Origin of the sequence: Dyella sp. 2RAB6, from assembly GCF_052115385.1 — a bacterium.
GTDB lineage: Bacteria > Pseudomonadota > Gammaproteobacteria > Xanthomonadales > Rhodanobacteraceae > Dyella_D.
The window spans coordinates 55,456-109,664 of sequence record NZ_JBFRGP010000012.1 but is presented as its reverse complement, the minus strand read 5'-3'; the positions used below and the strand labels follow the sequence as shown (position 1 = coordinate 109,664).

The 54,209-nt window shown below is 68.5% G+C and carries 58 protein-coding genes (2 of these 58 only partly in view); 39 read left to right on the top strand and 19 right to left on the bottom strand.

Annotated elements, in window-relative coordinates; genetic code table 11:
• The 4 genes in view from AB4083_RS16670 to AB4083_RS16655 are tightly spaced (at most 11 nt apart) and all read left to right on the top strand, a layout consistent with a single transcriptional unit that may run on beyond the window.
• Positions 1-709 carry the 3' portion of a FliI/YscN family ATPase gene (locus tag AB4083_RS16670; RefSeq protein WP_441609204.1) on the top strand. It extends 644 nt beyond the left edge of the window, so 709 of the gene's 1,353 nt are visible here — the last part of the coding sequence; its start codon lies beyond the left edge, outside the window; it ends in the stop codon at positions 707-709.
• Positions 706-1,194, top strand: coding sequence for a hypothetical protein (locus AB4083_RS16665; protein ID WP_441609203.1), 489 nt, complete (start codon positions 706-708; stop codon positions 1,192-1,194). Before AB4083_RS16670 ends, AB4083_RS16665 begins: the two co-directional genes overlap by 4 nt.
• A gap of 7 nt (positions 1,195-1,201) precedes the next feature.
• The gene (locus AB4083_RS16660; protein WP_441609202.1) at positions 1,202-1,924 is read left to right on the top strand and encodes a type III secretion HpaP family protein; all 723 of its coding nucleotides are present in this window, start codon (positions 1,202-1,204) and stop codon (positions 1,922-1,924) included.
• Positions 1,925-1,935: 11 nt separating this feature from the next.
• Positions 1,936-3,276, top strand: a complete 1,341-nt coding sequence (locus tag AB4083_RS16655; protein WP_441609201.1) for a LysM peptidoglycan-binding domain-containing protein — start codon at positions 1,936-1,938, stop codon at positions 3,274-3,276.
• Between the two features lie 86 nt (positions 3,277-3,362).
• On the opposite strand, the gene AB4083_RS16650 is transcribed toward AB4083_RS16655, so the two are convergent.
• Positions 3,363-4,118: an ankyrin repeat domain-containing protein gene (locus AB4083_RS16650; RefSeq protein WP_441609200.1), complete on the bottom strand. Its 756-nt coding sequence runs from the start codon at positions 4,116-4,118 to the stop codon at positions 3,363-3,365.
• Between the two features lie 82 nt (positions 4,119-4,200).
• A complete protein-coding gene (locus tag AB4083_RS16645; protein WP_441609199.1) occupies positions 4,201-5,229 on the bottom strand; it encodes a hypothetical protein in 1,029 nt (342 codons plus the stop codon).
• A gap of 162 nt (positions 5,230-5,391) precedes the next feature.
• On the opposite strand from AB4083_RS16645, the gene AB4083_RS16640 reads away from it, so the two are divergent.
• The gene (locus AB4083_RS16640; RefSeq protein ID WP_441609198.1) at positions 5,392-7,149 is read left to right on the top strand and encodes a LysM peptidoglycan-binding domain-containing protein; all 1,758 of its coding nucleotides are present in this window, start codon (positions 5,392-5,394) and stop codon (positions 7,147-7,149) included.
• 70 nt (positions 7,150-7,219) lie between these two features.
• On the opposite strand, the gene AB4083_RS16635 is transcribed toward AB4083_RS16640, so the two are convergent.
• Positions 7,220-7,639: a hypothetical protein gene (locus tag AB4083_RS16635; protein ID WP_441609197.1), complete on the bottom strand. Its 420-nt coding sequence runs from the start codon at positions 7,637-7,639 to the stop codon at positions 7,220-7,222.
• A 115-nt stretch (positions 7,640-7,754) separates the two neighbouring features.
• Between AB4083_RS16635 and queD the strand changes: the two genes are divergently transcribed.
• The 14 genes from queD (at position 7,755) to AB4083_RS16565 (ending at position 19,358) form a co-directional block, all read left to right on the top strand.
• Positions 7,755-8,117, top strand: a complete 363-nt coding sequence (queD, locus tag AB4083_RS16630; protein WP_441609196.1) for a 6-carboxytetrahydropterin synthase QueD — start codon at positions 7,755-7,757, stop codon at positions 8,115-8,117.
• A 154-nt stretch (positions 8,118-8,271) separates the two neighbouring features.
• On the top strand, positions 8,272-8,667 hold the full coding sequence (locus tag AB4083_RS16625; protein WP_441609195.1) for a phasin family protein: 396 nt from the start codon (positions 8,272-8,274) through the stop codon (positions 8,665-8,667).
• A 259-nt stretch (positions 8,668-8,926) separates the two neighbouring features.
• A complete protein-coding gene (locus tag AB4083_RS16620) occupies positions 8,927-9,292 on the top strand; it encodes a hypothetical protein (protein WP_441609194.1) in 366 nt (121 codons plus the stop codon).
• A 3-nt stretch (positions 9,293-9,295) separates the two neighbouring features.
• Positions 9,296-10,129 (top strand): F0F1 ATP synthase subunit A, encoded by an 834-nt coding sequence (gene atpB, locus AB4083_RS16615; RefSeq protein WP_441609193.1) that lies wholly within the window; start codon positions 9,296-9,298, stop codon positions 10,127-10,129.
• A gap of 80 nt (positions 10,130-10,209) precedes the next feature.
• Positions 10,210-10,497, top strand: coding sequence for a F0F1 ATP synthase subunit C (atpE, locus tag AB4083_RS16610; protein WP_102301691.1), 288 nt, complete (start codon positions 10,210-10,212; stop codon positions 10,495-10,497).
• Positions 10,498-10,585: 88 nt separating this feature from the next.
• Positions 10,586-11,056 (top strand): F0F1 ATP synthase subunit B, encoded by a 471-nt coding sequence (locus AB4083_RS16605; protein WP_441609192.1) that lies wholly within the window; start codon positions 10,586-10,588, stop codon positions 11,054-11,056.
• A 3-nt stretch (positions 11,057-11,059) separates the two neighbouring features.
• Positions 11,060-11,593 carry a F0F1 ATP synthase subunit delta gene (locus tag AB4083_RS16600; RefSeq protein ID WP_441609191.1) on the top strand — a complete coding sequence of 178 codons (534 nt, stop codon included), beginning with the start codon at positions 11,060-11,062 and terminating at the stop codon, positions 11,591-11,593.
• Between the two features lie 91 nt (positions 11,594-11,684).
• Positions 11,685-13,235, top strand: a complete 1,551-nt coding sequence (gene atpA / locus AB4083_RS16595) for a F0F1 ATP synthase subunit alpha (protein WP_441609190.1) — start codon at positions 11,685-11,687, stop codon at positions 13,233-13,235.
• Between the two features lie 104 nt (positions 13,236-13,339).
• Positions 13,340-14,257: a F0F1 ATP synthase subunit gamma gene (gene atpG, locus AB4083_RS16590; RefSeq protein WP_441609189.1), complete on the top strand. Its 918-nt coding sequence runs from the start codon at positions 13,340-13,342 to the stop codon at positions 14,255-14,257.
• Between the two features lie 155 nt (positions 14,258-14,412).
• Positions 14,413-15,846, top strand: coding sequence for a F0F1 ATP synthase subunit beta (gene atpD / locus AB4083_RS16585; protein ID WP_441609188.1), 1,434 nt, complete (start codon positions 14,413-14,415; stop codon positions 15,844-15,846).
• Between the two features lie 90 nt (positions 15,847-15,936).
• Positions 15,937-16,362: a F0F1 ATP synthase subunit epsilon gene (locus tag AB4083_RS16580; RefSeq protein ID WP_026635371.1), complete on the top strand. Its 426-nt coding sequence runs from the start codon at positions 15,937-15,939 to the stop codon at positions 16,360-16,362.
• Positions 16,363-16,464: 102 nt separating this feature from the next.
• Positions 16,465-17,019 (top strand): hypothetical protein, encoded by a 555-nt coding sequence (locus AB4083_RS16575; protein WP_441609187.1) that lies wholly within the window; start codon positions 16,465-16,467, stop codon positions 17,017-17,019.
• A 45-nt stretch (positions 17,020-17,064) separates the two neighbouring features.
• Positions 17,065-18,432 carry a bifunctional UDP-N-acetylglucosamine diphosphorylase/glucosamine-1-phosphate N-acetyltransferase GlmU gene (gene glmU, locus AB4083_RS16570; protein WP_441609186.1) on the top strand — a complete coding sequence of 456 codons (1,368 nt, stop codon included), beginning with the start codon at positions 17,065-17,067 and terminating at the stop codon, positions 18,430-18,432.
• A 146-nt stretch (positions 18,433-18,578) separates the two neighbouring features.
• A complete protein-coding gene (locus AB4083_RS16565) occupies positions 18,579-19,358 on the top strand; it encodes a DUF4850 domain-containing protein (RefSeq protein WP_441609185.1) in 780 nt (259 codons plus the stop codon).
• Here the strand turns inward: AB4083_RS16565 and AB4083_RS16560 are convergent, their stop codons facing one another.
• Positions 19,359-20,351, bottom strand: a complete 993-nt coding sequence (locus AB4083_RS16560; RefSeq protein WP_441609184.1) for a chorismate transformation enzyme, FkbO/Hyg5 family — start codon at positions 20,349-20,351, stop codon at positions 19,359-19,361.
• A gap of 93 nt (positions 20,352-20,444) precedes the next feature.
• Here AB4083_RS16560 and AB4083_RS16555 point away from each other — a divergent pair, with 93 nt between their 5' ends.
• The 6 genes from AB4083_RS16555 to AB4083_RS16530 all read left to right on the top strand — a co-directional run bounded on the left by AB4083_RS16555 (position 20,445) and on the right by AB4083_RS16530 (position 25,353).
• Positions 20,445-20,717 carry a phosphopantetheine-binding protein gene (locus AB4083_RS16555; RefSeq protein ID WP_441609183.1) on the top strand — a complete coding sequence of 91 codons (273 nt, stop codon included), beginning with the start codon at positions 20,445-20,447 and terminating at the stop codon, positions 20,715-20,717.
• A 73-nt stretch (positions 20,718-20,790) separates the two neighbouring features.
• Entirely contained in the window at positions 20,791-21,090 is a 300-nt protein-coding gene (locus AB4083_RS16550; RefSeq protein WP_441609182.1) for a hydroxymyristoyl-ACP dehydratase, read from the top strand.
• Positions 21,087-22,040, top strand: a complete 954-nt coding sequence (locus AB4083_RS16545; protein WP_441609181.1) for an LpxL/LpxP family acyltransferase — start codon at positions 21,087-21,089, stop codon at positions 22,038-22,040. The genes AB4083_RS16550 and AB4083_RS16545 overlap by 4 nt, the downstream gene beginning before the upstream one ends.
• On the top strand, positions 21,964-22,626 hold the full coding sequence (locus tag AB4083_RS16540) for a LolA-related protein (RefSeq protein WP_441609180.1): 663 nt from the start codon (positions 21,964-21,966) through the stop codon (positions 22,624-22,626). Before AB4083_RS16545 ends, AB4083_RS16540 begins: the two co-directional genes overlap by 77 nt.
• 2 nt (positions 22,627-22,628) lie before the next feature.
• Complete coding sequence (locus tag AB4083_RS16535) at positions 22,629-24,938, top strand: MMPL family transporter (protein ID WP_441609179.1); 2,310 nt, start codon at positions 22,629-22,631, stop codon at positions 24,936-24,938.
• Positions 24,922-25,353 (top strand): phosphotransferase, encoded by a 432-nt coding sequence (locus AB4083_RS16530; RefSeq protein ID WP_441609178.1) that lies wholly within the window; start codon positions 24,922-24,924, stop codon positions 25,351-25,353. The genes AB4083_RS16535 and AB4083_RS16530 overlap by 17 nt, the downstream gene beginning before the upstream one ends.
• 58 nt (positions 25,354-25,411) lie before the next feature.
• Here the strand turns inward: AB4083_RS16530 and AB4083_RS16525 are convergent, their stop codons facing one another.
• Genes AB4083_RS16525 through AB4083_RS16515 form a run of 3 tightly spaced genes read right to left on the bottom strand, consistent with a single transcriptional unit; the run spans position 25,412 to position 28,166 of the window.
• Positions 25,412-26,176 (bottom strand): glycosyltransferase family 2 protein, encoded by a 765-nt coding sequence (locus AB4083_RS16525; RefSeq protein WP_441609177.1) that lies wholly within the window; start codon positions 26,174-26,176, stop codon positions 25,412-25,414.
• Positions 26,173-26,973, bottom strand: coding sequence for a beta-ketoacyl synthase chain length factor (locus AB4083_RS16520; protein ID WP_441609176.1), 801 nt, complete (start codon positions 26,971-26,973; stop codon positions 26,173-26,175). The genes AB4083_RS16525 and AB4083_RS16520 overlap by 4 nt, the downstream gene beginning before the upstream one ends.
• Complete coding sequence (locus AB4083_RS16515; RefSeq protein ID WP_441609175.1) at positions 26,970-28,166, bottom strand: beta-ketoacyl-[acyl-carrier-protein] synthase family protein; 1,197 nt, start codon at positions 28,164-28,166, stop codon at positions 26,970-26,972. The genes AB4083_RS16520 and AB4083_RS16515 overlap by 4 nt, the downstream gene beginning before the upstream one ends.
• Before the next feature lie 133 nt (positions 28,167-28,299).
• On the opposite strand from AB4083_RS16515, the gene AB4083_RS16510 reads away from it, so the two are divergent.
• Together AB4083_RS16510 and hemF are read left to right on the top strand one after the other, a co-directional pair.
• Positions 28,300-29,022 carry an ElyC/SanA/YdcF family protein gene (locus AB4083_RS16510; protein ID WP_441609174.1) on the top strand — a complete coding sequence of 241 codons (723 nt, stop codon included), beginning with the start codon at positions 28,300-28,302 and terminating at the stop codon, positions 29,020-29,022.
• A 78-nt stretch (positions 29,023-29,100) separates the two neighbouring features.
• Positions 29,101-30,003 carry an oxygen-dependent coproporphyrinogen oxidase gene (gene hemF, locus AB4083_RS16505; protein WP_441609173.1) on the top strand — a complete coding sequence of 301 codons (903 nt, stop codon included), beginning with the start codon at positions 29,101-29,103 and terminating at the stop codon, positions 30,001-30,003.
• 41 nt (positions 30,004-30,044) lie between these two features.
• Here the strand turns inward: hemF and AB4083_RS16500 are convergent, their stop codons facing one another.
• Positions 30,045-30,716 (bottom strand): hypothetical protein, encoded by a 672-nt coding sequence (locus AB4083_RS16500; RefSeq protein WP_441609172.1) that lies wholly within the window; start codon positions 30,714-30,716, stop codon positions 30,045-30,047.
• Positions 30,717-30,858: 142 nt separating this feature from the next.
• Between AB4083_RS16500 and gpmA the strand changes: the two genes are divergently transcribed.
• Together gpmA and AB4083_RS16490 are read left to right on the top strand one after the other, a co-directional pair.
• Entirely contained in the window at positions 30,859-31,602 is a 744-nt protein-coding gene (gpmA, locus tag AB4083_RS16495; protein WP_441609171.1) for a 2,3-diphosphoglycerate-dependent phosphoglycerate mutase, read from the top strand.
• A 111-nt stretch (positions 31,603-31,713) separates the two neighbouring features.
• On the top strand, positions 31,714-32,256 hold the full coding sequence (locus AB4083_RS16490; RefSeq protein WP_441609170.1) for a DUF1453 domain-containing protein: 543 nt from the start codon (positions 31,714-31,716) through the stop codon (positions 32,254-32,256).
• On the opposite strand, the gene glnK is transcribed toward AB4083_RS16490, so the two are convergent.
• Positions 32,257-32,595, bottom strand: a complete 339-nt coding sequence (gene glnK / locus AB4083_RS16485; protein WP_441609169.1) for a P-II family nitrogen regulator — start codon at positions 32,593-32,595, stop codon at positions 32,257-32,259.
• Positions 32,596-32,786: 191 nt separating this feature from the next.
• Here glnK and AB4083_RS16480 point away from each other — a divergent pair, with 191 nt between their 5' ends.
• The 3 genes from AB4083_RS16480 (at position 32,787) to AB4083_RS16470 (ending at position 36,728) form a co-directional block, all read left to right on the top strand.
• Positions 32,787-33,044, top strand: coding sequence for an accessory factor UbiK family protein (locus tag AB4083_RS16480; protein ID WP_441609168.1), 258 nt, complete (start codon positions 32,787-32,789; stop codon positions 33,042-33,044).
• A 100-nt stretch (positions 33,045-33,144) separates the two neighbouring features.
• Entirely contained in the window at positions 33,145-34,647 is a 1,503-nt protein-coding gene (locus AB4083_RS16475; RefSeq protein WP_441609167.1) for a YifB family Mg chelatase-like AAA ATPase, read from the top strand.
• Positions 34,648-34,943: 296 nt separating this feature from the next.
• Positions 34,944-36,728 (top strand): cation:proton antiporter, encoded by a 1,785-nt coding sequence (locus AB4083_RS16470; RefSeq protein ID WP_441609166.1) that lies wholly within the window; start codon positions 34,944-34,946, stop codon positions 36,726-36,728.
• A gap of 87 nt (positions 36,729-36,815) precedes the next feature.
• Here AB4083_RS16470 and aceA read toward each other — a convergent pair whose 3' ends face one another.
• Both aceA and aceB read right to left on the bottom strand, forming a co-directional pair.
• Complete coding sequence (gene aceA / locus AB4083_RS16465; RefSeq protein WP_441609165.1) at positions 36,816-38,117, bottom strand: isocitrate lyase; 1,302 nt, start codon at positions 38,115-38,117, stop codon at positions 36,816-36,818.
• Positions 38,118-38,158: 41 nt separating this feature from the next.
• Positions 38,159-39,757: a malate synthase A gene (gene aceB, locus AB4083_RS16460; RefSeq protein ID WP_441609164.1), complete on the bottom strand. Its 1,599-nt coding sequence runs from the start codon at positions 39,755-39,757 to the stop codon at positions 38,159-38,161.
• Between the two features lie 125 nt (positions 39,758-39,882).
• On the opposite strand from aceB, the gene AB4083_RS16455 reads away from it, so the two are divergent.
• Positions 39,883-40,923 (top strand): LysR family transcriptional regulator, encoded by a 1,041-nt coding sequence (locus AB4083_RS16455; RefSeq protein WP_441609163.1) that lies wholly within the window; start codon positions 39,883-39,885, stop codon positions 40,921-40,923.
• An 87-nt stretch (positions 40,924-41,010) separates the two neighbouring features.
• On the opposite strand, the gene AB4083_RS16450 is transcribed toward AB4083_RS16455, so the two are convergent.
• The 8 genes from AB4083_RS16450 to AB4083_RS16415 form a co-directional block, all read right to left on the bottom strand.
• Positions 41,011-41,646 (bottom strand): LysE family translocator, encoded by a 636-nt coding sequence (locus AB4083_RS16450; RefSeq protein WP_441609162.1) that lies wholly within the window; start codon positions 41,644-41,646, stop codon positions 41,011-41,013.
• 5 nt (positions 41,647-41,651) lie between these two features.
• Entirely contained in the window at positions 41,652-42,245 is a 594-nt protein-coding gene (locus AB4083_RS16445) for a 1-acyl-sn-glycerol-3-phosphate acyltransferase (protein ID WP_441609161.1), read from the bottom strand.
• On the bottom strand, positions 42,242-42,664 hold the full coding sequence (gene arfB, locus AB4083_RS16440; RefSeq protein WP_441609160.1) for an alternative ribosome rescue aminoacyl-tRNA hydrolase ArfB: 423 nt from the start codon (positions 42,662-42,664) through the stop codon (positions 42,242-42,244). Before arfB ends, AB4083_RS16445 begins: the two co-directional genes overlap by 4 nt.
• A 43-nt stretch (positions 42,665-42,707) precedes the next feature.
• Positions 42,708-43,418, bottom strand: a complete 711-nt coding sequence (locus AB4083_RS16435; RefSeq protein ID WP_441609159.1) for a pseudouridine synthase — start codon at positions 43,416-43,418, stop codon at positions 42,708-42,710.
• Between the two features lie 22 nt (positions 43,419-43,440).
• A complete protein-coding gene (gene ubiB / locus AB4083_RS16430; RefSeq protein ID WP_441609158.1) occupies positions 43,441-45,087 on the bottom strand; it encodes a ubiquinone biosynthesis regulatory protein kinase UbiB in 1,647 nt (548 codons plus the stop codon).
• A complete protein-coding gene (locus AB4083_RS16425) occupies positions 45,084-45,734 on the bottom strand; it encodes a ubiquinone biosynthesis accessory factor UbiJ (RefSeq protein WP_441609157.1) in 651 nt (216 codons plus the stop codon). The genes ubiB and AB4083_RS16425 overlap by 4 nt, the downstream gene beginning before the upstream one ends.
• 50 nt (positions 45,735-45,784) lie before the next feature.
• Positions 45,785-46,249 carry a tRNA (uridine(34)/cytosine(34)/5-carboxymethylaminomethyluridine(34)-2'-O)-methyltransferase TrmL gene (gene trmL / locus AB4083_RS16420; RefSeq protein ID WP_441609156.1) on the bottom strand — a complete coding sequence of 155 codons (465 nt, stop codon included), beginning with the start codon at positions 46,247-46,249 and terminating at the stop codon, positions 45,785-45,787.
• Between the two features lie 65 nt (positions 46,250-46,314).
• Positions 46,315-46,518, bottom strand: a complete 204-nt coding sequence (locus tag AB4083_RS16415) for a hypothetical protein (RefSeq protein WP_441609155.1) — start codon at positions 46,516-46,518, stop codon at positions 46,315-46,317.
• A gap of 346 nt (positions 46,519-46,864) precedes the next feature.
• Here AB4083_RS16415 and AB4083_RS16410 point away from each other — a divergent pair, with 346 nt between their 5' ends.
• The 6 genes from AB4083_RS16410 to AB4083_RS16385 all read left to right on the top strand — a co-directional run.
• On the top strand, positions 46,865-49,702 hold the full coding sequence (locus AB4083_RS16410) for a M16 family metallopeptidase (RefSeq protein ID WP_441609231.1): 2,838 nt from the start codon (positions 46,865-46,867) through the stop codon (positions 49,700-49,702).
• A 130-nt stretch (positions 49,703-49,832) separates the two neighbouring features.
• Positions 49,833-50,237 (top strand): DUF4156 domain-containing protein, encoded by a 405-nt coding sequence (locus AB4083_RS16405; protein WP_441609154.1) that lies wholly within the window; start codon positions 49,833-49,835, stop codon positions 50,235-50,237.
• 153 nt (positions 50,238-50,390) lie between these two features.
• Positions 50,391-50,885: a MarR family transcriptional regulator gene (locus AB4083_RS16400; protein WP_441609153.1), complete on the top strand. Its 495-nt coding sequence runs from the start codon at positions 50,391-50,393 to the stop codon at positions 50,883-50,885.
• 4 nt (positions 50,886-50,889) lie between these two features.
• The gene (locus AB4083_RS16395; RefSeq protein WP_441609152.1) at positions 50,890-53,028 is read left to right on the top strand and encodes an FUSC family protein; all 2,139 of its coding nucleotides are present in this window, start codon (positions 50,890-50,892) and stop codon (positions 53,026-53,028) included.
• Positions 53,018-53,233, top strand: a complete 216-nt coding sequence (locus tag AB4083_RS16390) for a DUF1656 domain-containing protein (RefSeq protein ID WP_441609151.1) — start codon at positions 53,018-53,020, stop codon at positions 53,231-53,233. The genes AB4083_RS16395 and AB4083_RS16390 overlap by 11 nt, the downstream gene beginning before the upstream one ends.
• Positions 53,234-53,243: 10 nt before the next feature.
• Positions 53,244-54,209, top strand: partial view of an HlyD family secretion protein gene (locus AB4083_RS16385; RefSeq protein ID WP_441609150.1) — the 5' portion only. The gene runs 51 nt beyond the window's last position; the window shows 966 of its 1,017 coding nt (coding positions 1-966); its start codon is at positions 53,244-53,246; its stop codon lies off the right edge, out of view.

Here is a 54,209-nt window from a genome sequence, read left to right as displayed (position 1 = left end):
CGAGTTCCTGCACGACAGCCTGGGCGAGGAAGGCCTCAAGCGCAGCGTGCTGGTGGTCGCCACCTCCGACCGGCCCGCGCTGGAACGCAGCCGCGTGGCCTGGCTGGGCACGGCGATCGCCGAATACTTCCGCGACCGCGGCATGAACGTGCTGCTGATGATGGATTCGATCACCCGCTTCGCCCGCGCGCTGCGCGACGTCGGCCTGGCGATGGGCGAGCCGCCGTCGCGGCGCGGTTTCACGCCGTCGGTGTTCTCCGCGCTACCGCGCTTGTTCGAGCGCGCCGGCACCAACGACAAGGGCGCGATCACCGCGTTCTACACGGTGCTGATGGAGGACGAGGACGGCAGCGATCCGATCGCCGAGGAAGTACGGTCGATCCTGGACGGCCATATTTATCTGTCGCGCCGCATGGCGCAGTCCGGGCACTACCCGGCGATCGACGTGCTGGCCAGCGCCAGCCGCCTGATGCCGCGGGTGACCGGCAGCGCCCACCAACGCGCCGCCTCGCTGCTGCGCCGCTATGTGGCCAAGTACCGCGACATCGAAATGCTGTTGCAGCTGGGCGAGTACAAACCCGGCGGCGATGCCGATGCCGACACCGCGATCGCGCGCATCGACGCCATCAATCAACTGTTGCGCCAGGGCACGCACGAGGCGGCCGACTTCGCCGGCACGCGCACGCGCCTGACCGGAGTGTGCACATGAGCGCCGGCTCATTCCCGCTGGAACCGCTGCGCACGGTGCGCGGCATCCGCCTGCACGCGCTGGAGACGGAACTGAAGCAATGCCGCGAGCGGCATCGCCTGACTGAGGAAGACCGTGCCGCCGCGGACGAACGCCTGCAGCAGGCCACGTTCGCGCGACAGGATTTCGCCGACCGTGCCTGGACCGGCATGTTCGCCAACGGCGCGCCCACCGCGCTGGCGATCGATCGCTACGAACGTCATCTGGCGCTGCTCGATCATCAGATCGTGCAGCGCCGCGCCGAACTGGACGAGCGCGAGATCGCCTGCGCGCAGACCCAGGACGCGCTGGACCGCGCTGCCGCCGCCTGGCGGCAGGCGCGCGGCAAGCTCGACGCCGTGGACGAGATGAAGCAAGGCTGGCTGCGCGAGATGCGCGGCCGCATCGAATGGAGCGAGGAGCAGAGCCTGGAAGAACTGTTCCTGCGCCGCGCACCGACGAACTGAGGTCCTTATGCGCAACGATGCCACCACCGCCACCCACACCACGCCGCCTGCCGCGCACACGCACGGGTCGACCCAGCGCGCCAAGGACGAGCCGGCGCGCGGACGCGAGGACATCCAGCGTTTCCGCAAGCTGATGGACGGCAAGGGCCAGGATGCGCAGGACGGCGACGAGATCGCCGCGGGTCCGCACGGGCTGGCCGCCAGCGATCAGGAAAAGGCCTTGCGCGAACTGCTGCAACGCCAGCTCGACGCCGCGGCCGGCAAGGCCACCGCGTTGCCGCCGCGCGACGGCGAGCGCGACAGCGGCAGCGATACGTCGTCCGACAGCGGCGGCCAGCCGGACGGGCAGGGCCTGGCCAGTGCCGGTGCCCAGGCCTGGCAACAGGCGCAGCAGATCGTGCTGCACGGTGCCGAACAGCCGGCGCCTGCCGCGCAGGCTGCGTTGGCGCCCGCGCTGGCCGAATTGATCGAGCGCCACGTGAAACAGCTGCTGGTGCCGGATGCGCGCAGCAGTGCGCAGTCGCGCGAAATCATGATCACCCTGAAGAACGGCGTGCTGCCCGGCACCGAGCTGTGGCTGAGCCGCACCGACAAGGGCTGGAAGCTGCGCGCCGACACGCGTTCGCCGGATGCTTATCGCCAGCTGCTGGAAGGCGCGCCGCAGTTGATCGAGCGCTTCGCCAGCCGGCAGCTGGGCGAGCTGGAAATCGATCCGTCCCTGCTGAGCTGAGGAGACTGGCGATGGGTATCAGCGGCGTCTTCAAGAACGACCCCCTGCTGCAGCTGCTGGGCGGTGGCCACGGCGCGCAGGGCAATGGCCACGTGCAGCTGAGCTTCCCGATGTCGCCCGGCGACACGGTGAGCACCATTGCCGACAAGCTCGGCCTGCCGCTGGATGGCCTGCTGCGGGTCAATCCCGGCATGAGTGCCAACACGCCGTTGAGCGCGGGGCTGACGGTGCAGCTGCCGGTATCGAGCTTTGGCGATCTGAACGGCAACTGGGGCGATCGCGGCAATGGCCAGGTCGGCAATCCGTCCGGCCACGAGCTGCCGCTGTTGCCGGAGCTGGCGGACGCCTTGCGCGGCACCGCGCGCATCGACGGCATCCAGCTGGGCGTGACCTTGTCGACCGCCAACTTGCAGGCGGTGCCACTGATCGCCGCCGGCGCATTGAACAGCGCCGACATAGCCGCGCAGGCCGCGCGCAATCCGCTCGCCGGCTGGCCCGGCGGCACCGCGCCCGGCAGCGCGCCGGTGAACTATGTGCAAGGCGCCGACCGCGGCGGCACCGTCGCGACGGGCCTGCCGGCGTCCTCGCTGGGCGCCGCGCGCGCGGACGGCATGGTGCTGAGCTTCGCCCAGGCCGCCGGCGTGCTGGCGCAGGCGGCGATGAACCACCAGCACGGCAACGACTCCGTACCGCCGCCCCCGCCGATGCCCTGGCTGGACAGCACGCGCCCTGCGCTGGTGGCCACGCCGATGGCCTGGCAAGCCGTGCCGCAAGGCCTGTCGCCGGCCGGCTGGAGCGTGGCCGCGGCGGCCGTCGACGGCAACGAAGCGAAGCTGCAGATCATGGCGCTGCTGATGGCCCAGCTCGGCCAGGCCGCAGCCGGCAATGCCGGTGCGGCGAACGTGCAGACGCCGGGCTTTATCGACCCGCAGGCGGTGGCCGCGCAGGCCGCTGCGATGCGTGCGGGCCGCAATATCGACCTGGGCGCGGGCCGCAGCCTGCAGTTCACCCTGGTGCAGGACCGCATGCGCCGCGTGGGCGCGGTCGGCGAAGAGGAACGCGCGGCTGCCGGACGCCGTCCGAACGAAGCGGAGGTGAAGCCGGCGCGCGAACAGCGCGCCGGGGAGGCCGAGGCAGCGCAGGAAGACCGCGATCGCCGCCGCCGCGCCGCCGAGGCCGCCATGCGCCGCCGCAGTCGCAAGCTCAGCACCCGCTGCCGCCCGCGTCGTGGGCCGCGCCTGCCATTGTGCGAGCCGGGGCGGGCGCGGTATCCGCAGACGGTGGATTGGGCGGAATTTCGCGGACGGCTGCCGCCGCGGTATCTGTGGGGCAGTGCGCCGGACGCGCCGTAGGTTGGGGTGAGCGCAGCGAACCCCAACGGGGCGATCATCGTGTGAGGTTTGTTGGGGTTCGCCTTTGGCTCACCCCAACCTACGCGTTACTGCACGCCTTGCTCTACCGCCACATGGTGCTGCCGCAGCCACTGATGCACCTGCTCATGCTGCGCGCGCGCGCTGGCATTGAGGCCACCGGCGGGAAGGATGTTGAAGTAAGTCTGGAACGTCGCCCCCTGCTGATTACGCCGCGTCGCATCCGCCCCCGCTTCGAGCAAGCGCAACACGCAATGCGTGCGATGCACCTTGGCGGCGACGTGCAGCGGCGTGTTGCCCAGGCGGTCCGCGCGGTTGGGGTCGGCGTGGTGCGCCAGCAGCAGGTCGAAGGCGTCGTCGCCGGGGTTCATCAGCGCGGCATCCAGCGGCGGCGCCTGGGTGATGCCGTGCGGTGCGTTCGGATCGGCGCCGTGGTCGAGCAGCAGGCGCAGGTAACTGGGATCGCTCGCCATCGCCGCCAGGTGCAGCACGGTGGCGCCGCCCACGCCGGGGCGTGCGGGATCGGCACCGGCGCGCAGCAGGGTTTCCATGGCGCGGCGGTCCTTGTGCAGCAGCGCCCATTCCAGCGGCGTGACGCCGCGCTCGCCCTGCGCGTTGAGGTCGGCGCCTTGCTGGCTCAAGGCGCGCACGCGTTCCTCGTCGCCGTGCGTGGCGGCATCGACCAGCGCGCTCACGCGCGCGTCGGCGAACACCTTGCTTGCATCCGTGTCGCTCATGGCCTCTCTTCCCGCAACAGGCGTGGCGAGCGCGAGGCTCGCCAGCAGGCACCAGGCGAGCTGCCTGGGGCGATCGATCTGCATCATGCCGGGTTCTCCGGTATCGGCCCAGCGCCGAAAGCCGCCCGAGTACAGCACGGGCGGCGTCACGGTTTCATGCTGAGGCGGCTCAAGGCTGCCAGGGATGGTCTTTCTGCAGCGCCGCGAGCACCGCATCGTCGTCGTGCAGGTCGACGGAGTGCTTGGCCACGTCGACGGCGTACTTCGCTTCCAGCACCTCGGCCTTGCCGTCGAGCCAGTCATACCAGTGGATGTCCGGCTTGGCGACGGGATCGGGATCGTTCAGCGCGATCTTGTGGCCGACCGCATCGGGCAGCGGCGAGTGTTCCTGCACGGTGGTGAGGATCTCGCCGTTCACCGCATAGCGGCGGATCAGGCCGTCCTCGGCCTGCTGCTTCAAGGCGGCGGGATCGCCTTCGGGGATCAGCCGGCGGATCGTTTCGTCGTTGAGCCCTGCCGCGTTGAAGGTGACGCCGGCCGAGTCGGTCGCCAGCGAGGCGATGGAGGCGAGGCCGCCGCCCAGCGAGTGGCCGGTGATGGCCAGGCTGTCGCCGAACGCGGCCTTGGCTTCGGTGGCCAGTGCCACCGCCTGGTTGTACTGCGCGGCGGAGATGCCCAGGCCCTGCTCGGCGTTGTTGAGCCAGTCCTTGATGTCGTTGGAGCCGGCGAAGGCCAGTACGTGGTCGCCGTTCTTGTCCTGGTAGATGGCGGCGCGCAAGCCCGTACTCGGGTCTTCCAGCGAGGCCGGATCGATGCCGGCCTGGGTGAGCTGGTCGCCGGTAAGGCGGGTCCAGCCCTCGACGCCCTGGCTGTGCGGGTCGTAGACATCCTGGGCGATGCGCGCCAGTTGCAGATCGATCGCCTTGGGATCGGTGCCGCGCACCTGCGCGTCGAAGTTCGGCGCGGCGGCGGTGGACGAGGCGCCGAACATCGAGCGGGTGAGGCTCGCCAGTTGCGGATTGAAGGCCAGCTGCGGCTGCGAGACGTGCGCATTGGGGTGCGCGGCGCTGTTGGCTTCGGCTTGGGTCGAAGCGTTGTAGCGATCTACCGGCAGCGCCGCGCTGCTGCGTTGGGACTGCAGTTCCAGGTACATCGCTCCACCTCCCATGGTGATGCGCCCGACGATAGCCGTGCGCATCGAGCGGCAGTCAGTAGGGCGCTCCCTAGCTGGGGTTTTCCCTAGGTGGTTTGGACGGCTATCTAGGGATGCACCTAGCTCGGGAAAGTCCCAATGGGAGAGTCCGTTGTCACGGTGCTGCAATTCGCGGGCCGCATTCCTTTCGAACTGAAGAGGCCACCCATGACCGCAGTCAGCGCCGTGCGCTCCTCGCAGGCTTTCGCCGCGAGCGAGGATGCGTCGAAAACTTACTCCGTGCAGCACGGCGACTCGCTGTCGGCGATCGCGCAACGTTTCGGCCTGTCGCTGGCGGCGCTGGAGGCGGCCAATCCGCAGATCGCCAACCCCAACCGGATCTATCCCGGCGACCGCATCCATCTCCCCGCGGGCGCCAGCGATGGCGGCGCCACACCGGCGGCACCCGCAGCCACCGGCGGCGCGCAGCCGGCGGCGGGCAAGAGCGGCGCGGCTTCGGGTTTCAGCATCAGCCAGAACGGCGTGCAGATGATCGAGGGCTTCGAGGGCTACAGCGCCACGGCGTATCCCGATCCCGGCACCGGCGGCGCGCCGTGGACCATCGGCTACGGCCACACCAAGGGCGTGCAGCCGGGGCAGACCATCACCCGCGCGCAGGCCGAGCAATACCTGAAGGAAGACCTGGCCTGGGCGCAGGATGCGGTGCGCAGCAAGGTGCACGTGCCGATCACCCAGAACCAGTTCGACGCGCTGGTCAGCCTGACCTACAACCTGGGCGCGAACGGCTATCCGGGCCTGCTGGCCAAGCTCAATGCCGGCGACTACAAGGGTGCGCAGGCGATGTTCGGCGAGTACGTGCATGCCGGCGGCCATGTGCTGCAGGGTCTGGTGAACCGCCGCGCGAAAGAGGCAGCGTTGTTCGGCAGCGATGCGCCGAGCGGCGGCAATCCACCGGCGCCTCCATCGCCGCCGGCACCGCCAGGCGGTGCGCATGACTACACGGTGCAATCGGGCGACACGCTGTCGGCGATCGCGGCGCGCCAGGGCGTGTCCTTGAAAGCGCTGGAAGCGGCGAATCCGCAGATCCGCGATTTCAACCATATCTATCCCGGGCAGGTGATCCATCTGCCGGGTAGCGCTGGCAGTGCGCCTGCGGGTGGCAGCTATACGGTGAAGTCCGGCGACACCATGTCGGGTATCGCCGCGCGCCACGGCGTGTCGCTCCCGGCGCTGCTCGCGGCGAATCCGCAGATTTCCAATCCGAACCGGATCTACCCGGGGCAGGTGATCCATCTGCCCGGCGGCAGCAGCGCCAGCAGTGCGCCGGCAAGCCATGACTACACCGTGCGCTCCGGCGACAGCATGTCGGGCATCGCCTCGCGCAACGGCGTTTCGCTGGCGGCGCTGGAGCATGCCAATCCGCAGATCGCCAATCCCAATCGCATCTATCCGGGGCAGGTGGTGCATATCCCGGGGGCGGGCGGCACACAAGGTACCGGCGGCGTGCACGGCAGCACCGGCGCCAGTGGCAGCAAGGCGGTGGATATCGCCAGGCAGTTTCTCGGGCGCAATGCGTCGGAGCTGGAGCGCAGCGGCGCGTTGCCGATGAATCCCGGCGTGTCACCCGACGAGTGCTGCGCCAACTTCGTGTCCGCGGTGCTGCAGAAGGCGGGGCTGCTGGACAGGCATACCGACCTGGTCTCGGGTTCCAGCCGCACCGGTGCGGGCGCGGCCGGCTCGATCGGCCGCATCCTCAAGGACCGTGGCTGGAAGGTGGTCGATGCGGCGCATGCCAGGCCGGGCGATGTGTGCATTCTCAACAACGGCGGCCACGTCGAACTGGTGGCCAGCAACAGCGGCGGCAACGTCCAGCTGATCGGCTCGAACAACACCAACAGCAATGGCACGCAGCAGGTGGGCTACGGCCACCCCTACGGCGGCGCGTGGTACCTCACGCCTCCTTGAGCATCGTTGAACCTGCGGCCAGGCGGGGGAGGGCGAAGGGCGGCCTGCGGGTCGCCCTTCGCTTTTGGATTCAGTCGCCGAACAGCGCGGCGGGTGCGCCGTACTGCTGCGCCCAGCCGGCCCAGGCCGGATCGGTGGGGCCGACCGCTTCGGCCTTCATCGTCCAGTGGCCGGCGTGGCTCTGCAGCAGGGCGGCATAGACCTGCGACATCGCGCCGTGGCTGGCGGCTTCGGCAAAGGCGGTGCCGGTGTAGTCCACTGGCTGGCCGTCCGTGCCCTGCAGGTGCGCATGCAGGAAGGCCCAGTCGCCGGACACGTTCAAGCGGTCGACTACGAAGCGCACCGGTTGATGCAGGCGCTGTTCCAGCGGCGCGCGGACGATGTCGAGGATGGCCTTGCGTTCGGGGCTGCCGGCGTATGCCGTATGCGTGGAGGAGGCGGTGGCGGTCATGGCGGTCAGGCTCAGCAGCAGGGTGGCGAGAAGGCGCATGCGGAGGACTCGTGCCTTGGCTGGGGCAGTATCGCGCCCGCACGGCACCGCCGGACCTGGGGTTTTCCCCAGTCTCCGCGGAGCGCTGTCGCGGGGCCGGCGCTAGAATGCTGCGATGCATATCTTCAAGCTCTTTCATCTCGAAGCCGCCCACCGCCTGCCCAACGTGCCGCCGGGCCACAAGTGCGCGCGCCTGCACGGCCATTCCTTCCGCGTGGAAATCCATGTCGAGGGCGAGCCGGACCCCCAGCTCGGCTGGGTGATGGACTTCGCCGACGTCAAGGCCGCCTTCGCGCCGCTGTACGAGCAGCTGGACCATCACTACCTCAACGACATCGAAGGCCTGGACAACCCCACCAGCGAGAATCTCGCGCGCTGGATCTTCAGCCGCCTGCAGCCGCGCCTGCCGGGGCTGGACAAGGTGGTGGTGCACGAGACCTGCACCTCGGGCGCCAGTTGCAGCCGCGGCAGCTTTTGACGCGTCGCGGCATTTCATGGATTTGTCATAGTTGATTGTTCTGAAAATATTTTTTGTCGAATTGACGCGTCTTCACAAAAAATATATTGCGCTGCACAAAATCACTTGTTAGGCTTTGTCCCACTACCCCCATTCCCGTCGAGGGAGCAAAGCCATGACCCAGCAACTGAATGCCCAGGTTTTCGCCTACGCCAAGCAGCTGACCGACAACGCCTTCAAGGCCCAGTCGGTGGCCTTCAAGGCTCTGGAAAAGATTGCCGAGCTGCAGATCCAGGCGCTCGAGAAGCAGTCCCAGGTGACGTCCGAGTACATCGCCGGCGCGCTGGAAACCCGCGACGTCGAAGGCCTGCGCACCCTGTGGGAAAAGGGCACCGTGCTGAGCCGCGAGAACGCTGAGCGCGCTGTCGCCGTGACCCAGGAAATCATCGCCGTGACGCAGAAGACCGCCGAGTCGCTGAACGCCCTGGCCCAGGAACAGCAGCAGGCCGCGAACGACGCCGTGTCCGCCCCGGTCGCCGCGGTGAAGAAGGCTGCCGCCGCCGCGAAGTAATCGCTTCAACGTCGCTCCCTCCCTCGGCGACGTCCCTAAAGGCCGGACTGGCTACCAGTCCGGCCTTTTTTGTTGCCCGCGGCCTGGACGCTTTGCACACGCGGCGGCCGGCAAAGTAGGCGATCGGACAGGAAAGTGCGGCATATCGCAGGAACGCGGCTTGTCCGTCTAAATGCCGCGCTGATATACTTTTTAAGATTGGACCGTGGCCCGCAGCTGGATCGGTGCCGCCTAGTGCGAAGCCGCGCGGGGACCTCACGTGCTCAACAGTCTTGCCTCCGGACGTCGTCTCGCGCTGCGCATCGTGATGCTGCAGCTCGCCACGGCGGCGATCGTGGGCCTCGCTTTCCTGACGCAGGGTTACCGCGATGCAATCGCGGGCGCTGCGGGCGCCACACTGGTGGCGCTGGGTACCGCGCTGCTGGCGTCGCGTACCTTCGCAGGACTGGGCGGGGGCGGCATGACCATGGGCCGGATGGTTTCAGGCATGGTTCTGAAATGGATCGCGATCGCTGGAGGGCTGATCGTGATCCTGGGTCAATACAAACTGCCGCCACTGGCCGCTATCACGGGGCTGGTGGCTGCGTACGCAATAAATCTGCTGGCGTTCCGATTCAAGGGCTGAGACATGGCAAGCGAGCCTCAGGGCGGTTTAACCGAATACATCCAGCACCACCTGCACCACAACGTGGTGAGCCTGGGTGATGGTCCCTTCATGAAGCTGCACCTCGACTCGATCGTGGTGGCCTTCGTGCTCGGCGCGCTGTTCTGCCTGTGGTTCTGGCTCAAGGCCCGCAAGGCCACCTCCGGCGTGCCGTCCAAGGGACAGGCCTTCGTCGAGCTGATCGTCGAATTCGTCGACACCCAGGTGAAGGACACCTTCCACGGCGACCGCCGCACGGTGACTCCGCTGGCGCTGTCGATCTTCATGTGGGTGACCTTCCTCAACGCGATGGACCTGCTGCCGCTGGATGCGCCGGGCTTCGCCGTCAAGACGGCCGCCGGCACCGAGGCCATGCACGGGACCTTCTTCCGCTGGGTGCCCACCGCCGACATCAACACCACCGTGGGCCTGGCCCTGTGCGTGTTCTTCATCGTGCTGGGCCATGGCATGAAGGCCAAGGGCACGCTGGGCTTCGGCAAGGAACTGGTCACCGCGCCGTTCCATGCGCACAACCCGGTGGTGGTCGCGATCCTGGTGCCGTTCAACCTGGCGCTCAACATCATCGAATACCTGTCTAAGCCGGTGTCGCTCGCGATGCGACTCTTCGGCAACATGTACGGCGGCGAGCTGGTGTTCATGCTGATCGCGGGCCTGTTCGCGGGCTGGATCAGCTTCCTGCCGGGCGTGCTGTTCAACACTGCCTGGGGGATCTTCCACATCCTGATCATCCTGCTGCAGGCGTTCATTTTCATGATGCTGACGATCGTCTACATCGCGACGGCTCGTGAGCATCATTGATCCTTAAGTTCCATCCGGTTCCGCTTTTCAATTCCGTTTCGCTCTAACCACACCTTTAGAAAGATTCACAGGAGAACACCATGAACCTCGCCGAACTCATTTCCCATGTGCAGGGCCTGACCGCGATCGCCGTCGGCATCATCATCGGCCTGGGCGCGCTGGGCGCTTGCCTGGGTATCGCCATCATGGGTTCGAAGTTCCTCGAGTCCGCCGCACGCCAGCCGGAGCTGGTGCCGCTGCTGCAGGGCCGCATGTTCCTGCTCGCCGGCCTGATCGACGCGGCGTTCATCATCGGCCTGGCCGTGGCGCTGCTGTTTGCGTTCTCGAACCCGCTGACCGCCCAGGTCATCGCCAACTTCGGCCACTAAGCCTCAGTAGCCAGCGCGATACATCGCTGCGGCCGACCGGCCGCAGCGAATTGCCGGTCCCACGCGTTACGGAGTTGTTGGAAAGCTCATGAATATCAATCTGACTTTCCTGGGCCAGATGGTGTCGTTCGCCATCCTGGTCTGGTTCACCACCAAGTTCATCTGGCCGCAGCTCAATGCCGCGATCGAAGAGCGTCAGAAGAAGGTTGCCGAAGGCCTGGCCGCCGCCGAGAAGGCGCGCACCGAGCTGAAGGACGCCGACGCCAAGGTCGCCACTGAGATCAAGCAGGCCCGTCAGCAGGCCGCCGAGATCATCGAGCGCGCCCAGCAGCAGGCCAACCAGATCGTGGACAAGGCCCGCCAGGATGCCGTTGCCGAGACCGGGCGCCTGAAGGCCCAGGCCGGCGAAGAGATCGCCAGCATGCAGCAGCGCGCCCGTGAGGAACTGCGCAGCTGGGTCGGCCGTCTGGCCGTGCAGGGCGCGGAGAAGATCGTGCAGCGCGAAGTCGACGCCTCGGCCCACAAAGCCTTGCTCGACCAGCTCGTTGCCGAGATCTAAGCCATGGCCCAGGCAATCACTCTCGCTCGCCCGTACGCCCGCGCCGCTTTCGAGCTGGCGCGCGCGGCCGGTGCGCTGCCCGCGTGGTCGCAGGCGCTGACCTTCGCCGCCGAGGTGGCGAAGGACGCGCGCGTGGCCGCGCTCGGCAACGACCCGCGCGTGCTGCCCGCACAGCTGGCTGCGCTGCACCTGCCGCAGGGCATGGACGCGCAGGCGCCGTTCGCCAGCTTCCTGGCCGAACTGGCCGAGCATCGCCGCATGGCGCTGCTGCCGGAAGTGGCCGAGCTGTTCGAGCAGTACAAGCGCGAGGCCGAGTCGCAGCTGCTGGTCAAGGTGACCAGCGCGATGGCGCTGGATGCCGCGCAGGCCGAGCAGTTGAAGGCTTCGCTCAAGCGCCGCTTCAAGCGCGACATCGAACTGGAAACCCAGGTCGACGCCTCGCTGCTCGGCGGCGTGGTGATCGATACCGGCAGCGAAGTGATCGACGGCTCCGTACGCGGCCGCCTGGCGCGCCTTTCCGGTGCGCTGACGGCCTGAGTACGCGCAGGGCCGGCCCGGTCAGCCCGCATCAGCGCGGGGCGGACCGGACCTCGACAAGCGAATTCAAAAAAATCCCAGGATGACCACCATGTCCAGCACCACCTTGAACCCGTCCGAGATCAGCGAGCTGATCAAGACCCGCATCGAGCAGTTCAAGCTCGGCGCGGAAGCCCGCAACGAGGGCACGATCATCAGCGTGTCCGACGGCATCGTGCGCATCCACGGCCTGGCCGACGTGATGCAGGGCGAAATGATCGAGCTGCCGGGCAATGCATTCGCCCTCGCGCTGAACCTCGAGCGCGACTCGGTCGGCGCGGTGGTGCTCGGCGAATACCAGCACCTGCGCGAAGGCGACACCGCCAAGACCACCGGCCGCATTCTCGAAGTGCCGGTCGGCCCGGAGCTGCTCGGCCGCGTGGTCGACTCGCTGGGCGCGCCGATCGACGGCAAGGGCCCGCTCAACGCCAAGCTCAGCTCGGCGATCGAGAAGGTCGCGCCGGGCGTGATCTGGCGCAAGTCGGTCGACCAGCCGGTGCAGACCGGCTACAAGTCGGTCGACTCGATGATCCCGATCGGCCGCGGCCAGCGCGAGCTGATCATCGGCGACCGCCAGACCGGCAAGACCGCGCTGGCCATCGACGCGATCATCAACCAGAAAGATTCCGGCATTAAGTGCATCTACGTCGCCATCGGCCAGAAGCGCTCGTCGATCGCCAACGTGGTGCGCAAGCTCGAAGAGAACGGCGCGCTGGCCAACACCATCGTGGTGGTCGCTTCCGCTTCCGAGTCGGCCGCGCTGCAGTACATCGCGCCGTACGCCGGCTGCGCCATGGGCGAGTACTTCCGCGACCGCGGCGAAGACGCGCTGATCATCTATGACGATCTGTCCAAGCAGGCCGTGGCCTACCGCCAGATCTCGCTGCTGCTGAAGCGTCCGCCGGGCCGCGAAGCCTATCCGGGCGACGTGTTCTATCTCCACTCGCGTCTGCTCGAGCGTGCCGCGCGCGTGTCGGAGGAGTACGTCGAGAAGTTCACCAACGGCGAAGTGAAGGGCAAGACCGGCTCGCTGACCGCGCTGCCGATCATCGAGACCCAGGCCGGCGACGTGTCCGCCTTCGTGCCGACCAACGTGATTTCGATCACCGACGGTCAGATCTTCCTCGAGACCGACCTGTTCAACGCCGGCATCCGCCCGGCCGTGAACGCCGGTATTTCGGTGTCGCGCGTGGGTGGTTCGGCGCAGACCAAGATCGTCAAAAAGCTGTCCGGCGGCGTGAAGCTGGCCCTGGCGCAGTTCCGCGAGCTGGCTGCGTTCGCGCAGTTCGCCTCGGACCTGGACCCGGCCACCCGCGCCCAGCTCGACCGCGGCCAGCGCGTCACCGAGCTGATGAAGCAGAAGCAGTACGCGCCGCTGTCGATCGCGGAGCTCGCGCTGTCGGTGTACGCCGCCGAGAAGGGCTACCTGGACGACCTGGCGGTCGACAAGGTGCTGCCGTTCGAGAAGGGCCTGCATGCGTTCTTCCACCAGAACCACGCCGAGCTGATGAAGAAGCTGGTCGCCACCGGCGACTGGAACAACGACATCGAGGCCACCTTCAAGTCGGGCCTGGACGAGTACAAGAAGACCGGTAGCTGGTAAGCAGGGCGCGGGAGCGGCAGCGCCGTTCCTGTTCCCCGTTGTGCGCGAACGGCGTCGCCGTTTGCGCACCCCGTACCTGAGCGAGCACAGCGAGCGAGAAAGAGATGGCAGGCGGACGCGAAATCAAATCCAAGATCAAGAGCACGCAGAACATGCGCAAGGTGACGCGCGCGCTCGAAATGGTCTCGGCCTCGAAGATCCGCAAGGCGCAGGATCTGATGAAGGCCTCGCGCCCCTATGCGCGCCAGATGCGCAAGGTGATCGCGCACGTGGCCCAGGCCAGCACCGACTTCAGCCATCCGTTCCTGGTGCAGCGCGAGAAGGTCGCGCGCGTCGGCTACGTGGTGGTGTCGACCGACCGCGGCCTGTGCGGCGGCCTGAATTCCAACCTGTTCCGCCGCCTGCTGCCCGCGATCCGCGAGTGGCAGGAGAAAGGCGTGCAGGTCGACGTGGTGGCCGTGGGCCAGAAGGCCACCCAGTTCTTTCGCCGCATCAAGGGCGTGAACCTGGTCGGCAGCGTCACCCACCTGGGCGAGAAGCCGAAGCTCGAGCAGCTGGTGGGCGTGATCAAGGTGGTGCTGGATGCCTACATGGCCGGCAAGCTCGATCGCGTGTTCCTGGCCTACAACGACTTCGTCAACACCATGACGCAGAAGCCGACGATGGACGCGCTGCTGCCGCTGCCGCTGGTGGCCGCGGAGCTGGAAGCGCACCAGGCCAAGGGCGAGTCGGCCTATGCCGGCATCAAGCTCGAACAGTCGCACGACTGGGACTACATCTACGAGCCGGACGCCGCCACGGTGCTGGAGTACGTGCTGGGCCGCTACATCGAGTCGGTGGTCTACCAGGGCGTGCTGGAAAACCTGGCCAGCGAGCACGCGGCCCGCATGGTCGCGATGAAGTCGGCCTCGGACAACGCGAGCAAGGTCATCGGCGAGCTGACGCTGGTCTACAACAAGGCGCGCCAGGCGGCGATCACGCAGGAAATTTCTGAGATCGTCGGCGGCGCCGCGGCCGTGTGAGTGCGATCATGAGTGTATGAGTGCGATCATCCATGATCGCGAAGATCAAATGGGCGGCCATCCGTGGCCGCACTCTTTGCTAAAACCACTGAAACCACGCGACCAGAACGGGCGCGGTTAAACCAGACATTCAAAGATCCTTCCGGAGCATTTCCATGAGCCAGGGTAAAGTTGTTCAGATCATCGGCGCGGTCATCGACGTCGAGTTCGCACGCGATCAGGTGCCGCAGGTTTACGACGCGCTGAAGATCGACGGCACCGAGATCACGCTGGAAGTCCAGCAGGTGCTCGGCGACGGCGTGGTGCGCACCATCGCCCTGGGTTCCCCGGACGGCCTGAAGCGCGGCCTGGCCGTGCGCAACACCGGCGAAGGCATCAAGGTGCCGGTCGGCGCGGCCACCCTGGGCCGCATCATGGACGTGCTCGGCAACCCGATCGACGAAGTCGGCCCGATCAACGCGGAAGACCAGTGGGTCATCCACCGCGAGGCTCCCTCGTACGCCGACCAGGCGCTGGCCAACGAGCTGCTGGAAACCGGCATCAAGGTGATCGACCTGGTGTGCCCGTTCGCCAAGGGCGGCAAGGTCGGCCTGTTCGGCGGCGCCGGCGTGGGCAAGACGGTGAACATGCTGGAGCTGATCAACAACATCGCGACCCAGCATTCGGGCCTGTCGGTGTTCGCCGGCGTGGGTGAGCGCACCCGCGAAGGCAACGACTTCTATCACGAGATGCAGGACGCGGGCGTCGTCAAGATCGACAACCTGCCCGAGTCCAAGGTCGCGATGGTGTACGGCCAGATGAACGAGCCGCCGGGCAACCGCCTGCGCGTCGCGCTGACCGGCCTGACCATGGCCGAGTACTTCCGCGACCAGAAGGACGAGCACGGCAAGGGCCGCGACGTGCTGTTCTTCGTCGACAACATCTACCGCTACACGCTGGCCGGTACCGAAGTGTCCGCGCTGCTGGGCCGCATGCCGTCCGCGGTGGGCTACCAGCCCACCCTGGCCGAGGAAATGGGCGTGCTGCAGGAGCGCATCACCTCGACCAAGACCGGTTCGATCACCTCGATCCAGGCCGTCTACGTGCCCGCGGACGACCTGACCGACCCGTCGCCGGCCACCACCTTCGCGCATCTCGATTCCACCGTGACGCTGAGCCGCCAGATCGCCTCGCTGGGCATCTACCCGGCGGTGGATCCGCTGGACTCGACCAGCCGCCAGCTCGACCCGAACGTGGTCGGCGCCGAGCACTACGACGTGGCCCGTCGCGTGCAGGGCACGCTGCAGCGTTACAAGGAACTGAAGGACATCATCGCGATCCTGGGCATGGACGAGCTGTCCGAGGAAGACAAGCAGCTGGTCTACCGCGCACGCAAGTGCGAGCGCTTCTTCTCGCAGCCGTTCCACGTGGCCGAAGTGTTCACCGGCGCGCCGGGCAAGTACGTGACGCTGAAGGAAACCATCCGCGGCTTCAAGATGATCGTCGACGGCGAAGTCGACCACGTCCCGGAGCAGGCGTTCTACATGGTCGGCGGCATCGACGAAGCCATCAAGAAGGCCGAGGACATGGCCGCGAAGAAGGCGGCCTGAGGACAGGAGCCGAGCACGGGAACGGCCGGCGCTAAGCCAACCGTTCCCTGATCGTCCTTCCCCGTTCCCTTCGAGCAGAGCGAGACAGACATGAGCCATACCCTTCGAGTCGACATCGTCAGCGCGGAAGCCGAGATCTTCCACGGCGAGGCGACGATGGTCATCGCCACCGGCGAAATGGGCGAGCTGGGCATCGCGCCCCGCCACGCGCCGCTGATCACCCGCCTCAAGCCGGGCCACGTCGACGTGGTGCTGGCCAACGGCGAACGCCAGCAGTTCTGGGTTTCCGGCGGCATTCTCGAAGTGCAGCCGCAGGTGGTGACGGTGCTGGCCGATACGGCCGCGCGCGCCGCCGACCTGGACGAAGCGGCCGCCCAGCGCGCCAAGCAGGAAGCCGAGGACGCCCTGGCCAACCGCACCGACGCCGAGGACATCGCCGAGGCGCAGGCCAAGCTGGCCCAGGCGCTGACCCAGCTACAGGCGCTGGAGCGCCTGCGCAAGAACCTCAAGCACTGATCCCGTACCGCCTGCCGGCGGAAAGGGATATGCGGAACGCCGGCCTTGTGCCGGCGTTTTCGTTTGGGCATGTTGCGCCGGTGTATCCGCCGGGAGCCGCGCGTGGTGAAGTCTTTCCGCATCGTGTGTCTGGCCTGCGCCACGTGGCTCGCCGCCTGTAGCCACGTGCCGCCGCAAGCCTCTGCCTCGCGCCCGCAGGGCGATGCGACCTGGCATGCCGTCATGGTCCCCGCGGGCACGGCGCGCTATGAGCTGGCGCTGGGCGAAGTCTCCAGCGGCGCCGCGCCCGACCGTCGCGTCACGCCGGTCTATCCGGCCGCCTTGCTGGCGCGTTGTCCGCCGCCGGAAGAAGTGCGCGCACTGCTGGTGGTCAGCGCCGCCGGCAAGGTCGACGACGTGCGCGTGGACGACGCAGCCAGCGCCGATGCGGACCGGCGCCTGTATATCGAGGCCGTGAAAACCGCGGCCATCCAATGGTCTTTCCTGCCGCTGAAAGTCGAGCGCTGGGCCGCCGACGCCAACGGCGAAAGCCACGTGGTCGACAGCCGGACGCGCCCGTTCAGCCTCGCCTACGATTTCCACTTCGAATGCTATGGAGGTGCGGCACGCGTCACGACCGGCGACGCTGCGTCAGCCACCGGTCATGGAGCGAAATGAGCCGCTGCTATCCTGCTTCGCTGAGCTGAGCCCCAAGGGACCGTCATGAAGAACCTGCCGCTGCACGTCATCGTCCTCGCCGCCGGCGAAGGCAAGCGCATGAAGTCCAAGAAGGCCAAGGTGCTGATGCCGCTGGCCGGCCGGCCGCTGCTGGCGCACGTGCTGGCCGCCGCGCGCGCGTTGTCCGCGCAGCAGATCCACGTGGTCTACGGCCACGGCGGCGACCAGGTGCTCGCCGCGTTCGGCGGCCAGCCGGACCTGCGCTGGGTGCTGCAGGCCGAGCGCCTGGGCACCGGCCACGCCGTGGCCCAGGCCCTGCGCGAAGTGCCCGACAACGCCGCCGTGCTGGTGCTGTACGGCGACGTGCCGCTCACCCAGGCGGCAACCCTGCGCCGCCTGATCGACACCGACGAAGCGCTCACCGTGCTCGCCACCCGCGTGGCCGACCCGAAGGGCTACGGCCGCGTGCTGCTGGACGGCAACGGTTTCGTGCGCGCCATCGTGGAAGAAAAAGACGCCAGCGACGAACAGCGCGCGATCGACCGCATCAACACCGGCATCGTCGCCGCGGACGCCGCCTCGCTGAAGCGCTGGACCGCGAAGCTCGACCGCAACAACGCGCAGGGCGAGTACTACCTCACCGATATCTTCGCGATGGCCGCGGCGGAAAACCGTCCGGCCTTCTGCGTCGAATGCGACGACGAGATGGAAGCGGCCGGCGCCAACAATCCCTGGCAGCTCACCGAGCTCGAAGCGGTATACCGCCAGCGTGCGGCCAAGGCGCTGGCGCTGGAAGGCGTGCGCATCGCCGATCCGGCGCGCATCGATATTCGCGGCAGCGTCACGGTGGAGCGCGACGTGGACATCGATATCGACGTGATCCTGGAAGGCGACGTGCACCTGGGCGAGGACGTGCGCATCGGTGCGTTCTGCCGCCTCAAGGACGTCCGGCTCGCCGCCGGCACCATGGTGCAGCCGCATTGCGACCTGGAAGGCGTGGTCACCCGCGGCCCCTGCACCATCGGCCCGTTCGCGCGCCTGCGCCCCGGCACCGAGCTGGCGGCCGGCGTGCACGTGGGCAACTTCGTCGAGACCAAGAAGGCGAAGCTGGGCGAGGGCAGCAAGGCCAATCACCTGAGCTATCTCGGCGACACCGTGATCGGCGCCCGGGTCAACATCGGCGCCGGCACCATCACCTGCAACTACGACGGCGTGAACAAGAGCGTCACCCGCATCGACGATGGCGCGTTCATCGGTTCCAACAGCGCGCTGGTCGCGCCGGTACGGGTGGGCGAGAACGCGACGATCGGCGCGGGTTCGGTGATCACGCGCGATGCGCCGCCGGGCGAGCTCACCGTGGCGCGTGGGCGCCAGGCGACGTTGCATGGGTGGAAGCGGCCTGAGAAGAAATAAAGCCGAGTGCCATGACGACCATCAGGCATTGTCGTCACTGGATTCCGGCGCAGGCCGGAATCCAGTAGCGAAATGCTGCATGGAGTGAGTAACTCCAGAGCCTCGCTCTTCTCGCCCAATTTTTCCAAAGACAAGGAGCGTCTTGCATGAACTTCCCTCTACGCCTCGGCGCCGTGCTGCTTTTGCTGATCGCCGCCACGGGCACCGCCACGGCCGGCGATGCGCCACGCCGCTCTCTCACCAGCCCGCCGTCGCACTACGCCTCCGCGGCCGGCAAGGACTACCGCCTGGCCCCGGCGCATCCGCGCGACGCCAGCGGCAAGCCGCTTACTGACGTCCACGCCACGCGCATCGAGGTCAAGGATGGTGAAGGCGAGTGGGAGACGGTGCAGGACACCAACCTCCCCGCGCTCGCCATCACGGCACCCGCGGAACTGCGCGACAAGCTGGACTGGTTCTATGCCAGCGCCACCGGTTGGCTCGCCGTACCGCGCGGCTGGAAGCCGCTGCGCACCGCGGTAGGCGTCGACGGCAATACCGTCTTCAGCTTCGTCGCGCCGGAAGGCGCCGAAGCCGGATGGATGAGCTGGGAACTGTTTCCCGCCTGCCTGGGCTGCATCTACGAGGCGGCGCAGGGTGTGTTTCCGGGCGCGCACAAGCAGCTCGATGCCTTGATGAAAACCTCCACGCCGGAACCCGTGCTCGAGCCGAAACCGGACGAATTGCAGCGGCTGGACCGCTGCACCGCGCGCCTGGCCTATCGCCTGCCGAAATCGCCGCCGGTGCGCGCACTGATGGTACTCGACCAGACCGGCGACCCGTTCTATCGCGAACTGGCGCTGGCCATGCCGGCTTCGTCAGCGGCGCTGGCGGATTTCCTGCTGGCCTCGTTCAAGGACGCCCACGGCGGCTGCGGCAGGCCCTGATCAGGCGTAGCGCCAGCCGTCGATCTCCACCAGCAGTTCGCGCCGGCACACGTCGCCGTGCAGCAGCAGCACCGGCACGCCGGGCAGGCGTGCGGCGAGGAACTCGAGCACGCGCGGCGCGTCCGCCGCGTGGCGCACATAGGCCTTCAAGGGCGAATGCGTGTCGAAGCCGGCGGGCATGCCGGCCTGCGCCAGCAGTGTTTCCAGGTTGGCCAGCGTTTCGGCCAGCTGCGCGTCCAGGTCGTCCTCGTGCGCGGAGCTGTGGCCGACCACCGCGGCGGTGCCGGAAATGGCCAGCACGTCCTGGCCGGGCAGGGACATCGCGCGGGCGAAGCTCGGCGGCGTGCGGCCGTACTGGCGCGGGTAGCGCCAGGCGCTGACCTGGCGCGGATTCTCGACCCGCTGGCCGGGCTGGTCGCAGGCCAGCAGATAGACGTGCAGATGCTGTTCGCCGGCGTGGTGGCCGATCGCCGTGGCGGCGGGAAACCCCTCGCGGAAGAATTCGTCCATGCCGGCCGCGCGGCCTTCGCAGAACAGCTTGTAGCGCTCGGCGTCGTCCTCGCCCTGGTTGATCGCGCCGAGGTAGTTCCAGATGCGCTGCACGTGCTGCTCCGGCCGTTGCGCCAGGAACTCGCGCAGCAGCCGGTAGGCCACCTCGGCCGTATCGCGCGGGCCGCCATACGCGTGCTCGTCCAGGTCGAGCGCGGCGAACAGCCAGCCGGCGCCGGCGGACCAGCACAGCGGGCCTTCACGACCGTGTTCCACCTCGCCGTCGACCTGCCATACCTCCAGCGGCGTCGGCGCCTCCATGCCTTCGAGCGGCACCGCCAGATAGCGCGGATCGTGCTGCCGCGGCGCGCCGGCGCCGAAGCCGAGCGCGGCCAGCGTGCCGGTTTCGGCCAGCACCGCGGCCAGGGCCTCGTGGCGGTAGGAGATGCGGGGAGCGCGCCTTTCCAGGGCGGTCGGCTGGAGGTTTTCTGAACCGGGAACCATGCACCATAACCAGGGACGACAAGGCCGCCATGTTACACTGCCGGTCCATGCCAGCCGGGGGGGAGGGCATGTCCAGAGCAGTACGGAACGAGCATGGCAGAGCAGACCGCGGCGCAAAGTGAACTGGCGATCCTGATCGTCCAGAGCCTCAACCTCGAAGACCTCCAGCCCGGGCAGATCGACCCCGACGCAGCGTTGTTCGGCGGCGAACTGGGCCTGGATTCCATCGATGCGCTGGAAGTCGCGCTGGCGGTGTCGAAGCAGTACGGTTTCCAGCTGCGCTCGGACAATCCGGACAACCGCGCCATCTTCGCCAGCCTGCGCTCGCTCGCCGAGCACATCGAAAAGCACCGCGCGGCCGCCTGAGCCGCATCGGCGATGCCCGCATGCCAGGCATCGCATCCGCCATCTTCTGTTGCACGCCCATGCCGGTGACCGCATGAGTCCGACCTATCGCACGTCCGTGCGCATCGATCCTTCGCATCCGTCGCTGCCGGGACATTTTCCCGGCCAGCCGCTGGTGCCTGGCGTGGTGCTGCTGGAAGCGGTGGCGAACGCGCTGCGCGACTGGCGCGGGCAACGCCTGGCGCGCATCGCCGAAGCGAAGTTCGTCGCGCCGTTGTTGCCTGGCGAAACGGCGGAACTGGTGCTGAGCGAAAGCGGTGCACGCGTGCGCTTCGAGCTGCGCCGCGGCGAGCTGCTGCTGGCGCGCGGCGCCATCGAAGGCGCCGCGGCATGACCGAGCACTGGCAAAGCCGGCCCGAAGGCGGCGGCCGTTTCGCGCTGTGGCTGATCCGCAGCATCGCGCTGCATGGCGGACGCGGTTTCGCGCGGCTGTTCCTGTATCCGATCACGCTGTATTTCTACTGGCGCCGCAAGCTGGAACGCGAGGCTTCGCGCGCATTCCTGGCACGCGTGCTGCCGCATCGCGTCAGCGCCTGGCATGTGCTCAAGCACATTCACTGCTTCGCCTCGACCATGCTGGACCGGGTGTTCCTGCTGGCGCGCGGCGAGCGCGGCTTCGCCATCGAAGTCGAAGGCCTGGAAGCGCTGACCGGATACATCGACCGGGGGCAGGGTGTGCTGCTGTTCGGCTCGCACCAGGGCAGCTTCGAGGCGTTGCGCGCGATCAGCACGCGCCGCCCGGACCTCAACCTGCGCGTGCTGCTGGACAAGCAGAAGACACCCGCGCTGACCGAGCTGCTGGAAGCGCTGGCGCCGGAGATCGGCGACAAGGTCATCGACGCCTCGCAGGACGGCGCCTCGGTCGCGCTGCAGATGGCCGAGGCCTGCGGCCAGGGCGCGCTGGTGGCGATGCTGGCCGACCGCGGCCGCGAGCACGAAGTGCTGCGCCGCGCCGAACTGCTGGGCAGCCCCGCGCCGTTTCCGGTCAGCCCCTGGCTGCTGGCGCATGCGCTGCAGGTGCCGGTGGTGCTGTGCTTTGGCCTGTACCTGGGCGGCAACCGCTATCGCCTGGTCTTCGAAACCTTCGCCGAGCGCGTGGAGATCCCGCGCCAGGACCGCACGCAGGCGCTGGACGCGGTCATCGCGCGTTACGCACGGCGCGTCGAGCATTACATCCACGCAGCCCCCTACAACTGGTTCAACTTCTATGATTTCTGGCAGCAAGACAGTAGCGCTCCTGCTCGGCCTCAGCCTGGCGTGGTCGGCGAACGCCCAGGAGCCTGAGGCGCGCGCGGCCGGGTCCAGCTCGGCCGAGGCGCAGGCGCTGATCGCTTCGCTGGCGCGTCCCGCGCCGTCGCGCACGCCGTTTGCCGAAGCGCGCTTCATGAAGGTGCTGGAGCAGCCGCTGCTGGTCTCCGGCGAACTGGGCTGGCTCGGCGGCGACCGGCTGGAGCGCCGCGTGGACAAGCCCGCCAGGGAGACCTCCACCATTGCCGACGGCGAAGTCACGCAGCAGCGCGAAGGCCGCAAGCCGCGCAGCTTCTCGCTCAAGCGCGCGCCGCAGCTGCAGGTGCTGCTGGACAGTTTCGTCGCCCTGCTCGGTGGCGATGCCGGACGCCTCAACCAGGGCTTCGACGTGCGCCATGCAACGCGCGCGGGCGGCTGGACGCTCACCCTGACCCCGCGCGACGCGCGCCTGGCCAAGGCCATCGCCAGCATCGAGATCGACGGCCGCGGCGGCGAGCCGCGCTGCATGCGCATGCAGGAAGCCGACGGCGACCTGGCGGTGGACCTGCTCGGCGAACTCGCCGCGCATATGCCGGCGGCGCCGACGCGCGACGCCTTGTCGGCGCTGTGCAAAGGCGGCTGAGCATGAAGCGTGGGCTGCTGCTCGCGGGGTGGTTGCTGGCGCTGGCCGGACTCGGCCTGCTGGTATCGCAGCGGCTGAAGGTGAGCGGCGACCTGCGCGACTTCATGCCCGCGCCGACCAACGCCGACCAGCGCCTGCTGATGGAGCAGGTCGGCGATGGTCCCGGTTCGCGCCTGCTGCTGCTGGCGATCGACGGCGGCAACGATGCCGCGCTGGCCGGATTGAGCCAGGGCCTCGCCGGCGCCTTGCGCGGCGACGCGCACTACACCCAGGTACTCAACGGCAGCTTCGACCTGACAGCGCTGGACGAACACCTGCTGCCGTATCGCTATCTGCTTTCGCCGACGCTGGATAAGGAGCGCTACGACGAAGCCTTCCTTGCCGACCAGCTCGACCAGCGGCTGGACGATCTGTCCTCGCCCGCTGCGACGCTGCTGAAAGGCCTGCTGCCGCGCGATCCCACCCTGGAAGTGCTGAAGCTGGCCGAGCGCTGGACGCCCGCGCGCACGCCGCAGCTGCGCGAGGGCGTGTGGTTCTCGCCGCAGGGCGAGGCGCTGCTGGTGGTGCAGACGCGTGCCGCGGGTTTCGACCCGGCGGCGCAGGGCGCTGCGGTGGGCGGTATCGAGCAGGCGTTCCGTCGCCTGCCGGGTGCGGGCGCTGCGCGTCTGACCATCAGTGGCCCCGGCTATTTCAGCGTGGTGGTGGGCGAGCACACGCGGCATGAGGCCGAGTGGATCGGCAATGTTTCCACCGTGGGTTTCATCCTGCTGCTGCTGCTGGCGTATCGCAGTATCGGTACGCTGCTGCTGTCGGCGTTGCCGATCGCCAGCGCCGCCCTGGGTGGCATCGCCGCGCTGGTGCTGGTGTTCCCGCAGGTGCACGGCATCACCCTCGCGTTCGGCTTCACCTTGCTGGGCGTGGCGCAGGAATATCCCATCCGCGTCTTGAGCCACCGCCGTGCCGGCGAAGATGCCGTGGCCAGCGTGCGCGGCTTGTGGCCGCTGCTGCTGACCGCGATCGCCTCGGCCTGCATCGCCTATCTCGCGTTCTATGCGTCGGGCGTGAACGGCCTGCAGCAATTGGCCGTGTTCACCATCAGTGGCCTGCTGGTCGCCGGCCTGTGCACGCGCTATCTGCTGCCGCGGCTGCTGCCGGCGCGCGTGCGCGACGTGGCGGCGATGCCGTGGCTCGCCGCCGCGCGCCGCTTCTTCGACCGGCTGCCGCGCCCGCGCTGGTTGCCGGCGCTGGTGGCCGGCGCCATCGTGGCCGCCCTGGCGCTCGCGCCGGGCCCGTTCTGGCAGAACAACCTCGCCGCGCTGACGCCGCTGCCGCAAGACCTGCTGCAGCGCGACGCGCGCCTGCGCGATGCGCTGGGCGCGCCGGACGTACGCTATCTGCTGCTGCTGCAGGCACCCGATGCACAAGGCGTGCTGCGCCTGTCGGAGCAGCTGGAACCGAAGGTCGATGCGCTGGTGGCGCGGCACGCCGCCGATGCGATCGAACTGCCGTCGCGCTATCTACCCAGCATCGCGACGCAACAGGCGCGGCAAGGCCGCTTGCCCGATTCCGCCAGCCTGCGCGCTGCGCTCGCCCAAGCCACGCAAGGCATGCCGTTCCGCAAGGATCTGTTCGAACCCTTCGTCGCCGACGTGGCGACGGCGAAGGCCTTGCCGCCGCTGACGCCGGACGCGTTCGCGCGCAGCGCGCTCGGCCAGCGCCTCGCCGCCATGCTGGTGCAGCGCGACGGTCAATGGCTGGGCCTGGGGACGCTCAGCGGCGTGCATGATGCGGCGGCGCTGGAAGCGCTGGCCAGGGACAGCGGCGGCGCCGTGCGCGTGCTCGATCTGAAGACGGCGGCGGAATCGCTGGTGGTCGACTATCGCGTGCGCATCCTGCATGCGCTGGCTATCGCCGCCGTGCTGCTGGTGCTGACCGTGTCCTTCGCGCTGCGCGGCTGGCGCCGTGCCTGGCGCGTGCTGGCGCCGATGACCCTGGCCACCTTCCTGGTGCTGGCGGTGGAGCGTGCCGCCGGGGTGGAGATCTCGCTGTTCCACCTGGTGGCGTTGACGCTGGCCGCGGGCCTGGGCCTGCATTACGCGCTGTTCTTCGAGCGCGATACGGACGACGTCGCCGAGCAGCGCCGCACCTTGCACGCGACCCTGGTATGCGTGGCTTCCGCGCTGCTGGTGTTCGGCATGTTTGCCTGGAGCAGCATCCCGGTGCTGCGCGCCATCGGCCTTACCGTGAGCCTGGGCGTGGCCTTCCATTTCTGTCTTTCGACCCTGATGGCGCCGCATGCTCGATCGGACTGACTGGGCCCACCTGATTCCGCATGCGGGCGAGATGTGCCTGCTCGATGCGGTGCTGGCGTGGGATGCCACCAGCATCCACGCCATGTGCGCACGCCATGCCGCGGCGGCGCATCCGTTGCGTTCCCCGCACGGCCTGCATGCGGTGCATCTGTCCGAGTACGGCGCGCAGGCGATGGCGGTGCATGGCGCGCTGAGTGCGAGGGCGCGCGGCGACAACGCGGTGCGCCAGGGGCGCCTGGTCAGCTTGCGCGAGGTGGTGCTGGCGGTGGCGTACGTCGATCCGGCCGCCGGCGAGCTGGACGTCCACGCGGAACAGCTGTTCGCCGACGAAACCGGCGCGCAATACAGTTTCCGTGTGGAGCAGGCCGGGCGCGTCCTGGCCAGCGGACGCGCGGCGGTGCTCTACGTCGCTTGAATCAAGGCGCTTTGAATCAACGCGCCTGAATCAACACGCTTGAGTCAGCACGATTGAATCAGCGCGCAGGCGCCGCCGTATCGAACACGATCGGCCGGCTCGCGCGCGAACGCCGGTAGCTGGACCAGATGTCGCCGTAGTGCAGCAAGCGGTCCACGGTATAGCTGGTGATGCGCATCACATCGCGCACCGGATTGAAGTGGCTGGTGCGGAACTCGCGCTGGTAGCGCGAGGCGATCGGCACCGAGGCCATCCCCAGGCCTTTCTCGCGCGAAGCGGCGATCAGGATGGCCGCTTCGAACACGAAGTTCTCCGCCGGCAGTTCCGCCAGGTCCAGCGCCGCGCGCGGATACCAGCGCTGTCCGCTCTGCGTATCGGCGACCGGCTGCGCGCAGGCCCAGGAAATGCCCCAGTCGGCGATCGCATTGGCCACGCGGCGCGCCTTCGGCTGCTGCGCCTTGTCGAGCAGGCGGGCGCCGATCACGATGTGCTGCGGATAACGCTGCGCGGCCGCGACGATGCGCGGCACGTCGCTGGCCAGGTGCTGGCCGTCGCCATCCATGGTGACCACGGCATCGAAGCCCTGGCGCAGCGCTTCGCGGAAACCGGTGCGCAGCGCCTCGCCCTTGCCGCTGCGCTGCTCGTGGCGCAACAGCGTCACCGGCAGCCGGGCGAGGATCTCCGGCGTGCGGTCGTCGGAGCCGTCATCGACCACGATGACCGGTGCGCCCAGCGCGATGGCCGCGCCGACCACGGACTCGATGGCCGCCTCTTCGTTGAGGCAGGGAATAAGTACACACCACTGGTTGGCCCGGGCATTCAAGCGACGTTCTCCATGAGGATTTCCAGGCCGAGCCCTCCCGCTGCGGCCAACTGACAATGACGATCTCGACCCGCCAAAACGACAAGCAGCGGCAGCGCTGCGGCAGCCGTGGCATGGGCCGCCCCCCAGGCGGCGGGCAGTGCGCTGGCGTCCGTCTTCGTTTCGCTGCCCGGCAGCAGCTGCAGCTGCAGCGACAGCGTGGCGAGCGTGCGCGGCGAGGCTTCCGGCGCCAGCACGAAGGCGCAGCCGAAGGCCTGGCTGTTGCCGGTGATGTGCAGCAGGGCGCCCGCGGCCGCCACGTCGCTGCATACGAACAGCACCGGGCGCTGGTCCGCCAGCGCCAGCGCGGCAGCTTCCAGCAGGCCGGCGCCGACGGTGTCGTGCCAGGCGCACACCGCCGAGGACGGCGCGTGGCAACCGGTGGCGATGGTCCAGTAGCCGGCGGGGGCGTTATGCACCGAGTTGTGGAAGCGCGTCGGCGACAGCTCGGTCGGCGCGCGCGCCAGCGTCTCGCACATGTAGTCGGTGATGCTGAGATCGCCGTAGGCGGAGCCGAACACGCAGGCCAGCTCGGCGGCGTCGCGCCCGCTCATCGCCACTGCCTGGCCGGCGACTTCGATCGCCACCAGCACGCTTTCCGGCGCGCGGCGGCGCTCGTTCGCCGGCAGCGTCGCGGCCGGCGCCTTGCCGGCGGGCGCGGGCGACGGCGCGCCTTGCAGCTGGCTGCGCAGCGCGGCGAAGTCGGCGACGTGCGGCGACCACACGCCAATGCCTTCCACATGAATACGCAGGCTCATGCAGCGGCCTTGCCGAACGCGAGGCAGGCGTTGTTGCCGCCGAAGCCGAAGGAATTGCTCAAGGCGATGCGTACGTCGCGCTGTTCGTGCGTCCACGCGAACTGTGGCCCGCAAGCCGGATCGGGCTCGTCGCCGCCGAGGTTGCCGGGCACGAAACCCTGTTCGAGCGCGAGCAGCGCGAACGCCGCCTCGACGATGCCGGCCGCGCCCAGCGTATGGCCGGTATAGCCCTTGGTCGAACTGGCGCGCGTGCCGGCGGGAAAGATCCGGCCGATCAGCGCGGCTTCGACTTCGTCGTTCTTCAGGCTGGCCGTGCCGTGCAGGTTGATGTAGTCGACCTGCGCCGCCTCGATGCCGGCGCGCGCCAGCGCATCGCGCAGCGCGAGTTCCGCGCCGAGTCCTTCCGGATGCGGCGTGGACATGTGGTGCGCGTCGCTGGCTTCGCCATAGCCGAGCAGGCGCGGCGCCGCGGGCGCGGCCTCGGCGCGCTCGAGCAGGGCGAAGCCGGCGGCCTCGCCGAGCGACAGGCCGCGGCGCGCGCGATCGAACGGACGGCAGCGCTCCGGCGAGACCAGCTCCAGCGAGTTGAAGCCGAACAGCACGCTGCCGCACAGCGTGTCCACGCCGCCGACCAGGGCGGCATCGACGAGCCCCAGGCGGATCAGCCGCTCGGCGCTGGCGAACACCTTGGCGCTGGACGAGCACGCGGTCGACACCGTCAGCGCCGGCCCTTGCAGGCCGAGCGCCGCGGCGACGAAGGCGGTGAGCGAATGCGGCATGTGGATGCCGGGGCGCTCCAGGTCGGCCGGCATGCGGCCGTCGTCCAGGCGCCGGTAGCCTTCTTCGGTGGCGCCGATGCTGGCGGTGGAGGTGCCCAGCACCAGCGCGACGCGCGCCGCGCCGTAGCGCGCGATCGCCGCTTCGGCCCTGGCCAGGAAACCGTCCTGCTGCAGGCCCAGCCAGGCCAGCCGGTTGTTGCGGCATTCCCACATGGCCAGCGCGGCGGGCAGCGCCGCGTCTTCGACGCCGTCGACGCGGCCGATCCAGCAGGCCAGCGGCGCGTCGCCGAAATCGTTGGGGCGCAGGCCACCGTGCGCGCTTTCGAGCGCGCGCTGATGGTCGGCAAGACCGTGGCCCAGTGCAGACGTCACGGTGTACGCACTGACGGCAAGTGGAGTGATGGGTTGGAGCATCGCGGGAGCCTAGCGGGCGGCCGCTGGGTGCGCCCAGTGCGGCCGGTTCTTACGTTCATATTTCTGCCTATTCTTCTCCATTGCGGCTTTCATAAGCCTTGCCCACACTGCTGGCCTTTTGCCGGACCCGACCGTGGCCTCCCTGTTCGCCCCCCTCAAACGCGGTCCCTGGCGCCATGCGCGCCGGCGCGATCTGCTGCACGTGGCGGTGGTGGTGGGCGCGGCGATGGTGCTTAGCCTGGGCCTGGTCTGGCTCGCCTATCTGGTCTACGTGTGGCGGGTGGCGGCGCGCAGTCCGCTGGCCCCGCCGGACCGGCGCGACGTGCTGGTGTTCGGGCGCAAGCTGGTCGGCGGCCGGCCGGAGCGCGACTACCAGCAACGCCTGGCCCGTGCGCTGGGGCTGGTGCATGAAGAGCGGGTGGCGCGGCTGTTCCTGCTCGGCGGCTGCAGCGGCGGCCGCGTGAGCGAGGCGGAAGCGGGCCTGGCCTGGCTGCGCGAGCACGGCCTGCCTCTCGGCCTGGCGCCGAAGCTGGAACAGGCCTCCACCGATTCGCTGGACAACCTGCGCCACGCCCGCAGCCTGCTGCGCCACGACGCCGGCGACGACAACCCTGGCACCGCCGTGCCGCCGGTAGCCCTGGTGACCAGCCGCTATCACCTGCCGCGCTGCCTGCTGCTGGCGCACTGGCTCGGTTTCGAGGCGAGCGTGCCGGTGGCGGCGGAAGAACGCCTGCGCCTGGACCGGCGCATCGTGCTGCGCCTGCTGGCGGAAGCGGCGTACGTGATGTGGATCGACCTGGGCCTGCGCTGGGCACGGCGCATCGGCGCCGCGCGGCTCTTGATGCGCGTGCGGTAGTCCGCGGCGCGGGGTCGCAGCCGGGTACGCGATGGGCTTGCTAAGCTCCCGCTGTTCCCTCCCCACCCGGACGTCGTGATGAGCCAGCAAACCGACCGAGTCGAACAGTTCCTGCGCGAGCTGCAGGACCGCATCTGCACCGCGGTCGAACAACTGGACGGCAAGGCGAGGTTCGTGGAGGACGCCTGGACGCGCCCCGCGGGCGGTGGTGGCAGCACGCGCGTGCTGCGCGACGGCGCGGTGTTCGAGCAGGCCGGCGTGAATTTCTCGCTGGTGCACGGCAGCCAGCTGCCGCCCAGCGCCACCGCGCACCGGCCGGAACTGGCCGGCGGCGGCTTCGTCGCCACCGGCGTGTCGCTGGTGCTCCATCCGCACAATCCCTACCTGCCGACCACGCACGCCAACGTGCGCTATTTCGAAGCGAGCAAGGACGGCCTGGAGCCGGTGTGGTGGTTCGGCGGCGGCTTCGATCTCACCCCGTTCTATCCGTTCGACGAGGACGTGGCGCATTGGCACACGGTGGCGCGCGACCTGTGCGCGCCGTTCGGCGCCGAGGTCTATGCGCGCTACAAGAAGTGGTGCGACGAGTATTTCTATCTCAAGCATCGCGCCGAGACGCGCGGCGTCGGCGGCCTGTTCTACGACGACTTGAACGAAGGCGGCTTCGAGCGCTGCTTCGATTTCACCAAGGCGGTGGGGCAGGGTTTCCTCGACGCTTACCTGCCGATCGCGGAACGCCGCAAGGACACGCCGCACGGCGAGCGCGAGCGCGAGTTCCAGCTGTACCGGCGCGGGCGCTACGTGGAATTCAACCTGGTCTACGACCGCGGCACGCTGTTCGGCCTGCAATCGGGCGGGCGCACCGAGTCGATCCTGATGAGCCTGCCGCCGCGCGTGCGCTTCGAATATGCCTACACGCCGCAGCCCGGTTCGGCGGAAGCGCGGCTGGCGGACTACCTCAAGCCGCGCGACTGGCTTTGAACCAGGCGGGCTGCCGGTGCTGGCAGCCCGCCCGAGCATGCTTAGTCGTCCGAGGACGGCATGTCGCCGGAGAACTTGGTCGCCGTCGCACCCTTGACCGGGCCGATCTGCGCGCTGTCGCTGACCTGCAGGATCACCTCGCGGCGGAATTCCAGCGTGCCCTGCACCACGGCATGCGGGCCGATCACCACGTGCGGCGGGCGGTTGTTGCCGCTGAACCAGCCGCTGGGCTTGTTCACGTTGTTCACCACGATGCCGCCTTCGATGCGCGAATTGGCGCCGATCCAGATGCCGCCGTTGGTCGTCTCGATGCCGCGGCCGATGTGCGCGGCGTCGAGATTGATGCGGCCGTTGACGTTGCCGACCTTGCCGGACACGTCGGCGCCCTTGCCCAGGCGGATCGCGCCATTGGTGGTGCTGACGTCGCCGCTGATCTTGGCGCCGGCGCCCAGCGTGGCGGAGCCGTTGACCGTCTCGACCGAGGTGGCCTGCGCGCTCTCGCCCAGTTCCACCGAGCCGTTCACCGTGCTGGCCTTCTGCACCACGGCGCGCTCGCCGACGTGCACCGAACCGTTGACCGAGCTGACGTCGCCGGCCTGCTGGCCCGCTTCGACGCGGACCGCGCCGTTGACCTTTTCGATATCGTTGTCCCGGGCCTGGGCGGCCAGCGGCAGCGCGAGAACCAGGGCCAGAGTGAGCAGGGTACGGCGCATGGCGAAACTCCTTGAGTGATGGACCTGACTAGGATGCTCCGGCGCGGCGCGGGGTTTAGCATGACCTTCGACACGGGACCGATTTGACGGGCAGGGGAGCGCGCTTCACCATGCCCGCTTCACTCCGCAGCCCACCATCCCCATGCACAAGCTCGTACTGATCCGCCACGGCCAATCCCAGTGGAACCTCGACAACCGCTTCAGCGGCTGGGCCGACGTCGACCTCACCGCGCAGGGCCGGGAAGAGGCGAAGGAGGCGGGACGCCTGCTCAAGGAAGCCGGCTACAGCTTCGACGTGGCGCATACCTCGGTGCTCAAGCGCGCCGTGCGCACGCTGTGGGGCGTGCAGGACGAGATGGGCCTGATGTGGATTCCGGTGCTCACCGACTGGCGCCTCAACGAGCGCCACTACGGCGCGCTGACCGGCCTCAACAAGGCCGAGACGGCGGCGAAGTTCGGCGAGGACCAGGTCAAGGTGTGGCGCCGCAGCTACGACATCCCGCCGCCGGCGCTGGAGCGCGCGGACAACGAAGCGGTGCACGACCCGCGCTATGCCGGGCTGGATCCGGCGCTGATTCCCGACACCGAATGCCTCAAGGACACCGTGGCCCGCGTGCTGCCGTACTGGCACGAGGTGCTGGCGCCGGCGATCCGCGCCGGCCAGCGCGTGGTGGTGGCCGCGCACGGCAATTCGCTGCGCGCGCTGGTGAAGTACCTGGACGGCATCTCCGACGACGACATCGTCGAGCTGAACATCCCCAATGGCGTGCCGCTGGTGTATGAGTTCGACCAGCACCTCAAGCCGCTGCGCCACTACTACCTGGGCGATGCCGAGGCGATCGCGGCGAAGATGGCCGCGGTGGCCAACCAGGGCAAGGCCAGGTAAGGGCTGCCCGAAGCGGGTGACACGCGTCACCCGCGATGGCTGCGCGGCGTCAGTCGCCGTGTAACCGGCCCGGGGTTAGGCTGCGCCATCTTCCACGAACGAGTGCCGGCCATGGCTCCGAACATGATTCCCGCGCTGTTGGTCCCGTTGATGGCCTTTGGCGTGTACCGGCGCGTGCGCGGCAGCTTTGGGCAGCAGCCGATCCGGCGCAAGCGGATGATGGCGCGCATCGCCATCTTCGCCGTGCTTACCGTGGCGCTCTCGCTGACCGGCCTGTACAACCCGATGCTGCTGGTGGGCCTGGCCGGCGGCATTGCCGGTGGTGCGGTGCTGGGAACGATTGGGCTACGCCTGACCCGTTTCGAGCAGAACGGGCGCGGCGAGGATGTCTACGTCCCCAATCCGTGGATCGGTGCCGGCCTCACCGCGCTGCTGGTCGGCCGCCTGGCCTGGCGTTTCCTGGTGGTGATGCCGCAGATGCAAGACCCGGCGATGGCCGCCGCGGCAGGCCATGCGCCGCCGATGGGCAACAGCCCGCTGACCCTGGCGGTGTTCGGGCTGATGGTCGGCTATTACCTGGTGTATTACGCCGGCCTGCTGGTGCACCACCGGCGCTTCCAGCGCGAGCGCGGCCTCGCGGCCACGGCGGACTGATCAGAGCGCGTCGTTGTCCAGCTCGCCGGTGCGGATGCGGATCACCTGCTCCAGCGTGCTGACGAAGATCTTGCCGTCGCCGATCTTGCCGGTACGGGCGGCCTGGGAAATGGCCTCGACCACGCGATCCAGCTGGTCGTCGGCCACTGCCACTTCCAGCTTGATCTTGGGCAGGAAGTCGACCACGTACTCGGCGCCGCGGTAGAGCTCGGTATGGCCCTTCTGGCGGCCGAAGCCCTTCACCTCGGTCACCGTGATGCCCTGCACACCCACTTCGGCCAGCGCCTCGCGCACGTCGTCGAGCTTGAAGGGTTTGATGATCGCCACCACCAGCTTCATGGAAACCTCGTCACTTAAGGCAGCGGGCGGCAGGCGCCCCGGGGAGCGGCATTTTGCCCGGCCGAGGGCGGATTTGTCGCCTGTGACGACGGTGTGTAGGAAAATCCCTACATGAAGCAGCGGAGCAGGCCGATGGCGAACCCACCCAGCGTTTACATAGACTTCTTTTCGACGAGTTCGAGGTGCTATCCATGATGGATAAGCAGGATATCGATCAGCTTGCCTTACGACTTGCCTCGTTGGTTCCGCCAGGATTGGCACAGGCGCATCAGGACCTCCGCGCCAACTTTTCCGATGTCCTTGCGCAAGGATTGCGCCGCCTCGACCTAGTCACCCGCGAGGAGTTCGACGTCCAGAGCCTCTTGCTCGCCCGTACGCGAGCCAGAGTGGAAGCCTTGGAGCGACGAGTGGCCGATCTGGAGGCGCTCGCCGCATCGCGCGGGGGCTAGTCCTTCTCCCTCCCGGGAGCCGTCCCCGGTCCGTCACCCTCACCCCGAGAACGACCGGGGGCGGTCATTTCTTTTCGCCCGCTCCGGAAACGCCGTCGCCATGAGTCTTGCAGTCACCCTCAGTCGAGCCCAGGAGGGGGTGGCCGCGCCGCAGGTGATGGTCGAGGTGCACCTTTCCGGCGGACTCCCCGGCACCAATATCGTCGGCCTGCCCGAGGCCGCCGTGCGCGAGGCGCGCGACCGGGTGCGCGTGGCGATCCAGAACACCGCTTTCGAATACCCCAACCGCCGGGTCACCGTGAACCTGGCGCCGGCCGAGCTGCCCAAGGACGGCGGCCGCTTCGACCTGGCGATCGCGCTGGGCATCCTCGCCGCCGGCAACCAGGTGCCGCGCGAACGGCTCGATAACTGCGAATTCCTCGGCGAACTGGCCCTGTCCGGCGCCTTGCGCGGCGTGTCCGGCGTGCTGCCGGCGCTGATGCGCGCCCGTGCGCGCGGCCGCAGGGTGGTGGTGCCGCGTGCCAATGCGGCCGAAGCGGCCTTGATCTCCGATGCGGACGTGCGCGTGGCCGATTCGCTGGCCGAGGTCTGCGGCTGGCTATGCGGTACCCAGGACCTGCCCGCGCCCGCCGCCGCGCCCGCCAACGACGACGTGGCCGGCGACGGCCCGGACCTGCGCGACGTCCGCGGCCAGCGCCATGCCCGTCGCGCGCTGGAAATCGCCGCCGCTGGCGGACATCACCTGTTGCTGGTCGGTCCGCCCGGCACCGGCAAGACCATGCTGGCCGAGCGCCTGCCCGGCATCCTGCCGCCCTTGAGCGAAACCGAGGCGCTGGAAACCTGCGCCGTGCTGTCGGTGGCGGGGCGGGCGGTCGAAGTCGGCGAATGGCGCCGCCGGCCGTTCCGGTCGCCGCACCACACGGCATCCGGCGTGGCCCTGGTCGGCGGCGGCTCGCAGCCGCGGCCGGGCGAGATTTCGCTGGCCCACCATGGCGTGCTGTTCCTGGACGAGTTGCCGGAATTCAGCCGGCACGTGTTGGAAGTGCTGCGCGAGCCGCTGGAATCGGGCTCGATCGTGGTGTCCCGCGCGGCGCGGCAATCCACCTTTCCGGCGCAGTTCCAGCTGGTCGCCGCGATGAATCCCTGTCCCTGCGGCTATGCCGGCGATCCGCGCGGACGCTGCCGCTGCACGCCGGACCAGATCCAGCGCTACCGCGGCAAGATCTCCGGCCCGCTGCTGGACCGCATCGACCTGTGCGTGGACGTGCCGCGCCAGCCGCTGAGCGAGCTGGGCGCCGCGCGCGGCGAACACGATGAGGATTCCGCCACCGTCCGCGCCCGCGTGATGAAGGCACGCCATCAGGCCCTGCAGCGCGCGGGGCGCAGCAATGCGGAGATCAACGCGCGCGAACTGGAACGCGACTGCGCCCTGGCCCCCGCCGAACGGACCTGGTTCGAGGGCGCGCTGGAGCGCCTGGGCCTGTCCGCCCGCGCCTATCACCGCACCCTGCGGGTGGCGCGCACCATCGCCGATCTCGATGGCGGGGCGGCCTCGCTGGCCCGCGTCCACCTCGCCGAGGCCTTGCAATACCGGCGTTTCTAGTCGGCAAATCAATGAGCTGGGTCGATCTGGCGAATTTGTGTACCGATCAGTATTGACTTGGCTCGGATTGGGATTAATATCTGCACCGACGAGTTCTCTTATGGACTCTGTCCCCCGCCACCCCGGTATCGGACCCCCCTCCCTCCCCCTCCGATACCGGGGTCTGGCCTTTCCCTCCGCAGCCCCCTTCTCGTTTCGTTTCGGATTGCTCCTATAGCGTCCACGCCCCGTGGCGCAGAGACTGCGCGGCCGGCCGGCGCAGCTACCCTGTCGCCGCACTCGACGAGGGAACGCAAATGAGCACGCTCCATATCAGCCTGATGCTCGCGGGCATGCTCAGCATCGGCTTCCTGGCGCAATGGCTGGCCTGGCGCGTGCGGCTTCCCGCGATCCTGTTCCTGCTGCTGGCCGGCATCCTGTCGGGCCCGGTCTTTGGCGTGCTGCATCCGGACCAGTTGCTGGGCGAGCTGCTGTTCCCGGTGGTATCGCTGGCGGTCGCGGTGATCCTGTTCGAAGGCAGCCTGACCCTGCGTTTCGACGAACTGCGCGGCATCGGCCACGCGGTGCGCGGCCTGGTCAGCTATGGCGCAGTGGTGGCGCTGGTGCTGCTGGCGGTGGCCGGCCATTACTTCGCCGGGCTGCGCTGGGAGCTGGCCTGGCTGTTCGGCGCGCTGACCTGCGTCACCGGCCCGACGGTGATCGCGCCGATGCTGCGCACCCTGCGCCCGAATGCGCGCATCGCCAACACGCTGCGCTGGGAAGGCATCGTGATCGATCCGCTGGGTGCGCTGTTCGCGGTGCTGATCTACGAAGCCATCGTGTCGCGCCACCAGGGCCACACCATCGGCGTGTTTCTCGCCACGGTGATCTGCGGCAGCGTGGCCGGCGCGCTGGCCGCGTGGACCATGGGTTTCCTGCTGCGTCGCCAGCTGATTCCCGACTACCTGCAGAACTTCGGCGTGCTCGCCGCGGTGCTGCTGGCGTTCTGCCTGTCCAATGCGATCGCGCACGAATCCGGCCTGCTCACCGTCACGGTGATGGGCATCGCGCTGGGCAATATGCGCGGCGTGCATATCGACGACATCCTCGATTTCAAGGAAAGCCTCACCACCTTGCTGGTTTCCACACTTTTCATCCTGCTGGCGGCGCGCCTGGAATGGCCGCTGCCGGATGGGATGCTGTGGGCGGGTATCGCGATCTTCGTCGCCGCGCAGCTGATCGTGCGGCCGCTCACCGTGGTCATCTCCAGCATCGGCAGCGCGCTGAACTGGCGCGAGCGCGCGTTGATCGCCTGGGTCGCGCCGCGCGGCATCGTCGCGGCCTCGGTGTCGGCGCTGTTCGCGTTGAAGCTGGAAGCGCTGGGCATGCACGACGCGCGGGCGCTGGTGCCGCTGGTATTCATCCTGATCATCGGCACGGTGGTGCTGCAGAGCGCCACCGCGCGTCCGCTGGCGCGCTGGCTGAAAGTGTCGGAGCCCGATCCGGACGGCGTGCTGATCGCCGGTTCGGACGAAGTCGCGCGCGCCATCGCCAAGGCCCTGGGCGATGCGGGTTTCCGCGTGGTGCTGGCGGACGACGCCTGGGAAGACGTGCGCATCGCGCGCATGGAAGGGCTGAGCACGTTCTTCGGCAATCCCGCGTCCAGCTATGCCGAGCGCAATCTCGACCTCACCGGCATCGGCACGCTGCTGGCGCTGTCTATCCAGCGCGAGCGCAATTCGCTGGTCTGCGTGCATTACCGGCAGGAGTTCGGCCGCGACCGGGTTTATCTGCTGCGCGTGCTGCCGCCGCAGGAATCGAACGGCCGCGCCATGCTGGCCGGCACCTTGATGGCGCCGCCGCTGTTCGCCGAGGACATGACCCACGCGCGCTTCGCGGAACGTCTTGCGCAGGGCTGGCGCATCAAGTCCACGCGCCTGTCGGCCACCTTCGACTGGCCGCATTTCATCGAGCAATACGGATCGGGAACGGTGCTGCTGTTCGGTGTCGACGAGAAGGGCGTGCTGCGTGTGGTGTCCGCGCATCGCGAACTGGAACCGCGCCCCGGCTGGCTGGTGATCGCGCTGGTGCCGGCCGACTAAGCCTCCCTGCATGGCGGGAGCCGGCGGGCGAACCCACCGGCTCCCGCGCCAGCTTCCTTGCCAGCGCCACGCCAAGCGATAGTTGGATCAGGCGGCCGAAGCGCGCCGCGCGTGGAACTGCGCTTCCTCGGTGGAACCCTTCAAGGCGGTGGTCGACGACTGCCCCTGCTGGATCGCCTGCGTCACCTGGTCGAAGTAACCGGTGCCGACCTCGCGCTGATGCTTCACCGCGGTGAAGCCGCGCTCGGCCGCGGCGAATTCGCGCTCCTGCAATTCCACGAAGGCGCTCATCTGGCGGCGTGCATAGCCGTGGGCCAGGTCGAACATGCCGTAGTTGAGGCTGTGGAAGCCGGCCAGGGTGATGAACTGGAACTTGTAGCCCATCGCGCCCAGCTCGCGCTGGAACCTGGCAATGGTCGCGTCGTCCAGGTTCTTCTTCCAGTTGAAGCTCGGCGAACAGTTATAGGCCAGCAGCTTGCCGGGGAACTGCGCGTGGATCGCCTCGGCGAACTTGCGCGCTTCCTCCAGGTTCGGCTTGCTGGTTTCGCACCACACCAGGTCGGCGTGGGGTGCGTAGGCCAGGCCGCGGCTGATCGCCTGGTCCAGGCCGGGGCGCACGCGGTAGAAGCCTTCGACGGTGCGTTCGCCGGTGACGAACGGGCGGTCGTTGTCGTCGATGTCGGAGGTGAGCAGGTCCGCCGCGTCCGCGTCGGTGCGCGCCACCAGCAAGGTAGGCACGCCCAGCACGTCGGCGGCCAGGCGCGCGGCGGTGAGCTTGTCGACCGCTTCGCGCGTCGGCACCAGCACCTTGCCGCCCATGTGGCCGCACTTCTTCACCGAGGCGAGCTGGTCTTCGAAATGCACGCCCGATGCGCCGGCTTCGATCATCGCCTTCATCAGTTCGAACGCATTGAGCACGCCGCCGAAGCCGGCTTCCGCGTCGGCCACGATCGGCACCATCCAGTCGATCTCGTCGTTGCCTTCGGCGTGATGCAGCTGGTCCGCGCGCAGCAAGGTGTTGTTGATGCGCTTGACCACCTGCGGCACCGAGTTGGCCGGGTACAGCGACTGGTCCGGATACATCTCGCCGGCGAGATTGGCGTCCGCTGCGACCTGCCAGCCGCTGAGATAGATCGCCTTGAGGCCGGCCTTCACCTGCTGCATGGCCTGGTTGCCGGTCAGCGCGCCGAGCGCGTTGACGAAGTCTTCCTGCTGCAGCGATTTCCACAGCCGCTCCGCGCCGTGGCGGGCGATCGAATGCTCCACCGGCACGGTGCCGCGCAGGCGCACCACGTCCGCGGCGGTGTAGTTGCGGCGCACGCCGTTCCAGCGCGGGTTGTTCTGCCAGTCGAGGGTGAGCTGGTCGGCGGTGGGCAGGATGTTCTTCATGACGTGACTCCTGTAACTAAAGGGCTTCGAGACGTTCGCGCTCAGGCGAGGCGGTCGTAGGCGGGCAGGGTGAGGAAGTCGCCAAGCTGCGTGGCATGGGTCAGCCTGGCGAGCAGGGCCGCGGCGTCGTCGGCGCGCGCGGCGCCGGGATGCGTGCTGGCGCGCAGGCGGTGCGTATGCGCGGCGAGCGCCTGGTCGAACAGGGCGAAATCGATCGGTGCGTGGTCGCTGAATTCGACGCCGCCGTGATGCAGCCACTGCCATAGCTGCGAGCGGGCGATCTCGGCGGTGGCGGCGTCTTCCATCAAGTGATGGATCGGCACGCAGCCCAGGCCTTCCAGCCAGGCAGCGGTGTAGCGCAGCGCCACTTCCACGTTGTTGTCGAAGCCGGCGCGGCTGATGGTGCCGGCGCAAGGTGCGATCAGTTGGTCGCGCGTAACCTGCACATCGGCGCGCGCCACGTTGAGCTGGTTCGGCGAGGGCATGTACTGGTCGAAAATCTCGCGCGCCACCGGCACCAGCGCCGGGTGCGCGACCCAGGTGCCGTCGTGGCCGGCCTGCACTTCGCGCAGCTTGTCCGCGCGCACCTTGGCCATGGCCGCTTCGTTCGCCGCCTCGTCGCCCTTGATCGGGATCTGCGCCGCCATGCCGCCCATGGCGAACGCGCCGCGGCGATGGCAGGTCTGGATCAGCAGCTCCGAATAGGCCTTCAAAAACGGCACCGTCATCAACACCTGGCCGCGCTCCGGCAGCAGGCGGTCGCGGTGGCCGCGCAAGGTCTTCAGGTAGGAAAAGATGTAGTCCCAGCGGCCGCAGTTCAGGCCCACGGCGCGCTCGCGCAGCGCATGCAGGATCTCGTGCATCTGGAACACCGCCGGCAGCGTCTCGATCAGCACGGTGGCCTTCATGCAGTTGGCCGGCAGATCGAGCGCGTCCTCGGCGGCGGCCATCACCTCATGCCACAGCGCGGCTTCTTCCATCGCTTCCAGCTTGGGCAGGTAGAAGTACGGGCCGCGGTCGCGCGCCTGCAGGCTGCGGGCGTTGTGGAAGGCGTACAGGCCGAAGTCGACCAGGGCGCCGGACATCGGCTCGCCGTCCACGCTGAGATGGCGCTCGGGCAGGTGCCAGCCGCGCGGGCGCACCACCAGCACCGCCGGGTCATGGCCGACGCGGTAGGTCTTTCCCTCGGGCGAGGTGTAGCCGATGGTGCCGTTCACGGCATCGCGCAGGTTGATCTGGCCGTCGAGCTGGTTGGCCAGCGTCGGCGCGCTGGAATCCTCGAAGTCGGCCATGAACACCTTCGCGCCGGAATTCAGCGCGTTGATGATCATCTTGCGCTCGACCGGGCCGGTGATCTCGACCCTGCGGTCCTGCAGGGCAGCGGGGATCTTGCCGACTGTCCACTGGCCCTCGCGGATGGCCAGGGTATCGGCGCGGAAATCGGGCAGCTGACCGGCGTCGTAGCGGGCCTGGCGGGCGCGGCGGGCGGCCAGCAGGTCCAGCCGGCGCCCGTTGAAGCGGCGGTGCAGGCCGGCCAGGAAGGCCAGGGCCGCGGGGGTCAGGATGTTTTCGTGGCCGGGGCCGGTCTTGCCCTCGATCCGGACGGACGGCTGGGGCAGGCGTTCTTGGGGGACGGCCATGGGGCTTCTCCATCGATGACGATGGGCTGACACTAGGTCGCGGAGCTTGTCTTTGACAAAGCGAATGTTTCAATCTTAGATATTGGCATTGCTAATGATCTATCTAACTCATTGAGTCAAAAGCCGTGACCAAGGCGTCCGATAAGCTGAACAAGCCTCGCAAGGGCCGAAAATCGACTCCGCGGCGTCGTGCCGACGATGTCGCGCCCGCCGAGGGCACGGCGCGCTTCTACTACAAGGGCAATCGCCAGAAGCAGCTGCGCGCCTTCGTCTACACGGTGAAGCTGGGCACCCTGACCCGTGCCGCCGAGGCGCTGTATCTGTCCCAGCCCAGCGTGAGCCTGCAGCTGCAGGCGCTGGAGCGGGAGCTGGGTACGCGGCTGCTCGAACGCAGCCGGCGCCGCATCAACCTCACCGACGCCGGCGAGGCGCTGTACGAGCTGGCGCGCCCGCTGGTGGAAGGCTGGGAAGCGCTGGACCGCGATTTCCAGGCCAAGGTGAAGGGGCTGCAGAGCGGCCGGCTGACCATCGCCGCCGGCACCTCCACCATCCAGTACCTGCTGCCGGACCTGGTGCGCCGCTACCGCGAGCAATACCCGGCCGTGCAATTGCAGCTGGCCAATGTCACCGGCAAGGACGGCATGGCCCTGCTGCGCGCGGACCAGGCGGATTTCGCGGTGGGCTCGATGCTGGACGTGCCCAACGACATCGCCTGGGCGCCGGTCTACCACTACGACCCGATGCTGATCACCCCGCCGGATCATCCGCTGGCAGCGAAGGAGAGCATCCGGCTCGAGGATCTATCGCCCTACGGCCTGATCCTGCCGCCGCAGCGGCTGTCGACCTACCGCATGGTCGACCTGGTGTTCCAGCAGCGGCAGGTGCCGTACCAGGTGGCGATCGAAGTGGGCGGCTGGGACGTGATCAAGGAATACGTCGCGATGGGCCTGGGGATCTCTATCGTCACCGGCATCTGCATCACCGAAGCGGACCGCGCGCGGCTGGCGGTGCGCAATCTGCGCCAGTACTTTCCGCAACGCGCTTACGGCGTGGTGATGCGCAAGGGCAAATTCCTCAGCGCGGAGGCGCGGGCGTTCATCGACCTGATCCGCCCGGGTCTACTGACCCATCGCGATTACGACGAATCGGGGCATTCCGAACGGTAGGTTGGGGTGAGCCGCAGGCGAACCCCAACGATGCGAGGCGCCCGATGTTGGGGTTCGCCTATGGCTCACCCCAACCTGCGCCGAGCCTCACTGCTGCCGCTGCATCGCCAGCCGGATGCCGAAACCCAGCAGCACCGTGCCGCAGGCGCGATCCATCCACTGCCCCAGATGCGGGCGGGCATCGAGCAGCCGATGCACCTGGCCACCCAGCATCGCCAGCACCATCGACCACACCATGCCGACGCCGATGACGCTCAACCCGAGCAGCGCCAGCCCCCATTGCGGGTGCGGCGCCTGCATCGACACGAACTGCGGCAGGAAGGCGAGGAAGAACAGCGCCACTTTCGGGTTCAGCACATTGGTGAGCATGCCCTGGCGGAACGCCGCGGCCAGGCCGCGGCCGCGCGTCACCGTCGGCTGGCGCGCACTCTGCTTCGCCAGCAGCATGCGCAGGCCCACCCACACCAGATAGGCGGCGCCCAGATACTTCAGCGCCGCGAACGCCAGCGCCGAGGTCATCAGGATCGCCGAGATGCCCAGCACCGCCGCCAGCGTGTGCACCAGGCAGCCGGTATTGATGCCCAGCACCGCCGCCACGCCCACCGTGCGTCCTTCGCGGCCGCTGCGGGCGAGGATGTAGAAGGTGTCCAGGCCCGGCGTCAGCGCCAGCGCGATGCAGGCCAGGACGAAGGCGCCGAAATGCTGGATGCCGAGCGCTTCCATCGGAATCACTCCGTGTTGCGGTGCTTGCCGCGATAGGGACGGAACAGCGCGCGGATCTTCAGCATGTCCGCATCGTGATCGCCGGTGGCATGCACCACCGGCCCCAGCGTGAAGGTCTTGGTCGGGTAGTCGATGAAAAGGGTCTGGATCGGCACGTTGGCCTCGTGCGCGATGCGCAGGAAGCCGGACTTCCACTCCTTGACCTGCTTGCGCGTGCCCTCGGGCGTGATGCCCAGCCACATGCGCTCGTTCTGCTGGAAGCGCTCCACCATCTGGCCCACCACGTTGAGCGCGGCCTTGCGGTTGATCGCGATCATGCCGATCGGGCGCAGGATGATGCCGAGCGGGCCGTCCAGCACCTCGCGCTTGATCATGACGTTGATCTCGGCGCCCACGCCGATCTTCATCAGCAGGCCCCACAGGCCGTCCCAGTACGACGAGTGCGGCGCGCCGATCAGGATCAGCTTGGGCACGTCCGGCAGCTCGCCCAGCAGGCGCCACCCGCACAGCCGCAGCACGCCGCGCGAGAGCCACGGCCAGAAGCGGCTCTTGAGCTGGGGCGCCGCGGGCGGAGCCGGCGGGACGACGGGGCGGCTCATTCGGAACTCCAGTTGCGCGAGCGCGTCTGCTTGATCTTCCCGCGCTGCTGCTTGCCGACCAGGCGGCGCTCCTTGGAGGCGCGCGAGGGCTTGGTGGCGACGCGCGGCTTGGGCGGCACCAGCACCGCGCGGATGATCTCGACCAGACGCTCGCGCGCGTCGTCGCGGTTGCGCGCCTGGTCGCGGAAGCGGCGGGCCTGGATCACCAGCACGCCGTCCTCGGTGAGGCGGCGGTCGCGGCGCGCCAGCAGGCGCTCGCGCAGCGGCTCGGGCAGGGTCGGCGAGCGCGCGACATCGAAGCGCAGTTCCACCGCGCTTTCGGTGCGATTGACATGCTGCCCGCCGGGGCCGTCGGCGCGCAGAAAGCGCTCGGTCAGCTCGGTCTCGGGCAGCGCTAGGGATCGGCTGACGGTAAGCATGCCGCGCAGTGTAGCGGGGCCGGGGCGGGCCGCCCATCCGGAGTCAGGCGATCTCGGGCAAGGCCCAGCCGAAGCGCGCGAGCACGCTGGCGAAGGCCGCATCCAGCGGCGCCTCCAGCCGCATCGGCGCACCGCTGAGCGGGTGCGCGAAACTCACCCGCCACGCATGCAGCAGCATGCGATGGCAGCTGAAGTACTGCTTGTACAGCCGGTTGTGATCGCTGCGGCCGTGCTGGCAATCGCCGATCACCGGATGGTGCAGATGCGCCAGGTGCTTGCGGATCTGGCGGAAGCGGCCGGTCTCCGGCTCCGCCAGCACCATGCCGTAGCGCTGCTGTGGGTAGCGGCCCAGCGCGATCGGCACTTCGACCGTGGCCAGGCGGCGATAGCGCGTGCGCGCATCGCGGCGCGGGCCGCTGTCGCGCGCGCCGGGCAGCGGATAGTCGATCAGCGCTTCTTCCGGCTCGGGCCAGCCGCGCACCACCGCGAGGTATTGCTTGTGCACGTCGCGGCCCATGAACTGCTCGCCCAGCGCCGCGGCGACCTCGGCCGAGCGTGCCACCAGCAGCACGCCGCTGGTCGCGCGGTCCAGCCGGTGCGCCAGGTTCACGGTGCCGCCGACCTGCTCGCGCAGCAGGTCGATCAGGAATTCGTCGGCAGGGCCGACCAGCTTGGAGCGATGCACGGCCAGGCCCGCGGGCTTGTTCACCGCGATCAGGGCATCGTCCTGGTAGATCAGATCGAGAACGGTCATGCGTGCTGCGCGGCTGCCTGCTTCAACGCCTCGGCCAGCCGGCGACAAAGGAGCACAGCCCGGCCACGGCGGCGAGGATCGGCAACCACACGCCATGCTGCGGCGCCTGCGTCCACAACAGCGTGGCGCTCAGCAGCAGCGCACCGCCGAGCAGGCCGCTGGCGATCGCGCGCTGCTGCCGGCGCGAGGCTTCCTGGCGCTGCGCCAGTTCCAGCGGATCGGCCAGCCCGCGCTGTTCGCCGCGCGCCACCTGGCGCAGCGCTTCGCGGATCAGCTCCGGAAACTGCGGCGCCGCATGGAACCATTCCGGCAAGCGCTTGCGCACTTCGCGCAGCGTGCGGCGCGGGCTGTAGCGCTCGCGCAGGATGCGCTTGAGCACCGGATGCGCCACCGCCCAGATATCGATGTCCGGATCGAGCATGCGGCCGACGCCCTCGATATTCAGCAGCGTCTTCTGCAGCAGGATCAGCTGCGGCTGCAGGGTCAGCTCGAAGCGGCGCGCGGTCTGGAACAGCTTCACCACCAGCTCGGCCAGCGAGATCTGCGACAGCGGGCGGGTGAAATACGGCTCGCACACCGTGCGCACGGCCGCTTCCAGTTCGTCCATGCGCACGGTGTTCGGCATCCAGCCGGCGTCGACGTGCAGCTGCGCGATGCGCGCGTAGTCGCGCTCGAACAGCGCGATGAAATTCTGCGCCAGCCAGTACTGGTCCGCCTCCGGCAGCGAACCCATGATGCCGAAGTCCAGCGCGATGAAGCGCGGCTCGGTCGAGCGCGCCACGTCGACCCAGATGTTCCCCGGGTGCGCGTCGGCGTGGAAGAAATTGTCGCGGAACACCTGTTCGTAGAACACGCGCACGCCCTTGGCGGCGAGCGTCTTGCGGTCCACGCCGGCGGCGTCGATGGCCGCGATGTCGTCACAGCTCACGCCGTTGACGCGCTCCAGGGTCAGCACGCGCTCGGCGGTGAGGTCCCAGTGCACCTCGGGCACGTACAGGTCCACGCCGCTTTCGAAATTGCGCCGCAGCAGGCTGGCGCTGGCGCCTTCGCGCTGCAGGTCCAGCTCGTTCTCCAGCATCTTCTCGACTTCGGCTACTACGTCGAGCGGGCGGATCTTGTCGGCGTTCGGATGCCAGCGCTGGGCCAGTTCGCCCAGCGAATGCAGCAGGGCGACGTCGCGCGCGATGCGCTGGTCGATGCCGGGGCGCAGCACCTTCACCACCACCTCGCGCCCGTCCTGCAGCACGGCCGCATGCACCTGGGCGATCGAGGCCGAGGCCAGCGGCGTTTCGTCGAAGTGCGCGAACAGCTGCGTCACCGGTGCCTTCAGTTCGCGCTCCACGATCGCGCGCGCTTCGGCACCGGGGAAGGGCGGCACCTGGTCCTGCAGCAGGGCCAGTTCATTGGCGATATCGCCGGGCACCAGGTCGCGCCGGGTCGACAGCACCTGGCCGGCCTTGACGAAGATCGGGCCCAGCTCGGTCAGTGCCAGGCGCAGGCGCGCGCCGCGCGGCAGGTTCGCCACACCGGGACGCGGCCTGGCGAGCAACGGGCGCAGCAGTTTCAGCGGGCGGAACAGATGCGCGGCATCGACCAGCTCGTCGAGCCGGTAGGCCAGCAGCACCGAGGCGACGCGCAGCACGCGCGGCACGACTTTCAGCGGCGTCACGCGGCGTTTCCTTTGAGCTTCTGTTCCAGTCGCGCCAGCCGCGATTCCAGGCGTTCGCTGCGTTCGCGCAAGCTGTCCACGCCGTCGAGGAAGCTTTCCACTTCGCCCGGCGCGGCGGCCACGCGCACTTCGTCGCGCAGCCAGTCGGCGCTGTCTTCGGCCAGATGGCTGCCGCTTTCGCGCGCATGCGCCAGCGCTTCGCGCACGGCCTTGGCCAGCGGCACGCCGAGCACGTCGCCGAAGGTGCGGGTGAAGGCTTCTTCGAAATCCGGGGCGAACTTCGCCGCCAGTTTTCCCAGGCGGCGCGCCAGTTCCGCGTCGCCGGCGATATCCACCTTGCCCGGCGCCACGCCTTCGTCGTCGCGCCGCAGCGCCATCGCCAGCAGGCTGCCCGGCGTGGCGCGCACGCGCAGGTGGCTGTCCTCGTGGCCGGGGCCGACCTTGAGGCGGCCTTCGTGCACGCTGATCGCCAAGGTCAGCGCGGGGCCTTCCAGCTGCAGTTGCACGCTGCGCCCGTCCAGCGCGGACAGGCGCTGCACGGTGTCGGGATCGAGCGAGAGCACGTGGTTCAACGCGGTCTCGAGCGCGCGGCCGGCGATCACGCGCAGCGGGCGCGGCAGCAAGGGGCGGGGAGCGGGTGCGGTCATGGGCCGGCATTGTAGCGGCAGGGCGCGCGGACTCGCCCTGCGGCAACAAGTCAGGATGCGCCGTCGAAGCCCAGCTGGCGCCACGCCTCGTACACGGCCACGGCGACGGTGTTGGAGAGATTCAAGCTGCGGCTGTGTGGACGCATCGGCAGGCGCAGGCGGCAGTCCTCGGGAATCGCGTCGAGCACCGCGCCGGGCAGGCCGGCGGTTTCGCAGCCGAACAGTAAGGCATCGCCGGGCGCATAGCGTGCATCGACGTGGGCGACGCGGCCGCGGGTGGAGAAGGCGAACACGCGTGGATGCGCCAGGGCGGCGAGGCAGCTGTCGAGATCGTCGTGTACGGCCAGGTTGGCGTACTCGTGGTAGTCCAGGCCGGCGCGGCGCAGGCGCGCGTCGTCGAGCTCGAAACCCAGCGGCCGGATCAGGTGCAGCGAGGCGCCCGTGTTGGCGCAGAGGCGGATGACGTTGCCGGTGTTCGGCGGGATCTCGGGATGGAACAGGATGACATGCAGCATCCGGCCATTATCGATGAACGCTCATCTGTGCGGGGCGCGCGCTGGAACAGCGCCCCGTCCGGCGTTCAACCGCCCAGGCGGGGGCACACCACGCCGTCGGCCGGCAGCAGGCACTGCGCGTGGACGGCGGGGCTGAGCTGGCCGGCGCTGCCGCTGGCAGCCAGGCGGATGGCATCGGGAGAGGCGTTGACCATCGCCATCAGGATCAGCCCGCACACCAGCAGGCAGCCGGCGAACAGACCGCGCAACATCAGGGCTTCGAATTTCATGGGGTGTCTCCGACAGGGCATGGGGTCCTACAGGTATGGGGTCCTACGCCCTTAAGGTGGCAAGCGCCGTGCCAAGCCGTGCCACGTCACAAGGTCTTGATTTGGCGGCACTTAGGATGCGCGGCCGGCTCCCTTCCGCTGTCCGCGGACACTGCGCGCACGCCAGCGGACACTGTCCGGACGCTTGTCGTACCCGATCGGCCGGCTTTGCCGGTCAATCGGCCGAAGGTCATTTGCGGTTCCCCCCACGCATGACTAGCCTCGGAGGTTCTGTGAAACAGGAGGTTCATCCATGCGCAAGCCCCTTGCCCTGCTTATTGCCGGGCTTCTGTCCGCCGGAGTCGCCATGACAGCGCCGTCGCCTTCCCTGGCCGCCCCGGCCACGCAGACCATCCCCGAGATCGCCTATACCCGCTTCACCCTGCCCAACGGGCTGACCGTGGTGGTGCACGAGGACCACAAGGCGCCGGTGGTGGCGGTGAGCATCTGGTACCACGTCGGTTCCGGCGACGAACCCAAGGGCAAGACCGGCTTTGCGCATCTGTTCGAACACCTGATGTTCTCCGGCTCGGAGAACCACAAGGGCACCTATTTCGCGCCGTTCGAGCTGGCCGGCGCCACCGACATGAACGGCACCACCTGGTTCGACCGCACCAATTACTTCGAGACGGTGCCGACCACCGCGCTGGACATGGCGCTGTGGATGGAATCGGACCGCATGGGCCACCTGCTCGGCGCGATCGGCCAGAAGGAACTCGATACCCAGCGCGGCGTGGTGCAGAACGAAAAGCGCCAGGGCGAGAACCGCCCCTACGGCCGCGTGGACCAGAACATCCTGTCCAATACGTACCCGGCCAACCACCCGTACCAGCACGACACCATCGGCTCCATGAAGGACCTGGACGCCGCCTCGCTGGCCGACGTGAAGCAGTGGTTCCACGACTACTACGGCGCCGCCAACACGGTGATCGTGCTGGCCGGCGACATCACGCCCGCGCAGGCCAAGGACAAGCTGACCAAGTACTTCGGCGACATCCCGGCCGGCCCGCCGGTGCCGCGCCAGCAGCCGTGGATCACCCCGCTGGCCAAGTCCAGCCGCGGCGTGCAGCACGACCACGTGTCGCAGCCGCGCATCTACCGCACCTGGGTGGTGCCGCAGCTGGGCACGGACGACATGGTCTCGCTGGATCTGGCCTCCACCGCGCTCGGCGGCGGCAAGACCTCGCGCCTGTACCAGCGGCTGGTCTACCAGGACAAGCTGGTCGACGACATTTCCGCCAGCGTGTCGCCGTTTGCGCTGGCCAGCCAGTTCCAGATCCAGGCCGACGTGCGCGAAGGCGTGGACCCGGCCAAGGTCGAAGCGGCCGTGGCGGACGAGCTGAAGAAATTCCTCGCCGACGGTCCGACCCAGGACGAACTGGATCGCGCCAAGGTCGGCAACCGCGCCTCCTTCGTGCGCGGGCTGGAGAAGGTCGGCGGCTTCGGCGGCAAGGCCGTGATCCTGGCCGAGGGCCAGGTCTATCGCGGCGATCCGGGCGCGTACAAGAAAGACCTGGAGCGCATCGACACCGCCACCATCGCCAGCGTGAAGTCCGCCGCCGGCAAGTGGCTGAGCAAGGGCGACTACCTGCTGACCGTGCTGCCGGCCGCCGAAGGCTTCGACGCGGACAAGGAAGACGCCCAGGTGGCGGCGCTGTCCGACGCGCAGGGCCGTCCGGAGGCGAAGCTGCCCGCCGCGCAGCAATACAGCGTGGGCAAGAACGAAGTCGATCGCGCCAAGGGCGTGCCGCAGGTCAACCAGTTCCCCGACCTGAGCTTCCCCAAGCTGGAGCGCGGCAAGCTGAAGAACGGCATCGAAGTGGTGCTGGCGCAGCGCCACACCGTGCCGGTGACGCAGATCCATCTGCAGTTCGACGCCGGCTATGCCGCCGACCAGGGCCACAAGCTCGGCACCGCCAGCTTCGCCACCACGCTGATGAACGAAAGCACCAAGTCGCTCGACTCGGTGGAAGTGTCCAAGCGCAAGCAGCGCCTGGGCGCGATCACCAGCATCGGTTGCGGCCTGGATAGCTGCACTGCCGCGCTCAACGCGCTCAACGACCAGCTCAAGCCGTCGCTGGAACTGTTCGCCGACATTGTGCGCAACCCGGCCTTCAAGGCGGACGACATCGAGCGTGTGCGTGGCCAGTGGCTGGCCGGTATCGCCCAGGAAAAGACCCAGCCCACCGGCCTGGCTCTGCGCACGCTGCCGCCGCTGTTGTACGGCCATGACCATGCCTACGGCATCCCGTTCACCGGTACCGGCACTGAGGCGGCGATCAAGTCGCTCACGGCCGATGACCTGGCCGGCTTCCAGCGCAACTGGCTGCGGCCGGACAACGTGAAGATCCTGGTCGCCGGCGACACCACGCTGGAGGAGATCATTCCGCAGCTCGACGCCGTGTTCGACGACTGGAAGGTTCCGGCCACGCCACGGCCGCAGAAGAACATCGCCAAGGTCGCCATCCAGGCCAAGCCGCGCGTGTTCCTGATCGACCGGCCGGATGCGCCGCAGTCGCTGATCCTGGCCGGCCTGCTGGCGCCGTCCAGCAAGGCGCCGAACGATATCGAGATCGACGTGGCCAACGGCGCGTTCGGCGGCAGCTTCACCTCGCGCCTCAACATGAACCTGCGCGAGGACAAGCGCTGGGCCTATGGCGCCTTCAGCTTCCTGCGCGATGCGCGCGGGCAGCGGCCGTTCCTGATGTATGCGCCGGTGCAGACCGACAAGACCGCCGAATCCGCGCGTGAAGTGGAGAAGGAAGCCGTCGCGGTGGTCGGCGCCAAGCCGCTCACCACGCAGGAAGTGGACAAGATCAAGGCGTCCAACGTGCGCGGCCTGCCGGGCAGCTTCGAGACCACCGGCTCGGTGCTCGGCGCGCTCAGCGAGATCGTGCAGTACGGCCGTCCGGACGATTACGTGCAGACCCTCAAGCAGCACACCGAGGCGGTGAACCAGGCCAGCGCGCAGGCGGCGATCGGCGAGATCGTCAAGCCGCAGGCGCTGACCTGGGTGATCGTCGGCGACCTCAGCAAGATCGAGCAGCCGGTGCGCGCGCTGAAGCTGGGCGAGGTGCAGGTGATCGACGCCGACGGCAAGCCGGTGGCGGCCAAGCCGGCGCCGAAGGCCAAGGCCGGCAAGTAAGCGCAGCGCGGGCGGCGTCGCGCCGCTCGCCGTTCAGCCGGGCGTGGGCTGCCGACATCGGCGCACGCTAGGATGTGGGCCGGGCAGGACACTGCCCGGCCCTTCTTTTGGACACCCCATGGAGTCACCCATGCGCAAGACCCTGCTGCTCGTTCCCGTGGCCCTGCTGCTCGGTGCCTGTTCCTGGGGCATCACCCTGGACGATGCCGCCAGGAACGTCCGCACGGTATGGAGCGGCGACGTGTCCTCCTGCCATGAGCTGGGCAAGGTCACCGTGTCGGTGATGAACCGGGTGGGGCCGATCAACCGCAACGACATCAAGGTGCGCGACGAGCTGGAAGTGATGGCGCGCAACGAGGCGGCCAAGATGCACGCCGACACCGTCAAGCCGCTGGCCGAGCCGTCCGAGGGTTCGCAGCCCTGGGGCGCCTACGAATGCGGCGCCAACCGCCCGTCCGCCGGCCGCCCGAGCGCGATGCCGAAGCCGGCGCAGTCGGCCGGAGGCAATGCGGAGACCTTCCCGATCAAGGGTTGAGCCTTCCCGCAAGCTGCTGGAAATACGAGAAAAACGCCCCTTTCGAGGGGCGTTTTTTTTGTGCTCCGGAAAATCCCGGTTGCGCCAGTTCCCGCACAAGAATAATATTCATAAATAAGTTGTACATAAATGTACTAATTGAGCGGAATCAGCATGAGCAGCTTCGCCCCCACCGAGCAACGCCTGGCCATCACCTGCCGGCGCTATCCCGAGTTCCCGCGCGACCCGGCCGTGCTGGTGCGCCTGGTCAAGCACATCTACAAGCGCGTGCATGACGACGCCAACGCCATGCTCAAGCCGTACGGCATCAACCATCCGGAATACAACCTCCTGATGATGCTCTACGGCACCGAGGGCTATACGCTCAACCCCTCGCAACTGGCGGATGCGGCGGGGGAGAAGTCCGCCAACATCACGCGGCTGACCAACGAGCTGTGCGACAAGGGCCTGATCGAGCGCACCGCCAGCGATGAGGACCGCCGCAAGGTCACGCTTACGTTGACGGCGAAGGGGCTGGCGATGATCGAGAGCTTCCTGCCTGGCATCTGCGACCTGCTCGAGCGGCAGGCCGGCGGGCTGCAGCCGCGCGAATCCGCGCAGCTGGAGCGGCTGCTGAAGAAATTCCTCGACCACGTGGACCCGGCCTGAGTCCATGGCCCCCGCCGACTCCACTTCCACGGCCGCCGCATCGCGCTGGGCCTGGCTGCCCGCCTTCCTCGCCGAGGAGCAGGTGTCGTGGGTGTTCGTGGCCAAGACCCTGCTGGCCATGTACATCACCTGCTGGCTGGCCATGCTGTTCCAGCTGGAGCAGCCGGCCACCGCGATGATTACCGTCGCCATCGTCATGCATCCGCAGAGCGGCATGGTGCTGGCGAAGAGCTTCTATCGCGCGCTGGGTACGTTTGCCGGCAGCCTGTTCGGGCTGGTGCTGATGAGCCTGTTCCCGCAGCAGCGCGAACTGTTCCTGCTCAGTCTTTCGCTGTGGGTGGCGCTGTGCGCCGGCGGCGCCACGCTGTACCGCAACTTCGCCGCCTACGGCTTCGTGCTGGCCGGCTATACGGCGGCCATCGTCACCCTGCCGGCGGTGAGCAATCCGCTGAACGTGTTCGACTCCGCGGTGATGCGCGTGAGCGAGGTGATGCTCGGCATCATCGTGTCCGGCGTGGTCAGCGACGTGATCCTGCCCGAGCGCCTGCGCCCGCTGCTTCGCCGCAGCGCACGCGAGCACTTCGCGCATTTCATCGATTTCGCGCGCGGCAGTACCGGCGGCGCCATTCCGCGGCGCGAGATGGAGAAGGCGCACCTGCGCTTCGTGCGCGCCGCGGTGCAGCTGGAAGACCTGCGCGCCTCGGTGATCTTCGAAGACCCGGAAGCGCGCGCCCGCAGCAGCCGCATGCGCCTGCTCAATCAGCGCTACATGGCCGCGTCCACCAGCTTCCAATCCGCCCATCACCTGATCAACCGGCTGCAGCGTGCCGGGCACGGCAACGTCGCCGCCGCACTGATCGCGCTGTACGCGCCGATCGGCGACGCGCTCTCGCCCGACCCCGCGCAGCAGCAGGACCCCGCCGTGCTCGCTCCGCGCCTGAAAGCCTGCGAAGACGTGCTGCCGCCGCTGGCCGCGCGTCTGCGTGCGGCGCTGCCGGCCGATGCCTGGCTGGAATTCGACACCGGCGCCAGCCTGCTGCGCCGCTTCTGCAGCGAGATGCGCGACTTCACCGCACTGGAAGCCTCGCTGCGCGAAGGCAATCTCAAAGGTGCGGTGGAGATCGTGCATTTCCGCCGCGGCAACGACGCCCTGGGCGCCGCGGTGAGCGTACTGCGCACCTTCCTCACCATGGCCGTGCTCAGCGTGTTCTGGCTGGGCAGCGGCTGGAGCTACGGCTCCAGCGCGATGCTGCTGGCGACCATCTTCAGCGGCCTGTTCGCGGCGTCGGCGTATCCGATGATCGCGGTGACCAACACGCTCGGCGGCTATGTGGCCGGCATGGTCGGCGGCTACCTCGTCACCTTCTACGGGCTGCCGGGCGGCGACGGCTTCGCCATGCTGATCTTGGGCACGCTGCCGTTCCTGCTGATCGGCCCCTACCTCACCACGCGCAACCACACGCTGCCGGGCGTGGGCGCGGGCTACACGCTGGGCTACGTGTACATCCTCGCGCTGAAGAACCCGATGGTGTACGACCCCACGCGCTTCCTCAACGATGCGATCGCCCAGGTCGTCGGCATCGCCATGACGGCGGTGTTCTTTATCTTCGTGCCGGCGGTGACGGGCTCGCTCTGGCAGCGCCGCCGCCAGCTGGTGCAATTGCGGCACCAGGTGGTGCTGGCCGCGAACGCGCCGCTGCCGGGCCTGCTGTCCAGCTTCGAGAGCGTCAATCGCGACATCGTGCAGCAGGTGGTGACCTACACCCGGCCGGACACGGACGAATCGCGCAGCCTGCTGGCCTGGGCGCTGTCGGTGCACGAATGCGGCCGCGCGGTGATCGAGCTGCGCCAGGACATTGCGCGCAGCGGCATGCCGCACTCGGTGGTGGCGCCGGTGCAGGACGCCGTGCACGCGCTCGGCGCGCTCTACGCGCAGCCCGGCGCCGACCGCTGGCGCGAGGCCGACCGCAGCGTCGCCCACGCCATCGCCATCACCAACGCCCACCTCGCGCAGTCGCCTTCGACCTGCCAGGCCGCGCTGACCCATCTCTACCTGTTGCGCAGCGCGCTGCGCGACGACGAATCGGCGATGGCTCCCTATATCGAGGCGAGCCCGGCCGCGGAGTCTCCTGATGCTGCATAAGTTCATCCCGAGCGAAGTCGCTCTCGCCGACGCCCTGGTGCCCGGCCTGCTGGTGGTTTTCATCGGCTGCCTGCTGGCGCTGTGGGCGGTCGATACCGTGGTCGGCCGGTTCGGCCTGTATCGCTTCGTCTGGCATCCGCCGCTGTTCCGGCTGGCCCTCTTCGTGTGCATGTTCGGCGCCGCCGGACTGCTGCTGTTTCCCTGAGCCTTCAACCATGAAAATCGCATCGCTGCTCCGTTTCGCCCTCACCGCCGCCGTCGTCGTGATCGCCGCGCTGCTCGGCCACGCGCTATGGCGCCACTACATGTACTCGCCGTGGACCCGCGACGGCCGCGTGCGCGCCGAGGTGGTGCGCATCGCGCCGGATGTGTCCGGCCTGGTCACCCGCGTCGCGGTGATCGACAACCAGCAGGTGAAGAAAGGCGACCTGCTGTTCTCGATCGACCGGCCGCGCTTCGAGTACGCCGTGGGCCAGGCGCAGGCCAATCTCGCCGCCGCCGAAGCCAGCGCGCGTGCCGCCGGCGCCAATATCAACGCGGCCCTGGCCAGCGCCGTGGCGCGCAAGGCCGACTACGACATGGCCGCCGAGCAGGCCGTGCGCCGCCAGCGGCTGGGCGATGTGGTGTCGCAGGAAGTGCGCACCGACGCGCAGTCGTCGGCCAATGCCGCGCGCGCCACCTGGCAGCAGGCGCAGGCCAGCGGCAACCAGGCCAATGCCTCGCGCCAGCAGGCCGAGGCCGCGGTGGAGCAGGCGCAGGTGGCGCTGGACCGCGCGAAACTCGATCTGGAACGCACCGAAGTGCGCGCGCCGGTCGACGGCTATGTCACCAATCTCGACATCCGTGTCGGCGACTACGCCGCCACCGGCTCGCCGCGGCTGGCGCTGATCGACAGCCACAGCTACTACATCTACGGCTATTTCGAGGAAACCAAGCTGCCGCACCTGCGCGTGGGCGATCCGGTGAATATCCGCCTGATGGCCGGCGGCGCGCGCCTCAAGGGCGAGATCACCGGCATCGCGCGCGGCATCACCGACCGCGACAACCCCACCGGTTCCGACCTGCTCGCCGACGTGAACCCCACCTTCAACTGGGTGCGCCTGGCGCAGCGCGTGCCGGTGCGTATCGCCATCGATACCGAACACCTGCCGCCGGATGTGCTGATCGCCGCGGGCATGACC

Excerpts from the sequence above, each read along its gene's own strand:
- AB4083_RS16665 (WP_441609203.1), top strand. The coding sequence starts at position 706 with ATGAGCGCCGGCTCATTCCCGCTGGAACCGCTGCGCACGGTGCGCGGC.
- AB4083_RS16660 (WP_441609202.1), top strand. The coding sequence starts at position 1,202 with ATGCGCAACGATGCCACCACCGCCACCCACACCACGCCGCCTGCCGCG.
- AB4083_RS16655 (WP_441609201.1), top strand. The coding sequence starts at position 1,936 with ATGGGTATCAGCGGCGTCTTCAAGAACGACCCCCTGCTGCAGCTGCTG.
- AB4083_RS16650 (WP_441609200.1), bottom strand. The coding sequence starts at position 4,118 with ATGATGCAGATCGATCGCCCCAGGCAGCTCGCCTGGTGCCTGCTGGCG.
- AB4083_RS16645 (WP_441609199.1), bottom strand. The coding sequence starts at position 5,229 with ATGCGCACGGCTATCGTCGGGCGCATCACCATGGGAGGTGGAGCGATG.
- AB4083_RS16640 (WP_441609198.1), top strand. The coding sequence starts at position 5,392 with ATGACCGCAGTCAGCGCCGTGCGCTCCTCGCAGGCTTTCGCCGCGAGC.
- AB4083_RS16635 (WP_441609197.1), bottom strand. The coding sequence starts at position 7,639 with ATGCGCCTTCTCGCCACCCTGCTGCTGAGCCTGACCGCCATGACCGCC.
- queD (WP_441609196.1), top strand. The coding sequence starts at position 7,755 with ATGCATATCTTCAAGCTCTTTCATCTCGAAGCCGCCCACCGCCTGCCC.
- AB4083_RS16625 (WP_441609195.1), top strand. The coding sequence starts at position 8,272 with ATGACCCAGCAACTGAATGCCCAGGTTTTCGCCTACGCCAAGCAGCTG.
- atpB (WP_441609193.1), top strand. The coding sequence starts at position 9,296 with ATGGCAAGCGAGCCTCAGGGCGGTTTAACCGAATACATCCAGCACCAC.
- atpE (WP_102301691.1), top strand. The coding sequence starts at position 10,210 with ATGAACCTCGCCGAACTCATTTCCCATGTGCAGGGCCTGACCGCGATC.
- AB4083_RS16605 (WP_441609192.1), top strand. The coding sequence starts at position 10,586 with ATGAATATCAATCTGACTTTCCTGGGCCAGATGGTGTCGTTCGCCATC.
- AB4083_RS16600 (WP_441609191.1), top strand. The coding sequence starts at position 11,060 with ATGGCCCAGGCAATCACTCTCGCTCGCCCGTACGCCCGCGCCGCTTTC.
- atpA (WP_441609190.1), top strand. The coding sequence starts at position 11,685 with ATGTCCAGCACCACCTTGAACCCGTCCGAGATCAGCGAGCTGATCAAG.
- atpG (WP_441609189.1), top strand. The coding sequence starts at position 13,340 with ATGGCAGGCGGACGCGAAATCAAATCCAAGATCAAGAGCACGCAGAAC.
- atpD (WP_441609188.1), top strand. The coding sequence starts at position 14,413 with ATGAGCCAGGGTAAAGTTGTTCAGATCATCGGCGCGGTCATCGACGTC.
- AB4083_RS16580 (WP_026635371.1), top strand. The coding sequence starts at position 15,937 with ATGAGCCATACCCTTCGAGTCGACATCGTCAGCGCGGAAGCCGAGATC.
- glmU (WP_441609186.1), top strand. The coding sequence starts at position 17,065 with ATGAAGAACCTGCCGCTGCACGTCATCGTCCTCGCCGCCGGCGAAGGC.
- AB4083_RS16565 (WP_441609185.1), top strand. The coding sequence starts at position 18,579 with ATGAACTTCCCTCTACGCCTCGGCGCCGTGCTGCTTTTGCTGATCGCC.
- AB4083_RS16560 (WP_441609184.1), bottom strand. The coding sequence starts at position 20,351 with ATGGTTCCCGGTTCAGAAAACCTCCAGCCGACCGCCCTGGAAAGGCGC.
- AB4083_RS16555 (WP_441609183.1), top strand. The coding sequence starts at position 20,445 with ATGGCAGAGCAGACCGCGGCGCAAAGTGAACTGGCGATCCTGATCGTC.
- AB4083_RS16550 (WP_441609182.1), top strand. The coding sequence starts at position 20,791 with ATGAGTCCGACCTATCGCACGTCCGTGCGCATCGATCCTTCGCATCCG.
- AB4083_RS16545 (WP_441609181.1), top strand. The coding sequence starts at position 21,087 with ATGACCGAGCACTGGCAAAGCCGGCCCGAAGGCGGCGGCCGTTTCGCG.
- AB4083_RS16540 (WP_441609180.1), top strand. The coding sequence starts at position 21,964 with ATGATTTCTGGCAGCAAGACAGTAGCGCTCCTGCTCGGCCTCAGCCTG.
- AB4083_RS16535 (WP_441609179.1), top strand. The coding sequence starts at position 22,629 with ATGAAGCGTGGGCTGCTGCTCGCGGGGTGGTTGCTGGCGCTGGCCGGA.
- AB4083_RS16530 (WP_441609178.1), top strand. The coding sequence starts at position 24,922 with ATGCTCGATCGGACTGACTGGGCCCACCTGATTCCGCATGCGGGCGAG.
- AB4083_RS16520 (WP_441609176.1), bottom strand. The coding sequence starts at position 26,973 with ATGAGCCTGCGTATTCATGTGGAAGGCATTGGCGTGTGGTCGCCGCAC.
- AB4083_RS16515 (WP_441609175.1), bottom strand. The coding sequence starts at position 28,166 with ATGCTCCAACCCATCACTCCACTTGCCGTCAGTGCGTACACCGTGACG.
- hemF (WP_441609173.1), top strand. The coding sequence starts at position 29,101 with ATGAGCCAGCAAACCGACCGAGTCGAACAGTTCCTGCGCGAGCTGCAG.
- AB4083_RS16500 (WP_441609172.1), bottom strand. The coding sequence starts at position 30,716 with ATGCGCCGTACCCTGCTCACTCTGGCCCTGGTTCTCGCGCTGCCGCTG.
- gpmA (WP_441609171.1), top strand. The coding sequence starts at position 30,859 with ATGCACAAGCTCGTACTGATCCGCCACGGCCAATCCCAGTGGAACCTC.
- AB4083_RS16490 (WP_441609170.1), top strand. The coding sequence starts at position 31,714 with ATGGCTCCGAACATGATTCCCGCGCTGTTGGTCCCGTTGATGGCCTTT.
- glnK (WP_441609169.1), bottom strand. The coding sequence starts at position 32,595 with ATGAAGCTGGTGGTGGCGATCATCAAACCCTTCAAGCTCGACGACGTG.
- AB4083_RS16480 (WP_441609168.1), top strand. The coding sequence starts at position 32,787 with ATGATGGATAAGCAGGATATCGATCAGCTTGCCTTACGACTTGCCTCG.
- AB4083_RS16475 (WP_441609167.1), top strand. The coding sequence starts at position 33,145 with ATGAGTCTTGCAGTCACCCTCAGTCGAGCCCAGGAGGGGGTGGCCGCG.
- AB4083_RS16470 (WP_441609166.1), top strand. The coding sequence starts at position 34,944 with ATGAGCACGCTCCATATCAGCCTGATGCTCGCGGGCATGCTCAGCATC.
- aceA (WP_441609165.1), bottom strand. The coding sequence starts at position 38,117 with ATGAAGAACATCCTGCCCACCGCCGACCAGCTCACCCTCGACTGGCAG.
- aceB (WP_441609164.1), bottom strand. The coding sequence starts at position 39,757 with ATGGCCGTCCCCCAAGAACGCCTGCCCCAGCCGTCCGTCCGGATCGAG.
- AB4083_RS16450 (WP_441609162.1), bottom strand. The coding sequence starts at position 41,646 with ATGGAAGCGCTCGGCATCCAGCATTTCGGCGCCTTCGTCCTGGCCTGC.
- AB4083_RS16445 (WP_441609161.1), bottom strand. The coding sequence starts at position 42,245 with ATGAGCCGCCCCGTCGTCCCGCCGGCTCCGCCCGCGGCGCCCCAGCTC.
- arfB (WP_441609160.1), bottom strand. The coding sequence starts at position 42,664 with ATGCTTACCGTCAGCCGATCCCTAGCGCTGCCCGAGACCGAGCTGACC.
- AB4083_RS16435 (WP_441609159.1), bottom strand. The coding sequence starts at position 43,418 with ATGACCGTTCTCGATCTGATCTACCAGGACGATGCCCTGATCGCGGTG.
- AB4083_RS16425 (WP_441609157.1), bottom strand. The coding sequence starts at position 45,734 with ATGACCGCACCCGCTCCCCGCCCCTTGCTGCCGCGCCCGCTGCGCGTG.
- trmL (WP_441609156.1), bottom strand. The coding sequence starts at position 46,249 with ATGCTGCATGTCATCCTGTTCCATCCCGAGATCCCGCCGAACACCGGC.
- AB4083_RS16415 (WP_441609155.1), bottom strand. The coding sequence starts at position 46,518 with ATGAAATTCGAAGCCCTGATGTTGCGCGGTCTGTTCGCCGGCTGCCTG.
- AB4083_RS16410 (WP_441609231.1), top strand. The coding sequence starts at position 46,865 with ATGACAGCGCCGTCGCCTTCCCTGGCCGCCCCGGCCACGCAGACCATC.
- AB4083_RS16405 (WP_441609154.1), top strand. The coding sequence starts at position 49,833 with ATGCGCAAGACCCTGCTGCTCGTTCCCGTGGCCCTGCTGCTCGGTGCC.
- AB4083_RS16400 (WP_441609153.1), top strand. The coding sequence starts at position 50,391 with ATGAGCAGCTTCGCCCCCACCGAGCAACGCCTGGCCATCACCTGCCGG.
- AB4083_RS16395 (WP_441609152.1), top strand. The coding sequence starts at position 50,890 with ATGGCCCCCGCCGACTCCACTTCCACGGCCGCCGCATCGCGCTGGGCC.
- AB4083_RS16390 (WP_441609151.1), top strand. The coding sequence starts at position 53,018 with ATGCTGCATAAGTTCATCCCGAGCGAAGTCGCTCTCGCCGACGCCCTG.